Genomic DNA, 46,600 nt, shown 5'->3' with positions numbered 1-46,600 from the left:
ATCAACAAGGATGGAAGCATCAATGTAGGTGATCTTGCGATGGTAGCTTACCATTACGGTAAGAATTCCAATAGCACAGACTGGGCGACAGCCAAGATTGCTGATATGAACAACGATAATAAGATTGATATTAGTGATCTTGCGGTTGTTGCATCCCAAATACTCCAATAAAAACTGAATGCTAGTTATGCCCTATCCAGATAGAAAGCTTCATATGGATAGGGCATACTTGTATTTGTTGGTTTTTCTTAGAATCTACGAAGTCAATTCATAGAAATCTTCACTTTTCGAATAAGAAATTACATTCTGAAATGATTACGTTTAAGTTAAACTGTAAACAGTAATTATCACAGCATAGTAATTTGTTACATACAAATTACTAAGAAGGAGTGTAATAAATAGAAATGAAAAAGAAACATGAGAGGAATCTTGTGCTTATGAGTAAGAAGCTAGGGGTATTTTTATTAGCGCTTACATTATTGCTAAGTATTGTACCAAGTGCTTCGATATATGCACAATCCAATGAAGACACCTTAGAGAACCCATTTATATGGGCTGACGTTCCCGATCTCGATGTCATCAGAGTAGGTGATGCTTATTATATGAGTAGCACAACCATGCATATGAACCCTGGTGTTCCTATTATGAAATCATATGATCTCAAAAACTGGGAAATCGTCAATTATGTTTACGATATGCTTGCTGATAATGATGAACAAGCACTTAGAAATGGAAAAGACAATTATGGGAAAGGTTCATGGGCAAGCAGCTTAAGATACCATAATGGCAAATATTATGTGGCATTTGCTTCCTATGATACTGGCAAAACCTATATCTATCAAACAACAGATATAGAAAAGGGTCCATGGACCCATTCAGAGCTTGATGGGGTTTATCATGATATGTCATTGCTGTTTGATGATGATGGACGTGTCTATATGGTTTATGGCGGCGGTGATATTAAAGCAATTGAACTGACTCCAGATGCTACCGCAATCAAAGCAAGCGGCCTTAATAAAGTCATTATTCCTAATGCGAGCCTAGTTGCAAGTACAGCGGAGAATGTCAATCTTCAAGCTGAAGGCACACATATCCAAAAAATTAACGGTACATATTACGTATTCAATATAACATGGCCTAAGAATTCTGGTCGTGTTGAAATCATGCATCGAGCAGACAAAATTGATGGTGTATATGAAGGTAAGGTTGCCTTAAACAATGCTGGTATTGCACAAGGCGGTATCATTGATACCGTTGATGGCAAATGGTATGCCATGTTATTTGGAGACCGTGGCTCAGTCGGACGTATACCTTACCTAGTGCCAGTTACATGGAGTGATGGTTGGCCAGTATTCGGCATTAACGGTACGGTTCCACAAAGTATGGCTATTCCCGTTAGTGGTGTAGCATCTAAGAACAATTTGGTCGCTTCTGATGAATTCTATCAAAGCTCCCAAAAAGTGGGGGCATCGCATACCGTTATTAATACAACTTCAACTACAGCACCTACAGTGCCAACACCTGTGACACCACTACCTATAAATGAAGGAACAGAACTTTTTGTGAACGGTGGGATGGAGAACGGGTTAACGCCATGGGAGAAACATGATACTGCAACGGTTGTGGTATCAACGGATGAGCATTTTAGCGGAACCAATAGTTTATATATTAGCGGCAGGGGAGCTACTGGTGCTGGTGTGCAACAATTTGTTACTGGAAAAATAAAAGCGGGGGCTACTTATAAATTTTCCGCGAAAGTGAAATATAACTCTGGACCAGCTACGAAGCAATTCAATTTCGATATCCAAGATGGAGATTGGACGACGATTAAGATTCTTGGATCAGGCGTCATGACCAAAGGTGAATGGGGCACAATTGAAGGCACCTATACGGTTCCGGCGGATGCAACCTTCACTCTACCACGTATATTTATTGAGACAATTTGGACAGCAGCCCAAGATCCCACGAATGATCTAATGAATTTCTACGTCGATGATATTTCTTTCGTGGATGTTACACCTGATGGGAATCTTTTAACAAATGGTAAAATGGAAAAGGGCCTAACTCCTTGGGAGAAACATGATACTGCAACGGTTGTGGTATCAACGAATGAACGTTTTAGCGGAACCAATAGTTTATTCATTAGTGGACGGACAGCAACTGGAGCTGGCGTGCAACAGTCTGTAACCGGAAAAGTAACAGCTGGCAGTAAATATAAATTTTCCGCCAAAGTGAAATATAACTCAGGTCCTGCTACGAGAGCATTTAATTTCGATATCCAAGATGGAGATTGGACGACGATCAAGATTCTTGGATCAGGCGTCATGACCAAAGGTGTGTGGGGCACAATTGAAGGCACCTATACAGTTCCTGACAATGCTGTTTTTAATCAACCGCGTATATTTATTGAAACTTCCTGGACAGCAGCGCAAGATCCGACGAATGATCTAATGGATTTCTATGTCGATGATATTTCCTTAATCGACGCTACGCCCGCTGGAGGTTTGGATAAAGTGAAGAACGGGGAATACGATTACAATGGATCTAATCTTGGATTAGTGTGGCAATGGAATCATAATCCCGATAATAACCACTGGTCCCTTACGGAGCGTTCTGGCTATCTAAGACTTACTACTGGAAGAAAGAGTACAAGTATTCTTGATGCCAGAAATACACTGACACAGAGAACATTTGGTCCAGAAAGCTCAGGAAATATGGCCATGGATATCAGCAAGATGAAAGATGGCGATTATGCAGGACTCGCTGCATTCCAAAAAGAATATGGATTCGTTGGGGTGAAAATGTCCGGGACTTCGAAGTCCATTGTTATGGTGGATGGCAGTTCTGGAACTCCAGTTGAAAAAGCTAGTATTCCTGTCACTCAGGATAACGTATATTTTAAAATTGATTTTGACTATAAAAATCAGACAGATAAGGCTTATTTCTATTACAGCCTTGACGGCATTACATGGACAGCAATAGGGAATACGCTGCAAATGCATTATACATTGCCTCATTTTATGGGATATCGATTCGCATTATTCAATTATGCAACGAAAACAACAGGCGGTATTGTTGATTTTGACTATTTTAGAATAGATAATAAATTGACAGGAACGAATTCGCCCGCAACAGTACTTCAGGCAAATCTAACCAATGTTCCGAATGTGATCGGAGTTCAGAACATCGAGCTGCAAGTTCCAGTCCAAATGAATGCATTACCGAATGGGAATTATTCAGCAATCTCAGCTTCTTTTCAAATACCGAAGGAACTCATTGTAACGGGTGTAGACTTTAATACGGCTAATATTGTTGGAAATACTTCCTATACGTTTGCCAACAATCAATTGCTTTTACATGTAACTGGAAATAACGTAAACTTTGCAAATAATCAATCTTCTAATGTGTTCGCAACGATTAAGTTAAAGGTTAATGGCTTTGTCCCTGCTGATCAAACCGTACAAATTAAGACAGACTACATCAGGGTTGATGGTGGAAATGTTCAATACAATGTTAACAACTCCGTATCAAACATTGGATTAAAGCTACTGCCTACACATGCATATGCCAAGATTCCAGGCTATGCGAACCCGCTTATGAGTCATAAATTAGGAGCAGATCCGTTTGCGATGGTTTATGACGGCAGAGTGTACATCTATATGTCAAGTGACGATTATGAGTATGATTCAAATGGAAATATCAAAGATAATTCATTTAGCAATTTGAATAGAATATTTGTGATATCCTCAGCGGATATGGTCAATTGGACAGATCATGGTGCAATCCCTGTAGCTGGAAAGAATAATGCGAATAATGGCGCGGGTGTTGCCAAATGGGCAGATCTATCTTGGGCGCCAGCAGCAGCACATAAGAAAATTAATGGTGTAGATAAATTCTTCCTTTATTTCGCAAATGGTGCTAGTGGAATTGGTGTACTCACTGCGGATAGTCCCATTGGTCCGTGGACTGATCCACTGGGCCAAGCTTTGATCACTAGTAGCAGCCCTGGAGTTCCTGGTGTAGCATGGCTATTTGACCCAGCCGTATTGGTTGATGATGATGGAACTGGTTATCTCTATTTTGGTGGGGGTATACCAGGAGATCCGAATCCAACCCCAGAGCAAATTGCACATCCGAAAACGGCTAGAGTAGTGAAGTTAGCTGATGATATGATTCATATGGCAGGGTCAGCTGTTACAATTGATGCCCCTTATATGTTTGAGGATTCAGGTATTCATAAATACAATGGTAAATATTATTACTCTTATTGCTCTAATTTCTCAGGAACACACCCGGATGGAACACCTCCCCCTGGAGAAATTGCTTACATGGTAAGTGATAGTCCTATGGGTCCGTTTACTTACGTTTCACCGATCCTGAAAAATCCGTCTGTATTCTTTGGCGTTGGCGGTAATAACCATCATGCGATTTTCGAATTTAATGATCAGTGGTATGTGGTCTACCATGCTCAAACGGTCAGTAAGGCTGTCGTAGGGGATGGCAAAGGTTATCGTTCTCCTCATATTAATAAGGTTGAGTATTATGATAATGGATTAATTAAAGATATTAAGGGGGATATGAAAGGTGTATCCCAGATAGCGAATCTTGATCCTTATACGAGAGTTGAAGCTGAAACAATTGCTTGGAACGCAGGTATTCTTACTGAGGTGAGCACAGCACCAGGCAACCCGCTAGCAAGCCTTAACCTCGATGTTACGGATATTAATAACGGAGACTGGCTGGCAGTATCTAATGCTGACTTTGGTGATACAGGAGCTGCTTCGTTTGAAGCAAACATCGCATCGACAGTAGGCGGTAAAGTAGAAATACGTCTGGACAGCCCGATTGGTGATGTAATTGGTACGCTGGACATAGCGCCTACAGGTGGCAATCAAGTATGGCAGTTGTTGAAAACGAATGTGGAGAATGTGAAAGGGATTCACAATGTTTTCTTCATGTTTAGTGGCACAGGCAATAACTTATTCGCGATGGATTATTGGAAATTCAATACGAAACCGACGGGGCCAGATGTCATTCCATTAGAATCAGTCCAGATTATAAACGGATCGCAAACTGTTAAAGTAAATGAGCAATTGACCTTTAACGCTGTAATCAATCCGTCTAGCGTAACGGATGCAACGTATCTATGGGAAACAAGTGGTGGAATTAGCATTGTAGGCAGCAACAGCAATGATGCGGTCACCATCAAAGGAACCAATTCCGGGACAGGAACACTTAAATTAACAGTAATTGGCGGTGGCACGGAGAAAACGTCCGATACGACGATTACAGTGACGCCAGCAAGTGTTGATCCAGATCCAAATGGCGATACACTAGAATCAGTTACAATTACTAACGGAGCTCAATCGGTTAACGTGAACGATCTCTTAACTTTCAACTCGTTAATCAATCCATCAAGCGTAACGGATGCAACGTATCTATGGGAATCAAGTGGCGGTATTAGCATCATTGGAGACAGCGGGAAGAATTCGGTAACCATTAAAGGAACGAATGTCGGAACAGGGGTGCTTCAATTAACAGTCCATGCCGGTGGCACAGAGAAGACAGCTCAAAAGACGATAACGGTAATTCCACTGGATAACAATAGTGACAGTGGTGACAGTGGTGACAGTGGCACTCCTTCAACACCAACAACACCAACAACACCGGTGACAAGCGGTCAAGACGCTGACATTCTGGTTAACGGAAAAGCAGAAAGTGCTGGAAGCACAGAAACAACTAAAGTGAATGGCCAGACAGTCACGACCATTGCATTTGACCAGAAGAAGCTTGATCAATTGCTCGCGGTGGTTGGGGAAAAAGCTAACATTACTGTGCCAGTTACTGGCGATTCCGATGTTGTAATTGGTCAATTGAACGGTCAGATGGTCAAAAACTTACAAGAAAACAAAGCTATAGTAGAGATTAAAACGGATCGAGCAACGTATACGCTGCCTGCACAACAAATTGATCTTCGCGCGATCTCAGATCAAGTCGGAGGATCAGTGGCCTTGCAAGACATTACGATTCAAATTCAGATCGCAAAGCCATCCCCTAATATGGTAAAAGTCGTGGAGAATGCAGCAGACAAAGATAAGTTTACACTTGTCGTTCCACCGATTGAATTTACAGTTGAAGCGAAGTACGGCGAAAAGATCATCCTATTATCTAACTTCAACGCCTATGTAAAACGTACGATTGCCATTCCGGATGGCGTAGATCGGAATAAGATTACTACGGCGGTTGTTATAGAGCCAGATGGAACAGTTCGTCATGTACCAACTAAACTTGTAAACGTAGACGGCAAGTATTATGCAGAGGTTAGCAGTTTAACGAACAGTACGTACTCTCTGATTTGGCATCCAGTATCATTCTCTGATGTCTCGACGCACTGGGCAAAAGATGCTGTGAACAATTTAGGATCAAGAATGATCATTGGTGGGATTGGCAATGACCTATTTAATCCCGACGCAGATATTACTCGTGCCGAGTTTACTGCCATTATCGTTCGAGGATTGGGCTTAAAGTTGGAGAATAGAACATCGAACTTCTCCGATGTTAAGGCTGCGGATTGGTACAGTAGTGCAATAATGACGGCTCAATCCAGCCATCTTATTGACGGTTTCGAGGATGGTACTTTCCGTCCTGGAGACAGGATTACTAGAGAGCAGGCCATGGCTATTATTGCTAAAGCGATGGAGATGACCGGTTTGAAAGCGAAACTCACAAACCACAATGCCGCTGATGTATTACGTACTTACACAGATGCAACAGAAAGTGCACCTTGGGCAATGAGTGGCATTGCTAATAGCATCCAAGCGGGTATTGTAAGTGGAAGAGACGAAGCTACTCTTGCACCGAAAGCAAATATTACAAGAGCTGAGGTTGCTAAGATGGTACAACAGTTGCTACGTAAGTCTGATTTACTATAACCATCACATAACCTAATATTGCGCATGTTGTGCCTTATCCATTAATCATTGCTTTCGAGCAAGGGGTAGGGCACAGATGCGTTTCGACCATGGCGATTAATATTGAACTTAGGGTGCTTACTTCATTGCGGGAGGAATTTACATGATGGACATGGATAAAATAAAAAATAAACATCAATATACGGTATCAGTCAGAGTTGATAATATTAACGCGAAAGGGCTCCTAGCTAAGTTGAAGGAAAAGTTGATTAGTGAAAACCAGCTCGCTTCGGAAAACGAACTCTCTTTTACTGCCTATGCGAGTATAGGAGAAAATCTTCTTGTAGTCGCCGCCGATCAGATATAGTGCTGACTCGATTTGTGCATAACGAAGCGTTCCGATGGGAGATTTACTTCCCGCTGGAGCGCTTTATTATTGTCAAGATATTTGCCTTTCTCCGTTCACTTCCCAAGGAATTGGAGGAAGCTGCTTGTATAGATGGGACGAACGTTTATCAGACATTCTTCAGAATTTTTCCGATTGTCACGTGTTCTTGACTTTGTATAGTATTAACAGCTGTAATTCATAGGGGGAATATCTTTAATCTGTGAATTGTAAGCGCATTCTTGATCCGTATAATAAATAGTGTAAGCAAATAAATGATTGACCTATACAAACATTCATCTTTATGGAGACAATAAGGGAGGATTAGAAAAATGGTTAAGAAAATAAAACGTCCTGTTTTAGCAACTTTGGTACCTGTTCTGGCTCTAGGATTAACGTTGACAGGATGCACCGACTCGAAGGATACGGCAAGCAGCACCTCTTCGCCTAGCGGTAGTCAGACAAGTCCTGCAGCAACGAAAAACGACGCGATCAAACCGGTTACATTGTCAGTGTTCATTGGTGGCCCTGGTCAACAGCCGACTCCTGACAACAAGATCTACAAGATGATTAAAGATAAAACTGGCGTTAGCCTAAAAATGGAGTTTCTTGTCGGTGACCTGCAGCAGAAGATGGGCGTTATGATTGCCGGCGGTGATTATGCGGATATTATGTCCGGGGATGATAAACTAATTGCAGCCGGTGCTTTTATTCCCCTCGAGGACCTGATTGACAAGTACGCACCGAATTTGAAGAAGCACTATGCCTCCGTGTGGAATCAGATCAAGGATCCTGCAAGCGGTCACCTTTATGCTCTGCCGGCTTACGGTGTGTACAGTGGTCAAGTTAACGATACTGCCTATGGAGGACCAGGCTTTTACTTGCAAAAGGATGTCCTGAAGGAAATGGGTTATCCAACTCCTAAAACGTTGGACGATTATTTCGCTATCATAGCGAAATACAAAGCGAAACATCCAGATATGATCGGGTTCGAGACGTTGAGCTTCGACTGGAGAAAATTCCCGTTGCTTAATCCGCCAGAGCATTTAGCTGGTTATCCAAATGACGGTGGTGTTATCGTCGATAACGGGAAAGCGCAAATTTTTGCGGACAAGGATATTGCCAAGACCTATTACAAGAAGTTGAATGAGATCAATGCGCAAGGCTTGATGGACAGGGAAGCACTGGTACAGAACTACGATCAGTACTTAGCTAAAATTGCCAGTGGCCGCGTTATTGGGATGTTCGACCAGCAATGGAACTTTAACGATGGAGAACTTTCTTTGAAATCACAAGGTAAATTCGGCAGCACATACGTCGGGTTCCCGCTCTTGTATCCAGGCGCCACAGAGCACTACCGTGACCGTCCAGTTGTGAACATCAATCGCGGATTCGGGATTTCGACGAAAGCCAAGGATCCGGTTCAAATCATCAAATTCCTTGATGCGCTAATGACCGAAGATTGGCAGAAGACGCTCCAATGGGGTATTCAAGGCGAGGATTATGAGGTGAAGGACGGTAAGTTCTACCGTACGCCTGAACAGCGCGCGAAAGCAGACGATAATACATGGAAGCTAGCGAATAAAGCGGATGCGTTCTTGGGTGGCCTTCCTAAGATGCAAGGTTCGTATAGTGACGGAAATGCAACTGATGCGGGATCACAGCCACAGGAATTCTTCGACAGTTTGAAGCCGCAGGATCAGGAAGTGCTGAAGGCATACAACCATAAGACATGGGCAGAGTTCTTCAAATCACCTGTAGAAAATCCCATATACTACCCAGCGTGGAGTATTGATCTGGTGGATGGTTCACCAGCCAAAGTGGCCAATCAGAAGATGGAAGACCTTGCCGTCAAATATTTGCCGAAAGCTATTATGGTCAAACCGGATGAATTTGAAGGTGTATGGAAGGAATATGTGGATCAGATTTCCAAAAGCAATTTCAAAGCCATCGAAGATCGTATCAATGAACAAATTAACTGGCGTATTAAGAATTGGAGCAGCAAATAAGAGAATAGAACATGCAGTAGTGTGGGGGGAGACTCAGGGTCTTCTCCGATTTACTTCCTAGGAGGGAATGTCGATGGCCGAGACCATACTGTCCAAAAGACCAAAGAAAAAGAAAAAAATTGATCCGGAAATCGGCGTCGGTTTAAGTTGGAAGACGATCAAAAACCAGAAGCAGTTAATTCTGATGTCGTTTCCCATCGTGATTTATATTCTTATTTTCAATTATGTACCGATTTGGGGCTGGTTGATGGCGTTCCAGAATTATCGTCCGGCTTTGAAATTTTCCAAACAACAGTGGGTGGGGTTGAAGCACTTTAAATTTCTGTTTCAAGATGATACGTTCATGACAGTGCTTCGCAACACGCTTGCCATGAGTATGATCAATTTGGTTCTTGGCTTTGCAACAGCCATACTTTTAGCACTATTGCTGAATGAAATTAAAGCTCGTTTCTGGAAACGGTCCATCCAAACGATTTCTTATCTGCCCCATTTTCTGTCATGGATCATTGCTGCGGGTATTGTAGCGACTTCGCTATCCGTTGACGATGGTATCATTAATCAGTTGTTGATGAAGCTGCACCTCATTAATGAACCTGTGATGTGGCTTAGTCAGGGTAAATATTTTTGGGGGATTGTGGGCTTGTCTAATGTGTGGAAAGAGGTGGGATGGAATACCATCATTTACCTTGCAGCTATCACCTCGATTGATCCGTCGCTGTATGAGTCTGCTGGGATCGACGGTGCAAACCGTTACCAGAAGATCCTGTACGTCACATTGCCTGGGATCAAGTCGACATTTATCATTCTATTAATCATGAACATCGGACATATTCTGGATGCAGGCTTTGAAATCCAGTACCTGCTCGGCAATGGATTGATTGTCGACTGGTCGCAAACGATTGATATTTTCGTTCTAAAGTACGGGATTGCTCAAGGCAACTATTCGCTGGCCACTGCGGCAGGTATTTTCAAAACAGTTGTAAGCATAATCCTTATTCTAATTGCAAATTCTACCGCCAAGCGTCTTGGTGAAGAGCGGTTGATATAAAGGAGAAATGACGATGGGGACAACGACTGCGCGCAGAATTCGGATGGAGCCGATTCTGTTCCATACGATTAACGGCATCTTCATGCTCGTTCTTGCTATAGTAACATTATATCCGTTCCTTCATACACTAACGATTTCATTCAATGAGGGCAATGATGCGCTTCGGGGAGGCATCTATATATGGCCTCGTTCATGGTCATTGCAAAATTATAAGGCGATTTTCCTTTCGGGTACGATTTACCATGCGGCGTGGATTTCAGTCGCTCGTACGATTACAACGACGGTGATAGGTGTATTCCTTACCACCATGTTAGCGTATACACTAGCACAGCCCCACTATCTTTTTCGTAAAATCATCGGTTTAATTTTTGTGTTGACGATGTATTTTAATGCAGGACTTATTCCTAACTACTTTCTGATCAAAAGCCTGGGGCTTCTGAATAACTTCTGGGTGTATGTGCTCCCAGGAATGGTGAATGCGTTTAATCTCATTGTCATTCGGACGTATATTCGAACGCTTCCTTCAGGCTTGGTTGAGTCTGCGAAAATGGACGGAGCCGGTGATTTCACCATATTTATACGCATCATATTCCCGCTGTGTACGCCTGTCCTAGCGACCATCGCCTTGTTTATTGCAGTTGGCTCTTGGAATTCCTGGTTCGATACGTTTCTGTATGCTTCGTCTGATTTGAAGCTGAGTACACTTCAGTACGAAATGATGAAGCTGCTTGGATCAACGATGAGCAGCAACAACGATCCCGGTCTGATGGCTGGGGCAAACGCAAATCAAACGAAGGCCATGGTTACGCCTTCTTCCATACGTGCGGCGATCACGATTGTGGCGGCGGTTCCGATTCTATTCGTGTATCCTTTCCTGCAAAGGTATTTTATCGTCGGTATGAACCTTGGAAGTGTCAAAGAATAAGACTTAGCAAGTGATGATCATAATCATTTCCCGTTTCAGCTCGGTGCTGGGACGGTTTTTGCTTTATACAATCTCATCTTATCCTTTATAATAGTTCATATCGACTTTCTGAAGTGAGGTGATTCCCATGTTAAGGGTTATGTTTGCCGATGACGAGCCTTACATGCTAGAGGGACTGCGGACGATGATTGATTGGAATAAACTAGGCTTTATAGTGTGCGGGGAAGCTTCAGATGGGGAAGACGCATTAGCTTTGATGGCGTCGGCACTGCCTCATTTGGTGCTGACGGATGTTCGAATGCCTGTTATAGATGGCTTGGAATTGATTGAACAAGCGTCCAGCCTCCATCCTGAAATGAAATTTATCATTTTGAGTGGGTACGCGGATTTCGAATATGCCAAAACAGCGATGCGGCATGGTGTCGCCAATTATTTGATGAAACCCTTAATTGAAGCGGAGCTCGTAGCTGCAGTGGAAGCGGTCGCAGTTACGATTCTAGAACGTATAGCTGCTAGCCAGTTCGAAAGCGCTGCTTTAGATTGCTTACGATTGGAAACGATTTCAAAGTTGGTACAGGGTGAAAACAGGCAGAAATGGATCGAGCAGGCGAGCGCTTTGTTGGATCTTCATGAACATTCTAGCTTCCGCTGCGTTTTACTTGAACCTAACATTCAAGCTCAAATTCAGGCGGACCTGAAGCAGATTATTGCAGATAAGATGAAGCTTACGCAAGTGAGGATGATTCCATTTGGCGTAGGGAAAGAACGCCATGGATTCTTGCTGGTCACAGGACCCGAGGAACGCGAACTTTCTACTGAGATGATGACAGAGATCATGACCAGTGTCAGACATGACTGGGGCACAGCGATCTCCTTTTCTATTAGCAGTGAACATAAGGGACCGCATGCGTTAAAAGAAGCATTTCGTGAGGGGCTTATAGCCGAAATGTGCAAGTTCCCTTCTGGAGCGGAAGGAATGTACATCTATCAAGGAGAGTGGTCAGCGGAGACGCTTCCTGCATTTGGTATGACGGAATCTATCCTAGATGCTGTAGGGAGTGGGTGTCCAGAAACAGTGCGAGCCCAAGTACACCAGTTATTCATCGCTTTTTCGAGGCAGTCCGTATCTGAATCTTGGGTAAGTGCTTATTTAGACAACATTAAGCTTGAAATTCTTAAGTCAATTACCCAATTTGGCGGTGATCCTAATTGGGCTTCAAATTGGTTTGTTCCCACTGTTCCAATGGATATTGGCCTCTTGGAGCGCAAAGTAACACAAGAAATTCTGCAAGCAGTAGAGTGGATTGGTCAGAAAAAAGGCGTAGGGCAAGATGAGGTCGTATCCGCAGCAGGAGAATATATTAAATCGCACTACAGGGAAAAGCTGCAACTGCAGGTTGTTGCAGAGCATTTTAGGCTGAATGCTGCGTATTTTGGCCAGAGGTTTAAGAAGCAAGTTGGCCTCACCTTCAATGAATATTTACATGTCGTACGAATCGACGAGGCCAAAAAATTACTTCGCCGAGAAGAACTGAAAATATCCGATGTCGCTGATCGTGTCGGTTACTCGGATTCCGAACAGTTCGTAACCAAGTTCAAGGCACTTACTGGCCTGTTACCCTCCGCCTACAAGAAGGGTTAACCTATGACTGACAAGGAGAGCAAATATGAGCCGGAAATTGAAAATGTTGCGTATTGTTAATGATATTCCCCTGAAGTTCAAGTTTCTGATCATTTACTTGATGTGTGTGTTGCTGCCAATATTGTGTATAAACAGCTTGTTTTTCTTACAGGATAGCAAAAATACAGAACGTAGAGAGATGGATAACTTGCAGATTTCTCTGAATAGGGTTGGAAATGAAATCATGCAAATGGTGAACTCAGGTGTTGTGATTGGCAATGCTGTTTCCGCTGATCGTGTATTTAATGAGATGCTAGAATTTACGTACTCGGATAATGTTGCTTATTACGAAGAATACGACAGTTTCCTCCGAGACAAATTGGGGCAGTATCCGAATATTTATCCTTACATCTCTTGGATTGGCGTATACACATCGAACCCAACGCTATCCAATGGTGGAAGTTACTTTATGCTTAAGCCTAATGATCTGAAGAGTGAATGGTATCAGAAGATGAACGAAAATAAAGATAAGGTGACAGTGACCTCTTATTTGGATACGAATCCCATGAATCCCGAGGAAAAATTGGTATATGTCAGCATTATTCGGAAGCTGGACAATTTCCCAGACCTCATGAAATTCTCCAAATATCTGCGTATCGATATTCGGATGGATAAGCTGCTGGAGCTGTTTGATAAAGAGAGTAATTACTTGTTAATCAAGCTGGTGGATGAGGAAAATCGGCTTGTTCTTGAATCAGCAGGTGCGTTTAAGGGAAGTGACCCTTTGCTCCCGACCCTGCCTGTGTCAAAGGTTTCTCAGCTGACAGGCTTACCTGAAAATAGTTTTGTCAGTCCTCTCAGTAACGCTAGTTATGTGCTTAACTGGCGGCTGGTCGGAATTCCAGAGGGAAGTCGAATTGCGGAAGAGAGAAGAGGGGTTATCCATTTCTTTATCTGGCTGACGCTCATTAGTACGATCATTCCGACAATATTGATTTACATTATTATGCATTCTTTCAATTTCCGGGTAAGAAAGCTCTCCAAACATATGCAGTTGGTGAAAAATGAGAGGTTCGAGCCCATTACGATGTATGAAGGAAAAGATGAGATCGGTCATCTTCTTCGCAGCTTTAATTTGATGACGGAGAAAATTCGTAATTTAATTAACGACGTGTACAAACTCGAAATTCAAAAAAAAGATTTGGAGCTAGAACGCGTACAGGCCGAGCTGAATTATTTGCAGAGCCAAGTAGATCCTCATTTTCTGTTCAATACATTAAATGCGATTCTTGTTGTATGCAAGAAATATCGTTATGAGCATGTGATAGAAATTATTCAAAACTTGTCCCAGATTTTGAGAAGGCTGCTAAGCTGGAAGGAGGATTTGGTGACAGTAGAAGAAGAGCTAAGCTTCACTGAAATGTACCTCCAGATCGAGAAGTTCAGATTCCAAGATCGGTTCCACTATGAATTGTCCGTTGACGACTCTGTTCTATCGTATCGAATCCCGAAGATGAGTATTCAATCGCTCGTGGAGAACTCTTGCAAGCATGGGCTTCAATCGGTGAAAGGGAATCGCAGAATTCGGATATCTGTAGAAAGAGCTGGGATGAACATGCTCATGAAGGTCGAAGATAACGGAATTGGTATGAACAGCACAAAATTGGATGAAATTGTTCAGAGTCTGTATAAAGGAGAAGACAACGGCAAGAACATCGGACTTCGCAATGTGTATCGACGTTTAAATCTGTTTTATGCGGAACGCTCACTGTTCCAAATTGAAAGTATCCCCTTCGAGAAAACGAGCGTTACCATACAGATTCCTTTGAGTCTTATTAGGAAACAGGAGGAGACGATCGGACATGTATAAGGTTATCTTCGTGGATGATGAGCCTTTCGCTTTGGAAGGTATAAAGCTGATGGTCGAATGGGAAGAGCTTGGCTTTGAAATCGTACAAATGTGCGAGAACGGCGAAGAAGCTTTAGCCTGCATTGAAGCCTGTAAGCCTGATCTCGTTGTGACGGATATTCGGATGCCGGTCATTGACGGATTAGAATTAATCGATCGGGTGCAAAAAGCAGGCAACGATCCCGTATTCATCATTTTAAGCGGCTACAATGATTTCGAATATGCTCGATCTGCCTTAAGGTATGGCGTAAAGCATTATTTGCTTAAACCGGCTTTGGACAGGGAATGGGAGGCTGTTATTCAATTCGTTATTGAAGAGCTGCAGCACAGAGAACAGCAAAGGGCACGCCATGACCTCGTTACCGACCGTCTAGTACCTACGCTGCTTGCTCAAATGCTTCGGGGGGAAATTTCTGCAACAGACGGAAACGTTGGGGAAATACTAGATCCCTTGGCACAAGGAAATCAGGGCTGGAGGTACATTCATGTAGAATGGCTTAGCGGCATAAAACAGGAGCTGGATGCACGTTACTTCCTTTCACGAAAAGCTCATGCAATCGATTTGTTTGGGAGCCAGGACGGCCTTGTTATGGAGTCATTCCCTGAGATCGAGGAATGGGCTGGGCAGGTATACGAAGATCTACATGAGCAGGGTATCGAATGCTGTTTCTCGATAGGACCGCGGGTGGAGTCCCTCCGTCATATAGAAGATTCGTATGCAGGTGCTCTAGAGACATCCGTGCATCATTTCTTTCATATATCCGGTGGTCCACTCGATTACGATAAGATTCATCACAAGCAAATCAGCTATGATCTTCATGCGGTTTCTATCGTAGATAACATTCAAAGTGCCCTTGAGGCGCTTCAGGATAAGCGGGTTGAGGACCTGATTAAGCAAATGTTTGTGATACTGTCAGCTAACAAAACGGCCCGGGAAGTCGTTCATTTGCTGGTCATACGCATTGTTTTGAAAAGCGCTGCTGTCATGCGGGACATGGGTATTGATTCGGATGCGCTGCCTCGTGTTCGCGATTTTTTGAGAAGGGAGCATCGTTCCCTACAGGAAGTGGAGGAGTCCCTGCAAGCGTATGTGCAGCAGTATATGAGCCAGCTAAAGCAGCATAAAGAGAAGTTCTCCGGGCACCCCCTTCGAGTTATTGAGCGTTTTATCCAGGAGCATTATCGGGAATCGCTGACGATTAAAGATATCGGAGAACGGTTCTTCATGAACCCAGTATACTTAGGCCAAGCGTTTATGAAGAGGAACGGTGTAGGCATCATTGAGTATATTCATGACCTGCGAATTAACGCGGCGAAGCGTATGCTATGCGAAACTGATGAAACGATTCGTCTAATTGCGGAGCAGATCGGATACGTTCACTATCATCATTTCCTCAAAGAGTTTGAGAAACGTGTGTCTGACAAGCCCGGTGTGTTTAGACAGTTAAGCAAAGCATAAAGGATGGCAAATGAAGGACGTGTATTTCTTTTCTAAGAAATAAACGTCTATTTGTTAGGAGTGCGACTGAAAACATTACACACAATCTTGAAAGATTTTAAGAAAAGGGGGGAGAGTTCTTTAATCTGTGAATGGTAAGTGTAGTCAGATTCTATATCATATAACATAGTAGGCCTGTTTAAACAGGGGATGATGAGGAGGTTTATCAATCTATGAACAACAAGGTACCGAGCTTACACGAGGCTTATAAGGACATATTCAGAGTCGGGGCTGCTGTTAGCACGAAGACTATCCGATCCGAAGGAAACTTCATCGCCAGGCATTATAACAGCATTACAGCGGAGAACCAGATGAAGTTCGCGGAGATCCATCCTGAGGAAGAGCGCTACACATTTGAGACAGCGGATGAAATCATGGATTTCGCCATGCAGAACGGGATTGCCGTTCGGGGCCATACGATGGTCTGGCATAATCAAACCTCCGATTGGGTGTTTGAAAGCCCTTCCGGCGGTCCTGCCAGTAGAGAACTGGTTCTCTTACGGATGCAGGAGCATATCCGTACGGTAGCCAGTCGTTACAAGGGGAGGGTTTATGCGTGGGACGTGGTCAACGAGGCGATCGAGGACAAGGTGGATCTGGTGATGCGAAGTACCAAATGGCTGGAGATTCTCGGTGAGGATTATATCCGCCATGCTTTCGAGGCAGCCCATGAAGCCGATCCGAATGCACTTCTGTTCTATAACGACTACAACGAGACAGAGCCTGTCAAACGGGATAAGATTTATAATCTCGTCCGTTCATTGAAGGAGAAGGGGGTTCCTATCCACGGAATCGGCATGCAGGGACATTGGAATATCTATGGTCCTTCCTTGGATGAAATAAGTCAAGCGATCGAGCTATACGCTTCCCTCGATCTGGAGCTTCACATCACCGAGTTAGATCTTTCCATGTTTCAATTTGAGGACAGGCGGACTGATCTGAGTGTGCCCACCGAGCAAATGGTGGAGCTGCAGCAGCAGAGGTACGAAGAGATCTTCAGGCTATTTAAGGAATATCGAGAAGTCATTACGTCGGTAACTTTCTGGGGAGCGGCTGACAACTATACCTGGTTGGACAACTTCCCAGTTCGCGGCAGAAAGAACTGGCCGTTTCTATTTGATGGGGATCTTCGGCCTAAGCAGGCATTTTGGCGTGTAATCGGGTAGGCAAATTGCCATAATTAAGGGGGGACTATTCTTTAAATTGAGTATGTGAAGCCAATTATCTAAGTTGTAGAATGAAATTGAAATAAAATTGTAAGCGATTTCAGAAGAGGAGGATGAGAATGCTTGTGAGAAAACAACTTCATGTATGGATGGCAATTGTGCTGCTGTTTGGGATGATCTCCCCCCAACTTCTAGTGCCCGTGATGGCATCGGCTGCCGGCAATACGGTCGTATTGTCCCAAAGTTTTGAAGACGACCAAACTGGCGGTTGGGCTAAGGTATCCTGGATGGGAGACGGTTCAATTGCCGTGACGTCGGCAACGGCCTCCGATGGCTCCAAATCCCTGGCGATGACGAACCGTGCTGCAAGTAATAGCTCCCCGTTCCTGGATTTGACTTCGTACACACAAGCTGGCCATACGTATGATTTGTCACTGAAGCTTAAAGTCGGAGCAGGAACCGATAATTTCCATATCGCTTCCAATGTCGATGCTGCTTCGCTGACCAATAAATATCCATGGCTGGTGGTGAATAAGTCGGTTAGTTCCACCGAATGGACCACTTTTGAACTAAAGGGATACGAGCTTCCAGGTGATACGAAGGCGTTCAAAATATGGGTGGAGTCGGATTCAGCTTCAGCTTCCACCACTACGGAGGACCTCTATATCGATGAAGTACAGTTAACTGATGTCACGCCGGCTGCACCGGTTGATTCGGGAACAGTTGACCAAACTGGGGTCCAATCCTCCTTTGAGGACGGACAAGGAAATTGGGTGCGCAGAAACGGCTCCGGCAATATCGATATATCGACGGCAGACAATCACACCACAAGCGGCTCCAAGAGCTTGCTGACCACGGTATCAGAGCAATATGATGGGCCTTTGCTGAATGTCCTTGGCAAGATGTACAAGGGCTATAAGTACAATTTGTCCACTTGGGTAAAAATGGCTCCGGGACAATCCCCGACTGTATTGCGGCTCTCTGTGCAGAGCGGCGATAGTACATATACGAATGTTTCGTCAAACGTGACGGTAACTTCTGATCAATGGGTACAATTGACCGGTGCGTTTACCGTTGCTGGCACTCCGACCGTATTGAATGCATACGTGGAAGTAGCCAATAAGTACGAAGATACAAGATCCTTCTATATAGACGATTTCAATTTGTCCTATGTGGGTCAAGTATCCGGGCCGAAGCCGATTCAAACGGATATTGATCCTTTGAAGGACATCTATGCGGACAACTTCAAAGTCGGTGCTGCCGTAACAGGAGATCAGCTTACTTCCGATGTTCACACGCTTCTGGATTATCACTATAGCTCGCTCGTAGCTGAGAATGCTACAAAGCCGGGTTCTCTGGAACCGACAGAAGGGCAATGGAACTGGACGGAAGCAGACAAGATCGCACAATATGCCAAGGATCACACGATGAATTTCCGGCTGCATACCCTCGCTTGGCATTCGCAGGCTGCTGAATGGATGTTTAAGGATGCGCAGGGCCAGCCGCTTGCAGCTACACCGGAGAATAAACAGCTGGTGCTTAACCGTCTGACGACGTATATCCAAACCGTGGCACGTCACTATAGTTCCATGGAAGTGCCAATCAATGCCGTCGACGTGGTCAACGAAGTTATTGATCCTGGACAGCCGGACGGCATGCGGAAGAGCGAGTGGTATACGCTGACTGGCTTGGATTTCATCCGTACAGCCTTTAGGGTTGCTCGTCAAGAGTTGCCAGACGCTAAACTGTATATCAACGATTACAGTACGCAGGATCCGGCCAAACGCGACTTTTTGTTCAATTTGGTGACAAAGCTGAAAGGCGAGGGAGTTCACATTGACGGTGTGGGTCATCAAACGCACATCAGCATTGGCGGTCCTTCGATCGAGCAAATTTCTGATTCCATACGGAAATTCGGAGAAGCCGGGCTCGACAATCAAATAACGGAGCTTGACGTTTCGGTTTATACCGACAACAGTTCCACCAGCTATGATGATACCAGCCTTGTGAAACAAGTCTACCGTTATAAGCAATTGTTCCAAGAGCTTGTTCGGCTGGACAATGAGGGCAAACATGCTGCCTCGAACACGCAGGCCTATAATCCTGACGGATGGATCAGCAATGTTACGATATGGGGGATTGCAGATGATCATACCTGGCTTGATAACCAAGGTACAACCCGTAAAGATGCTCCTTTCCCTTTCGATGTGCAGTATCAAGCCAAATATGCTTATTGGGGAATGATTGAAGCAGTAAAGACGCTGACACCATCCCATCTTCCAATAACCGCGCAGACAGCAAATACAGCGAAAGGTACACCGGCTAATGCTTCAGATCCGGTTTGGAACACGGTTCCGGCATTGAAAACGCAACAATTAGGTACCCTTCAGGCTGAAGTGAAAACCTTGTGGGATGAACAAAATGTGTATGCCCGCATAGCGGTCAAAGACATGACCAAAACCGCGACGGATCTAATAGAACTCTTCGTGGATGACTATGAAGTTGGAAACTTCGGGCCGGATGACAACATCACTAGGGAACAAATGGCTGTAATACTTGCACGTGCCGCACATGTGGTACCTGTCAACGGTGAATTGGAATATAAGGACAGAGGCGAAGTCTCCACCTGGGCTCAAGGACTGCTTGTGGCTTTGAACGCCAAGGGTGTGCTGAACGGCTACGAAGACGGTACGCTGAAGCCGAAGGCTTTTAGCACCCGCGCAGAAACGACGGTTATCATCATTAGGATTTTGGATGCTCAAAAGTTCCAATAACGCTCGCGAGCATGAATAAGGAAGGCTGTCCGCACGTGAATTTCATGTGCGGCAGCTTTGTTTTGGGCTAAGGGATCAAATGCTGTTCAGGTCTCTGCTGGCCATGATTTCTTATTGTAGAAAGAATATATTCGAAGGGACAATAATGATCTATGAGAAGCATAAATGTGACGGCAGTACCTGCCGAATATTTGAGGTCAGTTAATGATGGGCTTCAAGGTACGATTCAAGAGGTTTCCTATAAGGTAGGCAACTATATTCATTTGTCTCGACAGCTTGTAACAGATAGGAACATAGATGCCAGTGAAGCAGGAAGAGAAACGGTTGCAGGAGATGCGATATTTAAGAAATGCAACGTCTACTTGCCTGCGGGTTATGATCCAAAGGACTCTACTGTTAGATATAATGTACTGTATTTGCTTCATGGAGTAGGTGGGGATCAAGATGAATGGTTAAGCAGTAACGGTAAGGCCGACGGACGATTTATCATTTGTAATCTATTTGACAATCTCATTGCCAACGGTGATATCGATCCGTTGATCGTCGTATTTCCTAACGGAAGAAGCGCTCATGATTGGACAGACACCTCCTTCAATCCCGAAGGAACCAATATGCTGGGATTCTATTACTTTGATTATGAGCTGAGATACGATCTGATTCCATTTATAGAATCCAATTACAAAACCTTTGCAGATATAACAGTCACTTCACCTGAGGGAATCATATATAACCGCAGGCGCAGAGCGATCGCCGGGCTTTCGATGGGGGGAATGCAAGCCTTGAATCTAATACTCGGTGGTTACCGACATGATTCGACGCGAATCACTGGCACAGAGAGTCCCTGGAATAACGGATTGGACAAGACTGTGCTCGCTCCAGGCATGATAGATTTGTTTGCTAATGTCGGAGCTTTTTCCAACGCTCCTACGTCAAGTGATGGCAAAACGCTTGGAGTCAGTCTTACATCATGCTTCTATAACCTTCATTTACTATATACCACCTGCGGCGATGCAGACGGAGTAGCAAATGGCAGCTACATAAAATCTATAGATGGGCTTATACATTCGGGGAATCCTCTTTATCATTTTTATCAAATTCGGATTAAGAATGGTTTTCATGATTTCCATGTTTGGAATAACGGTGCTTACAATTTTAGTCGATTGATATTCAAAAATTATAATGATCATGCAAGATCCCATGTTGTGAGGAAAACACTTTAATATTTTGCGAAGAGTGATGTGATTGATGAAATTTGAATGAATGGACCTTCAGTGGAAGTATTAATTCTTACAAAGCATGAGAGATATTTCGGGAAAATGGCATATTTCTATGTGATGTACTCTTTATAATTAGTCAATATAGATAAAAAGGCGAACGATTTGCTTGATTTATTCAGTAATCCTATGTATTATTAAGATAGATTTGAAATCATAAAAGTCAATAATCGTTCTTGAAGGTGATTTTAATGTCCCAATCAGATTCTAATGAGTACAAGAAGAAGCTGTGTCACCTATATAACGAGATTTCTAAAGAATTGTTCGGCTTTGGAACCACTTTACTGAAGGTATCGCTGGATCAGAACATCATTACTTTTCATGCAAAGCATCGTCGTTCCCCCCGTTCTACCGCGCTTGAAGGCGAGGCGCCGACTTTGAAACACGAAGTGGATTTCTATATGTCTTCGATATATAAGAAAAGAATCCGCGAGAAGTTGGAACAAGAGATGGGATTATCGATGGATGCGGTATTAAGAGATTATGATCCGCCAACGCAATGGGCAATTACGAACATCATTCTTAAACAAACCGAATAGCTTAGACCATGGTGTTTCACTTTTGATCTATCTTAAGTGGAAACCGCATGTATATCCGTAGATGTCTCTTTACATTGTTTACGATGAAAAGTGCTCTTGATTAGAAGATTTCTTCTATCAAGGGCACTTTTCTGTTTATTATTGCTTTTGCGCATAGATATGAAGCCGAGGGTAGCATACTAGTAAAAATTGACAAGGGTTTGACGCTTCAAAATATAGATATACAAACTTGGGAGGTTATTCATGATGAAAAAAAGAATGCTTCATAGCCTTATTTCACTGTCCGTGGTGGGACTAGCTCTCACAGGATGCGGCGCAGCTCCGTCCAAAGATCAGGGTACTGCAAGCGCAAGTCCAGCTTCAACGGCACCGACGGCAACAGCCAAAGGAGCGCCTACCGAATTAGTCATTTCTACATGGGGCTTCTCGGATGACTTCTTCAAGAAAGAAGTATATGCGCCGTTTGAGAAAGAGCACAACGTCAAGATCGTACTGGAAATTGGGAACAATTCGGAGCGTCTGAACAAAGTGAAGCAAGGCAGCAGTTCCAAAGTGGATCTTATCTATTTATCCGATTACTATGCACAGCAAGGTATTGAAGCTGGACTCTTTGAAAAGATTGATCGCACCCGTATGCCGAATTTGAAAGACATCTACGATTTGGCAAAGGCTCCGCTTGGTGAAGACTATGGTCCTGCCTATACGATTGGTCGGTTGGGAATCGCCTATAATCCGAAGGCGACGAGTAAAGAAATCAAGTCGTGGAGCGACTTATGGAGTCCTGAGCTTGCGAAGAAACTGACATTGCCAAGCATCACGTCGACAACAGGTCCAATGATCCTTGATGCGGCATCGGTCGTTGCAGGCAACACAACGTTCAATGCGGATCAAGCATTCGCCAAGGTGAAAGAACTAAATAAAGGCGTCGTCAAATACTACGGGCAAACTTCCGAATTCGTGAACATGTTCGCGCAAGGGGAAATTGCCGCTGGGCCAATCATGGAAATGTATGTAAAGGATTTGAAAACGGCTGTACCGGAAACTAAGTTTGTTTCCCCGACTGAAGGGGCATACGCTGTCATGAATACGGTTAACGTGATCAAAGGAAGTAAAAATAAGCAGTTGGCTGAAGATTTTATCAACTGGCATTTGAGCAAAGAAGTCCAAGAAAAATCAGCAAAGTCCAAAATCGATTCACCTGTGAATACGACACTTCAGCTCTCGGCTGATGAAGCGCAAGGTATTACTTATGGAACAGAAGTCGTAAGCAAGCTTCGCAAATTGGACATGAAATTCGTGAATCAAAACCTTAAAGGTTGGATTGACCGCTGGAATAAAGAAGTCACTCAATAGTTGAAATTGAACAAGGGTATATGATTGTGGATATACCCTTGTCTGTATGAAATGGAAGGGGGTTTATCATGACAAAGAAGGTCATCCTTGATGTTGATACAGGCGTAGACGACGCGCTGGGCATTTTGCTGGCTGTTGGCAGCGGGGAAATGGAAGTGCTAGGTATCACTACGGTGAACGGCAATGTGTCACTTGACCAAGCGACCCTGAATACCTGCAAAGTCTTGCAGCTGCTGGGAATGGAGCAGCAGATTCCAGTCATTAAAGGGGCGAATAAGCCTCTGCTGCGCACAACTTATTTTGAACATCGCGTTCACGGCAAGGACGGACTTGGCGGAGCTTTAAGCGATATGCAGGTTCACATGTACGCGGCTGAAGGACATGCAGTCGATTTCATCATTGAGCAAGTGAAGCAGCACACAGGTGAAGTCACGCTTATTATGACCGCGCCGCTGACGAATCTGGCCATGGCTGTTATGAAATATCCGGACTTGGTTCATCAGGTCAGCGAAGTAGTTGTAATGGGCGGCGTTGTCCAAGGTTTCGGGAATGTGACGCCGACAGCGGAGTATAACATGTACGTCGATCCAGAAGCAGCAAAGATCGTGCTGCATGCGGGATTCCCGGCCATAACGCTCGTAGGCTTGGATGTGACCCGGAAGGCGCTGCTGACAGAAGAACATATCCGCTCGCTCGGAGATACGCCGATTGGCCGCTATGTCAAGGAAAGCACAGCAGATTACATGCAACGTTATCAAGAGCGCAACGGTGTACGGGCTTGTGCCCTTCACGACCCGCTCGCAGTCGGGGTGGCGCTGAATAAAGATCTGGTTACCACCCGCCATTATTACGTAGATATAGAAACCCGAAGTGAGCTGTGCGACGGGCAAACGGTCTGTGATTTCCAAAGCCGATTGGCTAAGCCTGCTAATGTCCATGTGTGTATGGAAGTGTCCGCCGAAGCTTTTCTAGACCAATTTATCCGCGCATTGCGCGCCTAGCGAACCCAGGAACAGGAGTAAAGCTACATGAAAAAAACGTATTTATATTTACTATTGCTGCCTGGATTACTGTTCCTGACGGTTTTCATGGTGGTTCCGATCCTTCTTACGATAGGTTCAACCTTTTTCAATAAAGGCAGCTTCACATTAGCCGGTTACTGGAGTTTCTTCAAGGACCCCTACTTTCTGAAAATTTTATGGACAACCCTGCGTGTTAGTGTGGTCACAACCTTGCTATGCATCGTGGTGGGCTTCCCGGTTGCCTATTTCATCTCCAAGCAAAGCCCAAGGCAGAAGGCGATTCTGCTTGCCTTAGCGATTTTTCCGCTGCTCACCAGCTCTGTTGTTAGGTCATTCAGTTGGATGATTATTTTGGGCAAAAAGGGGCTGCTGAATAATGCGCTGATCGCTATTGGCTTGATCAAGGAGCCGCTCGATATCTTGTACACGCCTGCTGCGATGATGATCGGTCTGGTCCATTTATTCCTGCCGCTTATTATTATTACCTTGGTAGGTGTTCTTGAGAATATAGATCCGGATCTGCTGAAAGCGGCGGAAAGCTTGGGAGCGGGTCGCTTCAAAGCTTTCGTCAAAGTCATCGTGCCGCTTAGCGTACCCGGATTAATCATAGGAAGTATTCTAGTCTTCGTGGGCAGTCTGACGGCCTATACGACACCGGCTTTGCTCGGAGGCAAGCAGCGTGTTATCTCCACATTCCTATATCAGAACGCGATTACGCTGAATGATTGGTATCTCGCCTCCGTTATTGCGGTAATTATGATTGTGATTACTTTTGTGGTCATCGCACTGATGAACAAACTGGCTGTTAAATTAAATCCGAAGGGGTAGAAATATGCGGGAGAAGAACCGAGGGCTGGCCGTATTTACGCTTCTTGTCTATCTATTTTTGCTCGGGCCGCTCGTCATCATTGCATTTGCATCTTTTGAGCCAGGGAGTATCTTGAAATTCCCGCCGACAGGCTTCTCTTTAAAATGGTACCGTAACATCCTGGACGTCAAGATGTTCATGTCGACGTTCAGCACTTCCATCATCGTATCGCTGCTCGGTAATTTATTTGCGCTGCTGCTGGGGATTCCTGCCGCTTACGCATTAAGCCGATTTGCGTTCAAAGGGAAGGAAACGCTCAATGCGATCTTCATTTCCCCGGTGCTAATTCCTGGTATTGTACTTGGTTTTACGATGCTCAAGTACCTGATCGTGGTGTACCACCTACCGATATATGCGGCCTTGCTGGTTGGACATACAGTCATCATGCTGCCTTTTATCATTCGAGTAATTGCTTCTAGCTTATCGAATTTCGATTTTGCGATTGAAGAAGCCGCGTTAAGCTTGGGCAGCAGCCACTTGAAGACCTTCTTTAAAGTCGTACTGCCAAATATCAAATCCGGGATTATTGCGGCAATTTTGATTGCATTCTTGGAATCTTTTAATAATGTGGATATTTCAGTCTTTATGACGGGGCCTGGGGTCAGTACACTGCCTATTCAGATGCTGACTTATGTGGAGAATCATTTTGATCCGACAATTGCTGCTATTTCTGTACTGCTGATGCTGTTCACAGCTGTACTTATGTTCATCATTGAACGGTTGATGGGTTTATCCTATTTCACCAAACGATAACGGAGGCTTGTATTCATGGCATTGCTATCACTGGAAAAAATTTCGGTTGCCTATGACCAGCACTATATTCTGCAGGATTTTAACCTAAGTGTTGAAAAAGGAAGCTTGATCTCGCTGCTTGGTCCTAGCGGATGCGGGAAAACGACGACCTTGCGGCTTATAGCAGGATTCATCGAGGCGAAATCAGGCACTTTCTCTTTGAATGGAAAAGATTATACGCGTGTTCCTGTGAATAAACGCAATTTTGGCTTCGTTTTCCAGAGCTATGCGCTATTCCCTCATTTGTCGATTTACGATAATGTGGCTTTCGGCCTACGCTTGCGCAAAGTGAGTGGGGCGGAGCTGGATCGCCGTGTGCGTCACATTCTCGATGTCGTCAGCTTATCCGGCTTCGAGAAGCGTTACCCTAAAGAGCTGTCGGGCGGTCAAAGACAGCGCGTCGCGATTGCGCGGGCGCTCGTCATCGAGCCGGAACTGCTGCTCTTCGACGAGCCGCTGAGCAATTTGGATGCGAATCTGCGCGTCAACATGCGGGTGGAGATCCGCCGTATCCAGCAGGAGCTGGGCATTACGACGGTATATGTATCGCATGATCAGGAAGAGTGCTTCTCGATCTCCGATAAAGTAGCGATCATGAATAAAGGGATTATCGAGCAGCTAGGCGCCCCGGCGACGATATTCAAATATCCGAAGACGGAGTTCGTGGCGCGGTTTATCGGGTTTACGAATTTTATCACCTTCGAGTCACGATTTGATAGCAGTGAAGAGATTGCCCTCAAGGTGAAAAATTATATGTTCGCTGTAACCAAGCATGCGAGTAAAGGCGAACAGCAAGGCAAGCAAGGAGCTATTCGTCCGGACGATGTCGTGATGGGAACCCTGGATGAGCTTGAGGCAGGGGCTAATCGCGTGAACGGCCGCGTCAAGGTTAGCACGTTCCTCGGGCGAAGCTATCAGTATGTGATTGAAACGGAACTTGGTTCCTTCACCGTGAATAAAGAGATGGAGCTTCCTTACGCGAATGGGCAAGAGGTTCGGCTTCATTTTCCAGGTGAGAAATTAGTAATCGTTGAGTAGTGGACTTGGAGGTGAAGACAGATGCGCATTGATGTACTGATTGAAAATGTTCATATTTATAACAGTTATTTTAAAACATTTATCCATGGCAATGCAGCCATACTGGACGGTAAATTTCTATATATTGGCAAAAGAGGATCGGAAAGTTTCGAAGCCGCGGAGCGTTTGGACGGAAACGGCCGTTACATGATTCCCGGTCTTATCGATATCCATTTGCATATTGAAAGCACGATGGTGACACCAGAGACGTTCTCCTACGGACTCATCCGTAATGGGGTCACAACCATTGTGCCCGAACCTCACGAGATTGCCAACGTCTTCGGACTGGATGGAGTCAAGCAGTTTATGAAAGCAAGTCAGGATACTGTCGCGGACATGTTCTATGCGATCCCGAGCTCGGTTCCAGCGACATCCATGGAAACGACAGGCGGCGAGATTCATATCGCCGATTTGGACGAGCTGTTACGTACGGAGCGGATCATCTGTCTGGGTGAAATCATGAATTTCGTTGATGTTATCACAGACCCCGATTGCAAAACAAATCAAATCATCAACCATGTCCGTGCCAACTATCCGCATCTCATTATTGAAGGGCATGTGCCAAAGCTGTTGGATTTGGACCTGCACAGGATGATTTACAGCGGGGTCGATTCGGATCATACGCATCAGTCGATTGAGGGCATGGAAGCCCGGATCGCTGCGGGCATGTTCATCGAAATTCAAGAGAAATCAATGACGGATGAAGTCATGGCCTATTTAATCCAGCATGATGTATCCGAGCATTACTGTTTCGTTACCGATGATGTGATGGCTGACTCCTTCCAGCGCCGCGGGCACTTGAATCATATTGTGCGCAAAGCAATCGGCATGGGTATGAAGCCCGAGCAGGCCATTTATGCCAGCACACTCTCTCCAGCCAAGCGGATGCGGATGTATGACCGCGGGGTAATCTCCCCTGGCAAGATAGGCGATTTCCTGCTGCTTTCCAATCTAGAACAGCTAACGATTGAGCAGGTTTTCAAGGCGGGACGTAAAGTTTACGATGTGGAAGAGGCTTATACGCCAATCATCAAGCCTCCGGCTTTCCCGGCGCATTATTATCAAAGCGTGCAGATGGCGCCTTTAAAGGAAGCGGATTTTGAAGTCAGTATTGAAGAAGCTGACGATGTTTATACGTGCCGCAAGATGATGGTGAAGGATGGTTCTACATTCACAGAAGAACAGCACGCGCAGGTTAAAGTTCAGCAAGGGAAGCTGCTATGGCAGGAAAGCGGCAGCGCGCTCATTGCTACTTTCGAACGCTACGGGAAGAATGGCAATCGCGCCTACGGGTTGATTGGCGGCGATACGATCAAGCGGGGAGCCATCGCGACGACGTACTCTCACGACAATCATAACTTGCTCGTTGTCGGGCACAATCCCGGCGATATGCAGCTTGCCGCTAACGAAGTGATTAACAATCAAGGCGGTTTCAGCGTCGTGGAAGACGGCAAAGTGATCGCGAACCTCAGGCTGCCAGTGGGCGGCATCTTAACGGAAGAGCCGCTGGAGCAGGTAGCCATGGAAGTTGAACAGCTCCGCAAAGCTATGGAATCGCTGGGTTACCAGCACTATAATCCCATCATGTCCATCAGTACGCACTCCCTACCGGTAAGTCCGGCTTTGAAAATTACGGACTTCGGTTTAATTGATGTGAATCAGGGCAAGGTAGTCCCACTTGTTATTCAAGAGAGCAAATAATCAAGAAAATAAAAATCGTTAGTGGATGTTCACTTTTGTGAACATTCACTTTTTTAATTTCTACGGGGTTATTTAATTAGTATTGAATATATATCGGGTTTTAATGTCTTCTAGTCGAAGATTGCAACGGATTGTTCTCAAAAGCCCTAACTTTTGCGGCGCGTTGTATTGAGAATGAGATCTTGATGCATCTGCGTTCGTTGAAGAAAACTCGGAAAGATGTCCTTGCATGATCCGATCGGAACGGACAAAGAGGGGGAATGAGATTTCGTTGATTGACACCCTCGGCAGTAAACTAGAGGAATGGCACTATTCGATGGTGAATTAGTATGGTATTGTTTAATGAACAGCAGAGAACACTTGTCATGGTGTGGAACCCCGTAATTCGGATGTGAAACATCATTTCTTAAGGGTATGGACATGTACAGGATGTGGCAGCCTCCATGATCAGGATCACAATGCTAGTCAAATTATTAATCACGAAGGCATTCGTCTGCTTGTTGGATAAAAACCATCCCGCAGGAAATGCGGATTACGCTTGGATTACTTCTTTATAGTAGTGGAGACGATCCAGGAATCATGCGAATTCATTTGTGTGAGCTTTCAAACATTCCCTTATTCAAGGAGGAATTTCCTCTTAATGGTTAGCTGGCTGAAAGAAACCTGTTTCACAAATTTGGAGCTTGACGTGCAAAAAAATAGACTGCTCTTTTTTTTGCTATGTGGGCCTATTTTTATAATGGCTGAATTGAACATCGCTACGCATTATTCCTTATTTAATTCGATCAATGGCCAATTTATACTCATTATTCTCGTTTTTTTTGGTATTATGCTTTCGTTATTATTCGTACCCTCTATTGAAAAGAATTATAAGTATGTTTTTATGACGGGGATGCTTCTCTTTTCGATGTACCAGCTGTGGGCATTCAACGATAACTCGCTGATCTTTCAAATTATGTATATTAATCTAGCCCTCGCGCTTGTTTACCTTAATGGGCAGCTAATTATATATACAGGGATGACAACTGCTATCTTTACAGCGCTCGGCTTCATTTTCAGAAAAGATCTTTTCTTTCCACAAATGGATGGTGCAACGGTGAACGGTTCGATTGTGATCGTCCTGCAGACAACCGTTGTTTTGTGGGGAGTAACCAAGATCGGCAACAGATTCCATCAGTTCATCGATCATAATAAACAAATGAGTGAACTGTTGCGGGACAATGAGAATCAGATGCTGCTTATCCATGAACAGAACCGCGCGTTAACCGAATATTCGAAGCAAGTGGAGCAGCTTACGATCGTCGAAGAACGTAACCGAATTTCGCGAGAACTCCATGACACGATTGGTCATACGCTGACTTCCATGATTGCGGGACTTGAGTTGACAAAACGGGAGATGGACCTATATCTTCAAGGGGCGGAAAAACAAACAGAGCGTTTGGATAAGCTGCTAGATTTCGCGAGAAGAGGCTTGGAGGATATACGCGATCATGTTCACAATGCAGATAACTTCGGTCTTCAGGAATCACTGTTTGACCAGATCAGTCAGTTGGGTAGCGAGCTCTCCATAAATACGGGAATCGAGGTGGAGTATCTTACAGAAGGCGTCGTCTATCCACTTTCGCAGGCACAGCATCTTGCACTTTTGCGATGCGTGCAAGAGGCGCTTACGAACGCTGTTCGCCATGCACGTGCGAACAGGATCCAAATCCAACTTCGTTACCTAGCCGATAAGATCCACCTCGAAGTCAAGGATAATGGTATTGGGGCTACCAAAGAAAAGCTTCAGCAAGGTTTCGGGATCCAGACGATGAAGGAAAGGATATCAGCCGCGTTAGGTAAGGTTGAAATCACTTCAGATTTCAATGGTGGTGTCTGGGTAAAGTGTGAGATTCCGGTAAAAAAACGTGGCAACATGACAAATATTAGGCTTCTCCTTGCGGAGGACCAGGAGCTAATTGCAGAAAGCTTCCGCATTTTGCTCGATATGGAACTGGATTTGCAGGTTATTGGCGTGGCTGGGAACGGACTTGCCCTGATAGAAATGTGCGAGATAGAAGCGCCGGATGTCATCTTAATGGACATTCATATGCCGGAGATGAATGGAATTAAGGCGACGAGCATCATCAAACAGCGTTGGCCTGATGTCAAAGTAATCATATTGACTACGTTTCAGGATACCGATAATGCAGCGGAAGCGATCTCGCTCGGTGCTGAGGGTTATCTGCTGAAAAGCGTTCAACCTAAGCATTTGGCCGAAGCTGTTCGGATTGTAAACAGCGGAGGTTCGTTGATCTCTATGGAAACCGCCAAGCTGCTGGTCGATACCCGTCAAAAACATACTCCGACTCTTCAAGACGCACGGGAGGAGCCGGAAGAAAGCAATCCGGTATATGGGCTAACCGAGAAAGAGATGGAAATCGTCCGGTTTCTTTCGGACGGGTTTAAATATAAAGAGATTGCGCTGAAGATGCATTTTTCGGAAAGTACGATAAAAAACTACGTGTCCATCATTTATTCAAAGCTGAATGTGGAGAATCGTACGCAAGCAGTAAATAAATTACATAATTTGTTATAACCTCTGAGTACAAGAGATCGCAAAGAATAAAAAAGCGCTACATACCTATTGACGGTATGTAGCGCTTTTTTTAGGTCAAATGCGTGCATACAGGAGCGGGCAGTTCAGAAAGTATACCCGAAAGTTATGTACTTTCCACCCTAGGTATCTAGGGCGTACTTTTCTATACTTAGGGTACGAAAAGCGGATTCATGTCGAAGAAGAAGGGTGAGGAGAAATGTAATGAATTCATATTTAACAACGGTTGGTAAAATCATTATGACCATTTTGGTTGTTGCTATTGTACTTGGCTATGTTGTCGTGCAATACGGAATTGTCGGTGCCGAGTATGCAGGACTCGTCAAGGTCAAGTTATCGAAACCAGACTTTCATTATTCTCCATGGATTTATGTGTTGTACACACATATCGTAAGCGGGTGCGTCGCACTAGTGGTTGGACTATTTCAACTTCTCCGCAAGCCTGAAGCAAAAAGGATGCAACTTCATCGATGGCTTGGCAAAATCTATGTGATCAGCATTCTCATCAGCGGAATTGTCAATATTTATCTATCCATTTTTGCAAGTGGAGGCGGGTTTTCGAAGGCCGGTTTTTTCTTGTTGGATAGCTTATGGATTTGTGCGACTTTGACGGCCGTTAACCGGATACAAAAGAGCCAAGTCGGGGCTCATCAACAATGGATGCTGCGAAGCTATGCATTAACCTTTTCGGGTGTTACTTTGCGTATTTGGCTGCCGCTGCTCATGATTCCGTTCGATTTCGAGACGGCTTATCCAATTGCGGCCTGGTTAGCGTGGGTACCGAATCTGTTGATTGTCGAATGGGCGATACGCAGGAGAGCGATGAAAGTAAAGAGACTAGCCAGCCATGTCATTCCGATTGTGGAATGAAGGACCTCAGGGGAATGAACATGTTTCGACGACTAGGCCGTACTACAGCCCTTCTCCTTCTCGCATGCTGCACTTGTGCGGTATATGTAGTTGTGGCAGCCTGTACGGACATAAGACAGCCTTATTTTATCGTATACATGTCGGCAATGATTGCTCTAATGATGTTTAGCGGAAGTGCTGAAAAGGAGCGAAAAAAAATGGAAACATGGAATACAGGAGAGAAAAAACTTGTGAAAATGACTCCGCGTACTTACGTACTGTTTACTTTGATCATAAACGGCTTGGCCCCATGGGGGATTTATGAATGGTTAAGTCATTCCATGAGCAGCGTTCTCGCTTTGACTATTGCGACTCTGGTGCCTCTTGTGGACAATCTCGTCCACCTAATCAGACATAAAAAATTCGACGTATTCGGGGCGTTAATGCTGTTCACGTTCCTCTTAACGCTGATCCTCGTATCTATGGGCGGGAATGAGAAAATTTTATTAGTCCGAGAATCGCTCATCACAGGCTCCGTCGGGCTTATTTTCCTGGGCTCCCTCTCGTTTAAACGTCCGCTAATGTACTACCTAGTGCTGCGATTTCTTGCAATCGAAGGATTTGCGGATAATTGGAAATATCCATATTTTCGCTATGTGCTGCGGCTAATGACATTCGTATGGGGGATTGTTCTAGTCATGGAGTCGGTCGTGAGAGTCATCATGGTCAATCATCTCTCTACTTCACAATTTCTAGCGATATCCAATTTTGTCCTGTACGGATTTATAGGAGCGGCAATTTTGTGGACGATGGTCTATCGCAAAAAATCAGCTAGGCGTCTTGAACAAATTAAACTGCACGCTGTATAAAAACTGGAGGAATCTTATGCAAGTGGAACAATTTCAACTTTTGGACGGACACAGCCTACGGAACCTCTACACATCCGTCACGCAACACCTCCGAAGAGAAGGTGTCAAGCAGTGGGACCGCTTTTACCCTAACCGCTTCATCATCCAGAGTGATCTCCAAAGTGGAAGCCTGTTCGGAGTAAAACAGAGCAATACCGTGATTGCAGCGGTTGTCGTGAATGAAAAGCAAAGCTCGCGATACGATATTTTGGACTGGACGGATCGGCAAGGGAAGCCTGCCTGTGTTCACCGGCTTGCCGTTCATCCCGAGTTCCAGAGAAGGGGACTAGGCAAAATTCTGCTTGGTTTCGCGGAACAATATGCCCTTGACCAAACGTGCACCAGTATCCGCCTGGACGTATTCTCTGCAAATGATACTGCCGTCAGGATGTATGAACAGGCTGGTTATGAGCGGATCGGAACGATACGCTTTCCTTTTCGCCAAAAGCCTTACTATTGTTTTGAAAAGATATTGGGGAGTCGCGTACCATGAAAACGATTTACAGAAATAAAAACGGTGCGAAGGAAACCTTTATTCAAGCTTACGATAGAACACTTCAAGAATGGGATGTACCGGTAGAATCAGCATACTTTGATACTTCTTTTGGTGAAACACACGTACTTATTTCAGGACCGGAAGATGCCGAACCGCTGATTCTGTTCCATGGATTTGGCTTTAGTTCTACGATGTGGATCGAAAATATCAGGCCACTAAGCAAACGGTATCGTACCTATGCAGTGGATTTTATCGGAGATATTAACAAGAGTGAAGCTATTCGGCAGATTAAAAACAAAGAAGAATGTGCGAGTTGGTTCCGTGAAATCTTGAACGGTTTGAATATTCAAAAGGCTCATGTTGCAGGTCTGTCATACGGTGGATTTATTGCTTTGGTTTTGGCCATTTACGCTCCGCAGTTTATCAATAAAATGGTGGTCATGAGTCCAGCAGCTTCTTTTCAACCACAGAGCAAGAAATTTTTCATCAAATGCCTTCTCGCCGGTGTCTTTCCAACAACCAAACGTCTGAACGGCCTAATGAACTACATGATCGGTAAAGGAAATCAGGTTAATGAAACTTTGAGAAACCAATTCATTGCGGGCATGCAGAATGCTTTGCCAAAAAATAAGTTATTTCCAAGTTACATGGAGGATGATGAGCTGAAAGCCATTCAATGCCCAACTCTCCTGCTGATCGGAGATCAAGATATTCAATATGATCCTAGAAAAGCGATTGCAAGAGCCAATCACTTAGTTCCGCACATACAAACGAAATTAGTGGCAGATACTGGCCACGGGCTGGCCATGGAACGGCCGACAACGATAAATTCGTTGATGATTTCGTTTTTTAGTACTTCAGTAAATCAATCGGGAGCTGTAAAATGAAAACTACATTATCGGAACGTCTAGGCGGATTATCATGTGTCGTATCGGGGGTGCTGCTTGTTATTGCGCATGTACTGAACCTTGGGGCAAGTAACGGTCCAGGGACAGTATTGGGGCAGACTTTAGTTTTATCCGCTCATTTACTTCTTGTATTTGCATTCTTTTGGTTGTACACGGCGTACGGAAGTCAAATCGGGTTACTCGGATTGTTAGGCATGATTTCAGGCATTGTGGGTACCATTTTTGTTACGGCAATTGTTTTTGTGGAAGTTGCTGGTGCATTCGGAAAGCAAGTAGACGCGGTTTTCGAGACGAGTATAACAAGGAACCTACATACCTTTGGTCCATTGCTATTTGTACTCGGAATGATCCTCTTCGGGCTCTCATTTCTTCGGCGAAAGGCACTTCCGCGTGGTGGTGGGATACTTCTGATCGTGGGAACAATGGTCTTTGCGAGCGGGAGTTTAGCAGGTGATGTAGAAGCTTTAATCTCTACGCTCGGTGCAGCCTTTACTGGCGCTGGCTTTGTTTGGTTGGGAATGAGTTCATTAAAAAAATAAGGAGGAGACCTAATGAAAACATGGACGAAACATGAAGACCCTACTAATAAGTACGGAGCCACATTTACCTTGGGAGACAGAAATGTCTTGTTGCCACCAGGTGCAGTGATTTCTGTAACAAGAGGAGAACTTTTCAATATTCCAAGATTGATGATAAATGGGTTGTTAAATCAATTCATTATGAAAGCAATGACCCAAAATGAAGACCTTCTATATGCGGAATTGACTGGTCAAATGCAGGGAGGCGTTGGTCAAACGACAACCGTCTGGAAAGATGGCAAGCGTATGAATAAATTCAGGACCAAAGGCTTCCACAATTTTACACGAAGATTTTTTAGCTGGGTATTTTATAGTGGAAAAGTACAGTCCTATTTTTTAACTTGGGAGCTTGAGGGGCAACTACCTCCTGCTGAGGAAATCACTACGCATGTAAAAACTTACGGTCGACATTTTGATGGGGGTAAAATGGTCAAGAAAGCGGATCCCAAAAATAAGAAGAACCAAAAGCGTGATTCGTGAATTTATAGACACTGACATTCGGTTTTTAATGTTCTTGGTTGCACTAAAAAAACGGGTATGTCTTTAGACGATATCGCAGACTTCACGAAAGATGGATGTAACGAAAGGTGGTATTCTATTGAAAATGAATTGGAAAACATTTGTATGTGGCATGATTGTAGGATCTGCTCTATTCTCAAGCGTTTCTTTTGCTGCGCCTGCAATCGTAAAAATGATTGTTAACGGAAAGGTAATTACTTCTGAAGTACCGCCTCAAATTATAGACGGAAGCACCATGATCCCGGCACGTGCCTTGGCTGAATCACTTGGCGCAAAAGTTATATGGGATCAAGGAAATAATACCGTCATTATTGAGAGTGAAATTTACAATCAGCTAATGAACGAAAAAGTAGCGGTTCAATTAGCCGGCGCTGCGCAAAGACATTACTGGCATATAGCAAATGGTGGTTCGGGCGTTGAATTAGTTGAAAGAAGTTTTAAAGTAGAAGGTAACAGTTATCGGTGGATGGGAAATGATTTGGATACCAAAGAAAAGTTTATTGCGTATCTAGAAGAAGTAACTACGCCAGAACAATCAGCGGCTTTTTGGAATAAAGAAATCGAAACCGGAATGTTACTCGAAATCAATGGCAGACTGTCGCAATCAGATGCCGATGGTGGAAGCACTAGGGATTGGAACGCATCCCAAGCCACATTAATCAAGGACGGGAACATTCAAAAAACATATTCATTGAAAGTTCCGTTAGGGGATTCAGATAACTATGAAGTACACGAAATTAAAGTAAAACTTGTAGAAGGTAAAGGTTGGCGCATTGACGGTACATTAGATTTCATTCAATCATAATATTAATAAAATTCTTGAGTAGGATTTTACTTTATTAATAATAACATGAGGAGCCCTATCAATAATGGAAATATTGGAATGGTCTTACCGGCGTATCGCCCTTTTAGATGTTCCCGTTATGCTGGACTGGTATAATAATCGCGAGTTGCATGAAACTGCAAACGCTAAAACGTTTCACCCCTACACGATCGAAGAATTGACCAAGTACTGGCAAAAAAAGATTAACCGTACTGACGCTAGTTATTTCGCCATATTTATAAACGAGCGGATGATTGGCCGTGTGAGTCTGAAAGGCATGGACTCAACAGGTGAGGGTATTGAATACGCCATCCCTGTACTCACGTGGGCTTGGTACCGAGATTACGAGATGTATGTTGGAGAAATCTTTCTCCGATCCGCGACTGCGATATGTACAGCTTGACGTGCGGTTGGATAATAAAAGAGCCATCCGCTGCTACGAAAAAACGGGCTTTCGCAACATAGATTCCTTTCTGGAAAATGGCGTTTCTATGCGCCGAATGAGAGTTACAAAGTAGAAAGATTAAAGAATCGTTAGGACGTTTCGGAATTAGCTATATTGGGATTAAAGAGCATATGGATGTTAAAATGAACAAAAACTTATGTTTCAAAAGGAGAAAGAGATGAGAGAAATTACACTTGCCAATGGGATGACAGTAGAAGTTGAATGCTTAAGTTGTGCTTTAACTGGTGGATTAGTTGAACTAACTGGTGGTGTAGTTTATGAAGATGAGTTCTTCCATGCTCATCAGGATGTAGCGTATCCTATCCCTGGATTAGTTATCCTTGCGTCTAAAAGGCATTTTTATTGTATGGATGAACTAACTGATGATGAATCTCTTCGTTATATAGAGTTGGTAAAAAAGATTCGTGATGCCCAAAGAAAAGAGTTAGGGATTGATTATGTTTATTATTTTTACAATGAAGATACAACACATCATTTTCATCTTTGGATAGTCCCAAGATTTGAGTGGATGAAACAATTCGGGAAGTCTGTTGAATCGTTAAGACCAGCACTGTTATATGCAAGAAATGAAATGAATAATGAAGAGAATATGAAATGTGTAATCGAAAGTATAAACAAGTTAAGAAAAGTTTTAACCTAACGGAGATCGGTGCACTGAGGAGAGGGATGTCGGCGACCGTACGTGGCAGGTTGTCTCTCGGATCTTCCTGCTAGATGAGTACGTCCAAATCCAAGTTAGTTATCCTTTGCAAAAGAGAATCTCGACTTTCTGCACGCATCACGAAAAATTCCAAAACAGTATAAGGGATAGAACGTTATATCTTGCGCAGCTCCCCCTCGAAGAAAGCCATGAAGAAGATAAAGAGAAGGTAAAGGAAATCACAGAGCCACGTAATCGACTGTTTTGGACAATGAACAAATTGGCGGGACTCAATTGAAGCACTTAAGAAAGATATTGAAAGCCACATCTATTTTTACAATTACGAACGATTACTAGCAGTAAATTCTGCTCTCGTTATGTTACGCTCGGGTTCGTGCTTGGCAAAAAATGTGAAAACGTTTTATAGTTAACATATTAAGGATGAATATACGGTTAGGCGCGAGTCTAGGAGAAGACCTTATCCGTAATCATATCCTACCAGAAAATTGGTGGAATGTGTTTACATGGATACGGTCTTTTTCTGTTTTCAGTCGCCTTGCCGGATAAAATTTAATTTTTCAAAGGGTGGGAAAGATATGGCAAGGGGCTATGTGTTCGATTTAGATGGTTACTGTATATCTGGGGGATAGAACGATTGAAGGGGCAGCGGAGGCAATACAAACTTTGCGACCAGACAGCGAGCAAGCCCAATATGTCGTGCTCTCATGGGATCGCCAATTCACCTATGACAAGCTAAACAGTGTATCAGGCAGCGGTAAGAGGATCCATTATCGTCGCTTCCAACCCTGATGCAACTTGTCCATTAGACGGCGGACAAATTCCGGATGCAGGTACATTTATCGCAGCTCTTGAGATTGCAACAGGCAAAGCCATAGTTTTTGTTGTAGGCAAACCATCCTTGATTGCGGCTGAGGCTGCAGCTGCCCATTTGGAATTGCCTTTCGAGAATTGTTTTATGATCGGCGATCGACTGGATGAAAGCGAATTATCCGGATACTGATTCATATCTGAAAGAGTAAACAAATCATGGAAAGAATCTAATCCATGAGAAATCAATGCCCGCATCGCCGTTTTTCCCAGCCCGGGCGCCTAGCGCCCGGGCTTTTATCATGAAAAGAATAGGAGAGCAAAAATTGTGTAGCCCTCAAAGCAAGAGAAGCTGAGAACATCAAGAAGTGAAGCTTTCCATATAAAACGGCTGTTGGTATGGTGGGTTCAAGCCGAATCACATCAGGCTAATAACAGAAAGGAAGGTGAACCATGCATGCTCTCACAACCAGCTGTGGATGCCGGAAGCCACGGACGCGCCAAACTGAAGGCATCACGCAGACCAATATGGAGGGACCTGAAACGCAGACCATTTCTTTATATGCTGCTCGTTCCCGTGATCGCTTACTTCGTAATATTTAAGTACTTCCCGTTATACGGGGAAATCATTGCGTTTAAGAATTTTCGTCTAGCTGACGGTATATGGGGCAGCAAGTGGGTGGGACTGGAGCATTTCAATCGGCTGCTGCACAGCAGTGATCTGTTTAAGATTGTACGCAACACGCTCCTATTAAATCTATATGGACTGTGTTTTGGTTTTCCTGTCCCGATCATACTCGCCATCATGCTGAACGAGGTACGTGTGGAATGGTACAAGCGAGTTGTTCAGAACCTATTGTATTTGCCGCATTTTTTATCGTGGATTATCCTCGGCACAATCGTCATCGGATTACTTTCACCGGGCAGCGGGTTTATCAATTATATCCTGAAGGCATTCGGTATGGATCCGATCTATTTCATGGGAAACACCTTTTGGTGGCCCCTCGTCTATGTGTTTTCCGGCATATGGCGGGATGCTGGCTTTAGCACGATTCTTTATTTGGCGGCAATGGCTAGCATTGACCCACATTTATATGAAGCAGCCCGTATAGACGGGGGCGGTAAGCTGAGACAAATATGGCATGTGACGCTTCCAGGCATCCGAAGCACAATTGCGCTCTTGCTGGTTCTGCAAATGGGCCGTATGTTCGATGTTGGCTTCGAGCACGTCTGGGCACTGACCAATCCCATGGTAACCAGCGTTTCCGACGTGATGAGTACTTATATTTACAGGCTTGGGCTCGTTAACCTGCAATACAGCTATACGACAGCGATTGGATTGGTTCAATCCCTCGTAGGGTTAGTACTCGTGCTTACAGTGAATCGAATTATTCGAGCGATGGGAGAGCGAGCGTTATGGTAGCGGAGCGAGCCGTTGGAGGCAAATTCAATCACCGAAAGGAGGGGCTGCGAATGACTGTCTGGAAAGAGCGCGTGCCCCGCTTACTACTCTATCTCTTCTTAGGGATATGCACGTTCTCGACGTTCTTCCCTTTTTTGAATGTGTTGGCGGTTTCTCTTAGCTCGGGCGAAGCTATTCGCGCCGGTTATGTTTCGATATGGCCTAGACAATTTACATGGGATGCCTATCGTAACTTGATTGATGACGGTCAGCTGTTCATCGCGATGAAAAATACGGTCGTGATGACCGTTGTTGGTACCGTGCTCAACATGCTGGTTACGATTATGGCGGCTTACCCGCTGTCCAAAATGGACCTGCGTGGACGGGGTCTCGTCCTCGGCATGATTATTTTCACGATGCTGTTCACGGGAGGACTTATCCCTCAGTTTCTACTTATTAAAAGCTTAGGGCTCATGAACACCTATTGGTCTCTTTGGTTATCAGGCCTCATCAGCACCTACAATTTGTTCGTCTTGAAAACCTTTTTCGAAGGTTTACCGAGTGAGCTTGAGGAATCAGCCTCCATTGATGGAGCAAAGGATTGGGTAGTGCTTGTTCGTATCGTTCTTCCGCTAGCACTTCCGGTTATTGCAGCATTGACGCTCTTCTACGCGGTAGGGTGGTGGAACGCGTATTACAACGTGCTTATCTTTATTAAAAGTTCAACCCACATGTCGCTGATGGTCAAGCTCTACCAGATGATCGACAACCTCGATCCCGCACTGCTTGTTGGGGATTCGAACGCGAACAACGCGCTGCCACCAGAAGGTGTTCGTGCTGGAGCCGCTATGCTGGCTTCACTGCCTATTCTGATTATTTATCCTTTTCTACAAAAATATTTCGTGAAAGGCGTTTTAATGGGCTCCGTCAAAGGCTAGCTTGTTTAACGCGGATTGTCATTGGCTCCGTTCATAATGGCGCAAGTCGCCTTGTGATATAATTAAACCATGTGGGAGGTCATCGTATGAAGAGAACAAAAAGTTGGGTGTTAGGTTCTACGATTTTGGCAATGACGTTAGGAGCGGCGCTAACGGGCTGCAGTAAAACGGAGGAAGGAGCAAGTGGAAGTCCAACTCCGTCCGCAGCGGCAAAGGTGGAAGATAAATACGATAAACTGCCGAAGGCCGTTAGTGTTACCATGTACGACCGAGGTGCGGTTGCCGCAGAAGAAGGCTCGTATGAACAGAATCGCTGGACCAAATGGATTCAGGAGCAATCGGGCATACAAGTTAAATATGTACCGGTTCCACGCAACCAGGCGCAGGATAAGCTGAATACGCTGATTGCCTCAGGCGAAGCGCCGGATTTGATCTGGGACTTCGACCGCAATTATATCGGCACGCTTGTCTCGCAGGGCGTTGTTCAACCCCTTGATGATTACATCAATCAATACAGCACCGTCATTAAAAATTATATCAACGAAAATCCGGACTTAAAGCCGCTGATGACATTTGATGGTAAAATATATGGGATCACATCAAAACGGGCATTGAGCGGCATAGCTAATGCTGGCATGTGGATCCGGCAGGATTGGCTGGATAAGGTTGGCATGAAGGCGCCGACGACGGAGGAAGAGTTTTTCGCAGTGACGAAAGCTTTCAAAGATAAGGGTTTATCCGGCAATACGAACGCACCTGTCGTGTCGATGTTTGTTTGGTCTAACGTGATCTCTGGTCTGTATGGGACACATAGCACGCAATGGTACCTCGATGGGGGTAAAATGGTTAACTCGAGGGTCGTTGACCGCAACGTTGGTGCAATTAACTTCGAACGTAAACTATACGAGAACGGATACATTGATAAAGAATACTTGACGGATAAAAATAGTCAGAAGATGATGGGCGACTGGGCGCAAGGCAAAACAGGCATCCTGATTGGTAGTGTCGGCAATGGCATTGACACCTATATGAAGGATCTGATGAAAAATTTCCCGGATGCGAACCCAGTGCCTTTAGCAGCTTTCTCGACGAAGTACGGCAAGTTTGGCGGCTATCAAGAGACGCCAGCCAATATTTATGTCGCTTTTAACAAAAATATGAAAAATCCGAAAGCAGCGATCCAATATCTCGACTGGATGCTGGATAAGGGCTGGTACACGCTTGCGAATGGTATTGAGAACACGCATTTCAAATTGGTGAATGGCGTTCCTCAAGTGATTGACGCAGACAAATTCAAGAAGGAAGTTGCATACGCTGGTGAGTATGCGATCCTAAGAAACGATGCGAAGACGTTCAAGTTGGAGGATTTGATGGTCAAAGCCCCACAAGATCCGCTTTCGCAACGCTGGGCGAAGTTGAACGCTGAAGCGATGAAGACAGCGCTTAGCGTGCCGTTCCGTCGGGATATTCCGTATTCCCCGAATTCTCCGGAAATCAGCAACGTGTTTGCGAGTATCGAGCCGAAATTGGTCGAGATCCGCACGAGAGCTATCGTCAAAGGCGATATCACGCCAGAGCAAGCTCTTGACATGATACGTAAAGAATACAAGAGCGCTGGCGGCGACAAGGCCGATCAAATCGCACAAGAATGGTACGAAAAGAATAAAGCAAGTTTCAAATAACACAACACAATGAAGAAATAATGGGCCCATTCAGGTCCCATTATTTCTAATTATGGAGACTCGAGGAGGCAGAGGCATGTTCTGGCAGCAAAAGAGAAGCCGTTCGAAGCGCGCAATGTCGATAATTTTGCTTTTTTTGAGCCTATGTATTGTTTCGACAGCAGGCCTGTCCTATTTCATCACGACCGAGCATCTTCAGGCAGAAGTCGAGCAAACGAACATGTCCCTGCTCCACGAGGTAAACGATAAACTGCTGTTGGTGTTGAAGGGGATCGATTCGGAAACGATGCAATTTTTACGCAGCCGAGATATGAGGACGTTCATGGAGGATGAAGGGGCTGATCAGCAGGATACGATCACGATTAACAACAGAATCGCGGATATGCTGCTGAGTAACGATACCATTTTTTCAATCGACTTGTATTCCTATGCGAAAAAGCGTTGGTCACAGACGAATCCATTTCAGACGCCGGAGCTAGGACCCGATTATCAATGGATGAATGCTTTTGAGAGATATAAAGGCTTTTATCAGTGGATTGGCACTAGAAAGCTATCCCTTGATGATTCGGGTAACATTCGGCAGAACGTCATGACGCTCATTCGTTCCTATCCGCTTGTACATGGGGAAGGATACCGGAAAGGTGCAGTTGCTTTCAATATTGATGAGCGATCTATCTACAATCTAATCAAAAACGCCATTGATCCTTCTCTCGGCTACTTGTTTCTAGCTGATGCGGAGGGAATCATTCTCAGTCATTCCGATAAATCTTTGATTGGCAAACAAGCAGGTGGGCTTCTTTGGTCCAAAGATATGACCCAGCGGGATGAAGGGCAATTCCGTACGAAAATGAATGGAGTCAACAGAACGGCCTTTTATATGAAGAGTCCGTATACAGGCTGGGAAATTATTAGTGTGGTTTCTGACGCAGCACTCAGCAAGCCGCTGGTCCAGGTGCGAAACACATTGTTCGGCATTTCTATTCTGCTTCTACTTTTAGCAGGAGGCATGTCCATGGTGTTAAACAGTTGGATGTTCCGGCCGGTCAATCGGGTCCTCTCGAATGTGACGAAACAGCTTCAGGCATACGGCCAATATGAAAGAAAAAACGAGCATTGGGCTGACGACGAATGGAGCGGTATCGAAGTTTCTTTGTCATACGTTTTGGCCGATAGCAATCGCATGTACAGGCAAATGAGGGAAACGCAGCCGGTTATTAAATGGCGCCTAGTGATGGATGCCTTGATTGGCGCACGCAAAAATCCAGAGGAGCTGCGCGCCAGCCTTGAAGCCATTGGTTTCCCGCTGCATGCGAAGCAGTATATCGTGTTGGCTGCTGAGTTCGATCAGAAATCGAGCATTGCCTCGTCACAGGATCTCCATTTATATAGCTACGCGCTCTGCAATGTTGCGGAAGAGATGATCAATGCGGAGTACCGGGGGATCGCCATTGAAGCACGGGACGGCCTAGTGGTTATTGTGATCTCGTTTCATGAAGCCGAAGCGGAAGCGAATCTACTTCGTGCATTTGCAGTTGCAGAGATGATCAAGAGCTATGTGGAAGAGCAGTTTAAGCAGACGATTTCAATTGGATTGGGTCACATTGCGCAAGAGATAGACACGCTTCAATACTCGTATCATGACGCGATGTCGGCATTGTCTTACAAAATGATACTCGGAGGCAATACTATCATCTCTAACGATGATATTCGAGAACCAGCGAGCGGAGAGTTTATGCGGCTGCTTGGCATGACGGACGGCATCGTTGACTCGCTTCGACTGACGGATAGCGAGAAGATGAAGAAGCAGACGGAGCGTTGGTTTGGTGAGATGGCTGGCAGCGGTGCTGCACCTGATATGATTCGCCAATTGGTTGTCCACTTTATGATGAAGGCGGCCAAAGCAGTAGGTGAGATTGACCCTGTAATGCTCGAAGAAGCACCTCCGCATAGATTATTCGACCTGCTGAGTCAACATGAAAATATCCATGAGCTCTCGGATTATGTCATTGAGCAGCTTGGCCAGTTTGCCAAGCAAATTGAGGAGAGACGCAGTAATCGAGAGCGAAACGATGTAGTTGAGCGAATCACCGCCTTTATTAACGCCCACTATATGCACAGCGATTTATCCCTGAATTATTTGGCAAGTGAATTCAAGCTGAGTGCGTCGCATGTGAGTCGCATATTCAAGGAGCACAAGGAAAGAAATTTCATTGATTATTTAATGGATATTCGCATGAGAAAGGCGAAAGAGTTGCTTGCCGGTTCCGATATGTTGATTAGAGATGTGTCGGAGGCGGTTGGCTACACGAACGTCAACAGCTTCGTGCGGATTTTCAAGAGGAGTACCGGATTTATCCCAGGTGAATATCGGGAGAGGGAACAAGCGCTGCTGAGAGGAGCAGATGGAGCTAACGATACCGATGTTGCCGAATAAAAATGCTACAGGAGGTACTGATGATGTTAACCAGTACAACAATAACAGATACAATCACCGGGCAGTCGATCCTCGCACTTGGCGTGGAAGGAGGCGATACAGCGCATCTGTATTTTACGGCGATGTCCTGGTTGTCGAACAGCCGACATCTGATTGTGCATACGGACATGGACCGAGAGACGTGGAAGGGTGACATCGTGCGTTTCGATATGGAAACGGGTGATGTGCAGGTGCTGGAAGAAGGCCAGATTTGGGGAAGCGGGGTCGTTTCGCCCGATGATATCATCTATTTATTGAAGGGGAATGAGCTATACGCAATTGATGCATGGAGCGGGGAAAGGCATACGATTTGCAAATTGGAGGAGCATTGCACGTTCTTTGGGCCTTTGTCGATAACGAACGACGGCAAGGTGCTTGGCGTGTATTGGAAGGAGGCGCTTCTTCAGTCCGAGGATGCGGAGTCACAGGAAGCCGTTTGGGTAATCGGCACGGTAAATGTGTCCAGCGGCGAGGTATGCGAAGCAGCCCGTCCTCAATTTGCTGAGCCTTACCCGATAGCGAATCATGCGATGATCAATCCGGTTGATCCGAATCAGGTATTTTTCTCGCATGAAGGCGCGACAGAGCAAATTCCGGATCGACTTTGGGTGGTCGACACGAGGACCGGGGAGATGAGCAACCTCTTTTCGCAGAAAAAGGAGGAGAGCGGACGGCCAATCGAATATGTTGGGCACGAGATATGGGCGCTCGACGGCAGCGGACTGTACTTCGTGAAATATCCGCATAGTCCGGATAAACCGACTGGCGTTTATTTCGTGGATCGTCGGGGCGAGCGGCACGAATTTATTAATGGAGACTACAGGTATTGGCATGTCGGCATTAGTCCTGACGGCCGATATGCAGTGGCGGACACACAGGAGCCCGGTATTTCCAAAATCGTGCTCATCAACACGGCAACGAAACAGTCCGAGCTGCTATGCGAACTGCCATGCCGTGGGATGCATCCTGGTCACCCGCATCCATCATTTAGTCCGGACAGCCGTAAGGTTACCTTCACGTTTTCGGATGAGCATGATGTGCTACATGTTGGGATTATAGATATTAGCGACCGGTTATAGCTAGGTGAGGATTCAAGGAGGTAAGCTTTTCGAGTAAATTGAGAGGGAAGTTTAGTGATAACGGCAAAAGTGTTTCGATGGGAAGAATAGCCTTTGTCAAAAAAGAAGCGCCTCGGTATGATGGGTTTGTCACGGGCTTATAACCCAACACCATCAAGTAGGCGCTCTTATCATGTAGTTTAGACAATCTGAAATACAATATCAATGAATTGAACGAATTCGTACATCTGCTGGATAATGGGTCAGACCTGATAATCCGTTCATATGATTATGCCATGATTATGGACTTCCTTCAATCTCGTCTCTATAATAGGAGAAAAATTAGGCGAAACTGCTTACAAGGGAGATGTTATGAAAATTCGTTCCAGCACATATTTCAACCGTCTCTTAATATACAGTCTGCTGATCGGCTCTATTCCAGCTATTATCGTTGGAATCATCTCATATTACAAAGCCTCCTCTATAGTTCAAGACAAGGTCAACCAGAGTAGCATGGCGACACTTCAGCAGTCCCAACTTCGTGTGGAGCAGATCCTCAAGACG

Annotated in this window: 37 protein-coding genes and 2 pseudogenes (1 of these 39 only partly in view); all 39 read left to right on the top strand. The window is 44.8% G+C overall.

Translation table 11 applies throughout. The features are described 5' to 3' along the window. Window positions 1-171: a dockerin type I domain-containing protein gene (locus AB4114_RS05205; RefSeq protein ID WP_441987480.1), complete on the top strand. Its 171-nt coding sequence runs from the start codon at window positions 1-3 to the stop codon at window positions 169-171. Between the two features lie 266 nt (window positions 172-437). After that, a complete protein-coding gene (locus tag AB4114_RS05200) occupies window positions 438-6,932 on the top strand; it encodes a family 43 glycosylhydrolase (RefSeq protein WP_441987459.1) in 6,495 nt (2,164 codons plus the stop codon). Between the two features lie 142 nt (window positions 6,933-7,074). Beyond that, complete coding sequence (locus tag AB4114_RS05195; RefSeq protein WP_441987458.1) at window positions 7,075-7,278, top strand: hypothetical protein; 204 nt, start codon at window positions 7,075-7,077, stop codon at window positions 7,276-7,278. Window positions 7,279-7,628: 350 nt separating this feature from the next. Beyond that, on the top strand, window positions 7,629-9,305 hold the full coding sequence (locus AB4114_RS05190; protein WP_441987457.1) for a sugar ABC transporter substrate-binding protein: 1,677 nt from the start codon (window positions 7,629-7,631) through the stop codon (window positions 9,303-9,305). 73 nt (window positions 9,306-9,378) lie between these two features. After that, window positions 9,379-10,353, top strand: coding sequence for an ABC transporter permease (locus AB4114_RS05185; protein ID WP_441987456.1), 975 nt, complete (start codon window positions 9,379-9,381; stop codon window positions 10,351-10,353). A 13-nt stretch (window positions 10,354-10,366) separates the two neighbouring features. After that, complete coding sequence (locus AB4114_RS05180; RefSeq protein ID WP_441987455.1) at window positions 10,367-11,278, top strand: carbohydrate ABC transporter permease; 912 nt, start codon at window positions 10,367-10,369, stop codon at window positions 11,276-11,278. A 127-nt stretch (window positions 11,279-11,405) separates the two neighbouring features. Beyond that, window positions 11,406-12,920 carry a response regulator transcription factor gene (locus tag AB4114_RS05175; protein ID WP_441987454.1) on the top strand — a complete coding sequence of 505 codons (1,515 nt, stop codon included), beginning with the start codon at window positions 11,406-11,408 and terminating at the stop codon, window positions 12,918-12,920. 25 nt (window positions 12,921-12,945) lie between these two features. After that, window positions 12,946-14,769, top strand: a complete 1,824-nt coding sequence (locus AB4114_RS05170) for a sensor histidine kinase (protein WP_441987453.1) — start codon at window positions 12,946-12,948, stop codon at window positions 14,767-14,769. Next, a complete protein-coding gene (locus AB4114_RS05165) occupies window positions 14,762-16,267 on the top strand; it encodes a response regulator transcription factor (protein WP_441987452.1) in 1,506 nt (501 codons plus the stop codon). Before AB4114_RS05170 ends, AB4114_RS05165 begins: the two co-directional genes overlap by 8 nt. Before the next feature lie 212 nt (window positions 16,268-16,479). Next, window positions 16,480-17,472 (top strand): endo-1,4-beta-xylanase, encoded by a 993-nt coding sequence (locus AB4114_RS05160; RefSeq protein ID WP_441987451.1) that lies wholly within the window; start codon window positions 16,480-16,482, stop codon window positions 17,470-17,472. A 119-nt stretch (window positions 17,473-17,591) separates the two neighbouring features. After that, a complete protein-coding gene (locus tag AB4114_RS05155; RefSeq protein WP_441987450.1) occupies window positions 17,592-20,246 on the top strand; it encodes an endo-1,4-beta-xylanase in 2,655 nt (884 codons plus the stop codon). Between the two features lie 152 nt (window positions 20,247-20,398). Beyond that, a complete protein-coding gene (locus AB4114_RS05150) occupies window positions 20,399-21,466 on the top strand; it encodes an alpha/beta hydrolase (RefSeq protein ID WP_441987449.1) in 1,068 nt (355 codons plus the stop codon). Between the two features lie 245 nt (window positions 21,467-21,711). Beyond that, window positions 21,712-22,059 (top strand): hypothetical protein, encoded by a 348-nt coding sequence (locus tag AB4114_RS05145; RefSeq protein WP_056619026.1) that lies wholly within the window; start codon window positions 21,712-21,714, stop codon window positions 22,057-22,059. A gap of 243 nt (window positions 22,060-22,302) precedes the next feature. Continuing rightward, complete coding sequence (locus AB4114_RS05140) at window positions 22,303-23,412, top strand: ABC transporter substrate-binding protein (RefSeq protein WP_441987448.1); 1,110 nt, start codon at window positions 22,303-22,305, stop codon at window positions 23,410-23,412. Window positions 23,413-23,480: 68 nt separating this feature from the next. Then, window positions 23,481-24,413: a nucleoside hydrolase gene (locus AB4114_RS05135; protein ID WP_441987447.1), complete on the top strand. Its 933-nt coding sequence runs from the start codon at window positions 23,481-23,483 to the stop codon at window positions 24,411-24,413. A gap of 27 nt (window positions 24,414-24,440) precedes the next feature. Beyond that, window positions 24,441-25,262, top strand: coding sequence for an ABC transporter permease (locus tag AB4114_RS05130; RefSeq protein ID WP_441987446.1), 822 nt, complete (start codon window positions 24,441-24,443; stop codon window positions 25,260-25,262). Between the two features lie 4 nt (window positions 25,263-25,266). Then, entirely contained in the window at window positions 25,267-26,055 is a 789-nt protein-coding gene (locus tag AB4114_RS05125) for an ABC transporter permease (RefSeq protein WP_441987445.1), read from the top strand. Between the two features lie 15 nt (window positions 26,056-26,070). After that, on the top strand, window positions 26,071-27,132 hold the full coding sequence (locus tag AB4114_RS05120; protein WP_441987444.1) for an ABC transporter ATP-binding protein: 1,062 nt from the start codon (window positions 26,071-26,073) through the stop codon (window positions 27,130-27,132). Between the two features lie 21 nt (window positions 27,133-27,153). Then, window positions 27,154-28,872: an adenine deaminase C-terminal domain-containing protein gene (locus AB4114_RS05115; protein WP_441987443.1), complete on the top strand. Its 1,719-nt coding sequence runs from the start codon at window positions 27,154-27,156 to the stop codon at window positions 28,870-28,872. A 137-nt stretch (window positions 28,873-29,009) separates the two neighbouring features. Beyond that, window positions 29,010-29,176 (top strand): annotated as a pseudogene (locus AB4114_RS05110) (RNA polymerase subunit sigma-70); the annotation flags it as partial. A 66-nt stretch (window positions 29,177-29,242) separates the two neighbouring features. Beyond that, a pseudogene (locus tag AB4114_RS05105) lies at window positions 29,243-29,305 on the top strand (hypothetical protein); the annotation flags it as partial. Window positions 29,306-29,512: 207 nt separating this feature from the next. Further along, the gene (locus AB4114_RS05100) at window positions 29,513-31,450 is read left to right on the top strand and encodes a DUF4077 domain-containing protein (protein ID WP_441987442.1); all 1,938 of its coding nucleotides are present in this window, start codon (window positions 29,513-29,515) and stop codon (window positions 31,448-31,450) included. A 222-nt stretch (window positions 31,451-31,672) separates the two neighbouring features. Next, window positions 31,673-32,338 carry a DUF2306 domain-containing protein gene (locus AB4114_RS05095; protein WP_441987441.1) on the top strand — a complete coding sequence of 222 codons (666 nt, stop codon included), beginning with the start codon at window positions 31,673-31,675 and terminating at the stop codon, window positions 32,336-32,338. 20 nt (window positions 32,339-32,358) lie between these two features. Beyond that, window positions 32,359-33,186, top strand: coding sequence for a VC0807 family protein (locus AB4114_RS05090; RefSeq protein WP_441987440.1), 828 nt, complete (start codon window positions 32,359-32,361; stop codon window positions 33,184-33,186). 16 nt (window positions 33,187-33,202) lie between these two features. Next, entirely contained in the window at window positions 33,203-33,718 is a 516-nt protein-coding gene (locus AB4114_RS05085; protein ID WP_441987439.1) for a GNAT family N-acetyltransferase, read from the top strand. Continuing rightward, window positions 33,715-34,608 (top strand): alpha/beta fold hydrolase, encoded by an 894-nt coding sequence (locus AB4114_RS05080; RefSeq protein ID WP_441987438.1) that lies wholly within the window; start codon window positions 33,715-33,717, stop codon window positions 34,606-34,608. The genes AB4114_RS05085 and AB4114_RS05080 overlap by 4 nt, the downstream gene beginning before the upstream one ends. Next, on the top strand, window positions 34,605-35,168 hold the full coding sequence (locus AB4114_RS05075) for a hypothetical protein (protein ID WP_441987437.1): 564 nt from the start codon (window positions 34,605-34,607) through the stop codon (window positions 35,166-35,168). Before AB4114_RS05080 ends, AB4114_RS05075 begins: the two co-directional genes overlap by 4 nt. 12 nt (window positions 35,169-35,180) lie before the next feature. Beyond that, a complete protein-coding gene (locus AB4114_RS05070; RefSeq protein WP_441987436.1) occupies window positions 35,181-35,687 on the top strand; it encodes a hypothetical protein in 507 nt (168 codons plus the stop codon). 124 nt (window positions 35,688-35,811) lie between these two features. Further along, window positions 35,812-36,531 carry a DL-endopeptidase inhibitor IseA family protein gene (locus AB4114_RS05065; protein ID WP_441987479.1) on the top strand — a complete coding sequence of 240 codons (720 nt, stop codon included), beginning with the start codon at window positions 35,812-35,814 and terminating at the stop codon, window positions 36,529-36,531. 64 nt (window positions 36,532-36,595) lie between these two features. Then, window positions 36,596-36,952, top strand: a complete 357-nt coding sequence (locus AB4114_RS05060) for a hypothetical protein (RefSeq protein WP_441987482.1) — start codon at window positions 36,596-36,598, stop codon at window positions 36,950-36,952. Further along, window positions 36,903-37,067: a hypothetical protein gene (locus AB4114_RS05055; protein ID WP_441987478.1), complete on the top strand. Its 165-nt coding sequence runs from the start codon at window positions 36,903-36,905 to the stop codon at window positions 37,065-37,067. Before AB4114_RS05060 ends, AB4114_RS05055 begins: the two co-directional genes overlap by 50 nt. A 105-nt stretch (window positions 37,068-37,172) precedes the next feature. Continuing rightward, a complete protein-coding gene (locus AB4114_RS05050) occupies window positions 37,173-37,655 on the top strand; it encodes an HIT family protein (RefSeq protein WP_441987435.1) in 483 nt (160 codons plus the stop codon). A gap of 760 nt (window positions 37,656-38,415) precedes the next feature. Then, window positions 38,416-38,676: an HAD hydrolase-like protein gene (locus AB4114_RS05045; protein WP_441987434.1), complete on the top strand. Its 261-nt coding sequence runs from the start codon at window positions 38,416-38,418 to the stop codon at window positions 38,674-38,676. 264 nt (window positions 38,677-38,940) lie between these two features. Continuing rightward, window positions 38,941-39,906: an ABC transporter permease gene (locus AB4114_RS05040; protein WP_441987433.1), complete on the top strand. Its 966-nt coding sequence runs from the start codon at window positions 38,941-38,943 to the stop codon at window positions 39,904-39,906. A gap of 50 nt (window positions 39,907-39,956) precedes the next feature. Continuing rightward, window positions 39,957-40,823: a carbohydrate ABC transporter permease gene (locus AB4114_RS05035; protein WP_441987432.1), complete on the top strand. Its 867-nt coding sequence runs from the start codon at window positions 39,957-39,959 to the stop codon at window positions 40,821-40,823. An 86-nt stretch (window positions 40,824-40,909) separates the two neighbouring features. Further along, a complete protein-coding gene (locus tag AB4114_RS05030) occupies window positions 40,910-42,505 on the top strand; it encodes an extracellular solute-binding protein (RefSeq protein ID WP_441987431.1) in 1,596 nt (531 codons plus the stop codon). Window positions 42,506-42,581: 76 nt separating this feature from the next. Continuing rightward, on the top strand, window positions 42,582-44,939 hold the full coding sequence (locus AB4114_RS05025) for a helix-turn-helix domain-containing protein (RefSeq protein ID WP_441987430.1): 2,358 nt from the start codon (window positions 42,582-42,584) through the stop codon (window positions 44,937-44,939). Between the two features lie 20 nt (window positions 44,940-44,959). Further along, on the top strand, window positions 44,960-46,057 hold the full coding sequence (locus AB4114_RS05020) for a TolB family protein (RefSeq protein WP_441987429.1): 1,098 nt from the start codon (window positions 44,960-44,962) through the stop codon (window positions 46,055-46,057). A gap of 351 nt (window positions 46,058-46,408) precedes the next feature. Then, window positions 46,409-46,600 carry the 5' end (the start) of a helix-turn-helix domain-containing protein gene (locus tag AB4114_RS05015; protein ID WP_441987428.1) on the top strand. Its footprint extends 2,097 nt past the window's final position, so the window shows 192 of its 2,289 coding nt (coding positions 1-192); the start codon lies at window positions 46,409-46,411; the stop codon falls past the right edge of the window.

It is taken from the genome of Paenibacillus sp. 2RAB27 (assembly GCF_052115445.1).
Taxonomy (GTDB): domain Bacteria; phylum Bacillota; class Bacilli; order Paenibacillales; family NBRC-103111; genus Paenibacillus_E.
The sequence above is the reverse complement of the archived record's forward strand: the minus strand, read 5'-3'. Positions and strand labels throughout refer to the sequence as shown.

Bases quoted from the DNA above. Each gene is read 5' to 3' on its own strand.
- AB4114_RS05055 (WP_441987478.1), top strand. From the start codon at position 36,903: ATGTTGGAGAAATCTTTCTCCGATCCGCGACTGCGATATGTACAGCTT.
- AB4114_RS05145 (WP_056619026.1), top strand. From the start codon at position 21,712: ATGTCCCAATCAGATTCTAATGAGTACAAGAAGAAGCTGTGTCACCTA.
- AB4114_RS05090 (WP_441987440.1), top strand. From the start codon at position 32,359: ATGTTTCGACGACTAGGCCGTACTACAGCCCTTCTCCTTCTCGCATGC.
- AB4114_RS05115 (WP_441987443.1), top strand. From the start codon at position 27,154: ATGCGCATTGATGTACTGATTGAAAATGTTCATATTTATAACAGTTAT.
- AB4114_RS05120 (WP_441987444.1), top strand. From the start codon at position 26,071: ATGGCATTGCTATCACTGGAAAAAATTTCGGTTGCCTATGACCAGCAC.
- AB4114_RS05170 (WP_441987453.1), top strand. From the start codon at position 12,946: ATGAGCCGGAAATTGAAAATGTTGCGTATTGTTAATGATATTCCCCTG.
- AB4114_RS05020 (WP_441987429.1), top strand. From the start codon at position 44,960: ATGATGTTAACCAGTACAACAATAACAGATACAATCACCGGGCAGTCG.
- AB4114_RS05190 (WP_441987457.1), top strand. From the start codon at position 7,629: ATGGTTAAGAAAATAAAACGTCCTGTTTTAGCAACTTTGGTACCTGTT.
- AB4114_RS05060 (WP_441987482.1), top strand. From the start codon at position 36,596: ATGGAAATATTGGAATGGTCTTACCGGCGTATCGCCCTTTTAGATGTT.
- AB4114_RS05150 (WP_441987449.1), top strand. From the start codon at position 20,399: ATGAGAAGCATAAATGTGACGGCAGTACCTGCCGAATATTTGAGGTCA.
- AB4114_RS05175 (WP_441987454.1), top strand. From the start codon at position 11,406: ATGTTAAGGGTTATGTTTGCCGATGACGAGCCTTACATGCTAGAGGGA.
- AB4114_RS05070 (WP_441987436.1), top strand. From the start codon at position 35,181: ATGAAAACATGGACGAAACATGAAGACCCTACTAATAAGTACGGAGCC.
- AB4114_RS05030 (WP_441987431.1), top strand. From the start codon at position 40,910: ATGAAGAGAACAAAAAGTTGGGTGTTAGGTTCTACGATTTTGGCAATG.
- AB4114_RS05050 (WP_441987435.1), top strand. From the start codon at position 37,173: ATGAGAGAAATTACACTTGCCAATGGGATGACAGTAGAAGTTGAATGC.
- AB4114_RS05125 (WP_441987445.1), top strand. From the start codon at position 25,267: ATGCGGGAGAAGAACCGAGGGCTGGCCGTATTTACGCTTCTTGTCTAT.
- AB4114_RS05130 (WP_441987446.1), top strand. From the start codon at position 24,441: ATGAAAAAAACGTATTTATATTTACTATTGCTGCCTGGATTACTGTTC.
- AB4114_RS05085 (WP_441987439.1), top strand. From the start codon at position 33,203: ATGCAAGTGGAACAATTTCAACTTTTGGACGGACACAGCCTACGGAAC.
- AB4114_RS05185 (WP_441987456.1), top strand. From the start codon at position 9,379: ATGGCCGAGACCATACTGTCCAAAAGACCAAAGAAAAAGAAAAAAATT.
- AB4114_RS05160 (WP_441987451.1), top strand. From the start codon at position 16,480: ATGAACAACAAGGTACCGAGCTTACACGAGGCTTATAAGGACATATTC.
- AB4114_RS05095 (WP_441987441.1), top strand. From the start codon at position 31,673: ATGAATTCATATTTAACAACGGTTGGTAAAATCATTATGACCATTTTG.
- AB4114_RS05040 (WP_441987433.1), top strand. From the start codon at position 38,941: ATGCTCTCACAACCAGCTGTGGATGCCGGAAGCCACGGACGCGCCAAA.
- AB4114_RS05065 (WP_441987479.1), top strand. From the start codon at position 35,812: ATGAATTGGAAAACATTTGTATGTGGCATGATTGTAGGATCTGCTCTA.
- AB4114_RS05155 (WP_441987450.1), top strand. From the start codon at position 17,592: ATGCTTGTGAGAAAACAACTTCATGTATGGATGGCAATTGTGCTGCTG.
- AB4114_RS05180 (WP_441987455.1), top strand. From the start codon at position 10,367: ATGGGGACAACGACTGCGCGCAGAATTCGGATGGAGCCGATTCTGTTC.
- AB4114_RS05135 (WP_441987447.1), top strand. From the start codon at position 23,481: ATGACAAAGAAGGTCATCCTTGATGTTGATACAGGCGTAGACGACGCG.
- AB4114_RS05165 (WP_441987452.1), top strand. From the start codon at position 14,762: ATGTATAAGGTTATCTTCGTGGATGATGAGCCTTTCGCTTTGGAAGGT.
- AB4114_RS05080 (WP_441987438.1), top strand. From the start codon at position 33,715: ATGAAAACGATTTACAGAAATAAAAACGGTGCGAAGGAAACCTTTATT.
- AB4114_RS05100 (WP_441987442.1), top strand. From the start codon at position 29,513: ATGGTTAGCTGGCTGAAAGAAACCTGTTTCACAAATTTGGAGCTTGAC.
- AB4114_RS05140 (WP_441987448.1), top strand. From the start codon at position 22,303: ATGATGAAAAAAAGAATGCTTCATAGCCTTATTTCACTGTCCGTGGTG.
- AB4114_RS05195 (WP_441987458.1), top strand. From the start codon at position 7,075: ATGATGGACATGGATAAAATAAAAAATAAACATCAATATACGGTATCA.
- AB4114_RS05075 (WP_441987437.1), top strand. From the start codon at position 34,605: ATGAAAACTACATTATCGGAACGTCTAGGCGGATTATCATGTGTCGTA.
- AB4114_RS05200 (WP_441987459.1), top strand. From the start codon at position 438: ATGAGTAAGAAGCTAGGGGTATTTTTATTAGCGCTTACATTATTGCTA.
- AB4114_RS05025 (WP_441987430.1), top strand. From the start codon at position 42,582: ATGTTCTGGCAGCAAAAGAGAAGCCGTTCGAAGCGCGCAATGTCGATA.
- AB4114_RS05035 (WP_441987432.1), top strand. From the start codon at position 39,957: ATGACTGTCTGGAAAGAGCGCGTGCCCCGCTTACTACTCTATCTCTTC.